Origin of the sequence: Flavobacterium sp. FlaQc-47 (genome assembly GCF_044006475.1) — a bacterium.
Classification (GTDB): domain Bacteria; phylum Bacteroidota; class Bacteroidia; order Flavobacteriales; family Flavobacteriaceae; genus Flavobacterium.
Window position 1 is genome coordinate 692,059 of the sequence record NZ_JBIPCQ010000001.1, and the last position, 57,671, is coordinate 749,729.

Annotated in this window: 53 protein-coding genes (2 of these 53 only partly in view); 12 read left to right on the top strand and 41 right to left on the bottom strand. The window is 33.1% G+C overall.

Annotated elements, in window-relative coordinates; all coding sequences use genetic code 11:
• From ACHRVX_RS02790 to ACHRVX_RS02810, 5 genes are all read right to left on the bottom strand, one after another.
• A protein-coding gene (locus ACHRVX_RS02790; RefSeq protein WP_395328887.1) for a hypothetical protein crosses the window boundary here: on the bottom strand, positions 1-497 show its 5' portion. The gene continues 121 nt to the left of window position 1, outside the view; only the first 497 of its 618 coding nucleotides appear in the window; its start codon is at positions 495-497; its stop codon lies off the left edge, out of view.
• The gene (locus ACHRVX_RS02795) at positions 494-829 is read right to left on the bottom strand and encodes a PadR family transcriptional regulator (protein ID WP_395328890.1); all 336 of its coding nucleotides are present in this window, start codon (positions 827-829) and stop codon (positions 494-496) included. The genes ACHRVX_RS02790 and ACHRVX_RS02795 overlap by 4 nt, the downstream gene beginning before the upstream one ends.
• A 106-nt stretch (positions 830-935) precedes the next feature.
• Entirely contained in the window at positions 936-1,451 is a 516-nt protein-coding gene (locus ACHRVX_RS02800) for a DUF421 domain-containing protein (protein WP_395328893.1), read from the bottom strand.
• 114 nt (positions 1,452-1,565) lie between these two features.
• Positions 1,566-2,936 (bottom strand): 30S ribosomal protein S6--L-glutamate ligase, encoded by a 1,371-nt coding sequence (rimK, locus tag ACHRVX_RS02805; RefSeq protein WP_395328895.1) that lies wholly within the window; start codon positions 2,934-2,936, stop codon positions 1,566-1,568.
• A 141-nt stretch (positions 2,937-3,077) separates the two neighbouring features.
• Positions 3,078-5,627, bottom strand: a complete 2,550-nt coding sequence (locus tag ACHRVX_RS02810) for an ATP-dependent Clp protease ATP-binding subunit (RefSeq protein WP_395328898.1) — start codon at positions 5,625-5,627, stop codon at positions 3,078-3,080.
• Between the two features lie 258 nt (positions 5,628-5,885).
• On the opposite strand from ACHRVX_RS02810, the gene gyrA reads away from it, so the two are divergent.
• Complete coding sequence (gene gyrA / locus ACHRVX_RS02815) at positions 5,886-8,528, top strand: DNA gyrase subunit A (protein ID WP_395328901.1); 2,643 nt, start codon at positions 5,886-5,888, stop codon at positions 8,526-8,528.
• A gap of 41 nt (positions 8,529-8,569) precedes the next feature.
• Positions 8,570-9,838, top strand: a complete 1,269-nt coding sequence (locus ACHRVX_RS02820; RefSeq protein ID WP_213306627.1) for a tetratricopeptide repeat protein — start codon at positions 8,570-8,572, stop codon at positions 9,836-9,838.
• A gap of 76 nt (positions 9,839-9,914) precedes the next feature.
• Here ACHRVX_RS02820 and ACHRVX_RS02825 read toward each other — a convergent pair whose 3' ends face one another.
• From ACHRVX_RS02825 to ACHRVX_RS02855, 7 genes are all read right to left on the bottom strand, one after another.
• Complete coding sequence (locus ACHRVX_RS02825; RefSeq protein ID WP_395328905.1) at positions 9,915-10,334, bottom strand: OsmC family protein; 420 nt, start codon at positions 10,332-10,334, stop codon at positions 9,915-9,917.
• A gap of 284 nt (positions 10,335-10,618) precedes the next feature.
• Complete coding sequence (locus tag ACHRVX_RS02830) at positions 10,619-12,610, bottom strand: DUF349 domain-containing protein (protein ID WP_395328908.1); 1,992 nt, start codon at positions 12,608-12,610, stop codon at positions 10,619-10,621.
• A 246-nt stretch (positions 12,611-12,856) separates the two neighbouring features.
• On the bottom strand, positions 12,857-13,603 hold the full coding sequence (locus ACHRVX_RS02835) for a lipid A phosphoethanolamine transferase (protein ID WP_395328910.1): 747 nt from the start codon (positions 13,601-13,603) through the stop codon (positions 12,857-12,859).
• 547 nt (positions 13,604-14,150) lie between these two features.
• Positions 14,151-14,900, bottom strand: coding sequence for a shikimate dehydrogenase family protein (locus tag ACHRVX_RS02840; RefSeq protein ID WP_395328913.1), 750 nt, complete (start codon positions 14,898-14,900; stop codon positions 14,151-14,153).
• The gene (locus ACHRVX_RS02845) at positions 14,900-16,297 is read right to left on the bottom strand and encodes a tetratricopeptide repeat protein (RefSeq protein ID WP_395328916.1); all 1,398 of its coding nucleotides are present in this window, start codon (positions 16,295-16,297) and stop codon (positions 14,900-14,902) included. The genes ACHRVX_RS02840 and ACHRVX_RS02845 overlap by 1 nt, the downstream gene beginning before the upstream one ends.
• Before the next feature lie 282 nt (positions 16,298-16,579).
• Complete coding sequence (locus ACHRVX_RS02850; RefSeq protein ID WP_395328918.1) at positions 16,580-17,770, bottom strand: aspartate aminotransferase family protein; 1,191 nt, start codon at positions 17,768-17,770, stop codon at positions 16,580-16,582.
• Between the two features lie 216 nt (positions 17,771-17,986).
• Positions 17,987-19,663, bottom strand: coding sequence for an OstA-like protein (locus tag ACHRVX_RS02855; RefSeq protein ID WP_395328921.1), 1,677 nt, complete (start codon positions 19,661-19,663; stop codon positions 17,987-17,989).
• A 437-nt stretch (positions 19,664-20,100) separates the two neighbouring features.
• On the opposite strand from ACHRVX_RS02855, the gene ACHRVX_RS02860 reads away from it, so the two are divergent.
• Positions 20,101-21,972 (top strand): alpha-amylase family protein, encoded by a 1,872-nt coding sequence (locus tag ACHRVX_RS02860; protein ID WP_395328924.1) that lies wholly within the window; start codon positions 20,101-20,103, stop codon positions 21,970-21,972.
• Between the two features lie 126 nt (positions 21,973-22,098).
• Here ACHRVX_RS02860 and ACHRVX_RS02865 read toward each other — a convergent pair whose 3' ends face one another.
• From ACHRVX_RS02865 to rsfS, 8 genes are all read right to left on the bottom strand, one after another.
• On the bottom strand, positions 22,099-23,157 hold the full coding sequence (locus tag ACHRVX_RS02865; protein WP_395328926.1) for a glycoside hydrolase family 130 protein: 1,059 nt from the start codon (positions 23,155-23,157) through the stop codon (positions 22,099-22,101).
• Positions 23,158-23,378: 221 nt separating this feature from the next.
• On the bottom strand, positions 23,379-24,161 hold the full coding sequence (locus ACHRVX_RS02870) for a superoxide dismutase (RefSeq protein WP_395328929.1): 783 nt from the start codon (positions 24,159-24,161) through the stop codon (positions 23,379-23,381).
• 11 nt (positions 24,162-24,172) lie between these two features.
• On the bottom strand, positions 24,173-24,436 hold the full coding sequence (locus ACHRVX_RS02875) for an acyl-CoA-binding protein (protein WP_394775277.1): 264 nt from the start codon (positions 24,434-24,436) through the stop codon (positions 24,173-24,175).
• Entirely contained in the window at positions 24,436-25,089 is a 654-nt protein-coding gene (locus tag ACHRVX_RS02880) for a phosphatidylserine decarboxylase family protein (RefSeq protein WP_395328932.1), read from the bottom strand. Before ACHRVX_RS02880 ends, ACHRVX_RS02875 begins: the two co-directional genes overlap by 1 nt.
• The gene (locus tag ACHRVX_RS02885) at positions 25,079-25,966 is read right to left on the bottom strand and encodes a phosphatidate cytidylyltransferase (RefSeq protein WP_395328935.1); all 888 of its coding nucleotides are present in this window, start codon (positions 25,964-25,966) and stop codon (positions 25,079-25,081) included. The genes ACHRVX_RS02880 and ACHRVX_RS02885 overlap by 11 nt, the downstream gene beginning before the upstream one ends.
• Position 25,967: 1 nt before the next feature.
• Entirely contained in the window at positions 25,968-26,573 is a 606-nt protein-coding gene (locus tag ACHRVX_RS02890; protein ID WP_395328938.1) for a lactate utilization protein B/C, read from the bottom strand.
• A 113-nt stretch (positions 26,574-26,686) separates the two neighbouring features.
• Positions 26,687-28,612: an ATP-dependent zinc metalloprotease FtsH gene (ftsH, locus tag ACHRVX_RS02895; protein ID WP_213306664.1), complete on the bottom strand. Its 1,926-nt coding sequence runs from the start codon at positions 28,610-28,612 to the stop codon at positions 26,687-26,689.
• A 15-nt stretch (positions 28,613-28,627) separates the two neighbouring features.
• The gene (gene rsfS / locus ACHRVX_RS02900; protein ID WP_213306667.1) at positions 28,628-28,999 is read right to left on the bottom strand and encodes a ribosome silencing factor; all 372 of its coding nucleotides are present in this window, start codon (positions 28,997-28,999) and stop codon (positions 28,628-28,630) included.
• A 93-nt stretch (positions 29,000-29,092) separates the two neighbouring features.
• On the opposite strand from rsfS, the gene ACHRVX_RS02905 reads away from it, so the two are divergent.
• Positions 29,093-29,821, top strand: coding sequence for a biotin--[acetyl-CoA-carboxylase] ligase (locus tag ACHRVX_RS02905; RefSeq protein WP_395328942.1), 729 nt, complete (start codon positions 29,093-29,095; stop codon positions 29,819-29,821).
• A gap of 297 nt (positions 29,822-30,118) precedes the next feature.
• On the opposite strand, the gene ACHRVX_RS02910 is transcribed toward ACHRVX_RS02905, so the two are convergent.
• Together ACHRVX_RS02910 and pyrE are read right to left on the bottom strand one after the other, a co-directional pair.
• Entirely contained in the window at positions 30,119-30,511 is a 393-nt protein-coding gene (locus ACHRVX_RS02910; RefSeq protein ID WP_395328945.1) for an SRPBCC family protein, read from the bottom strand.
• Positions 30,512-30,740: 229 nt separating this feature from the next.
• The gene (gene pyrE, locus ACHRVX_RS02915; RefSeq protein ID WP_395328948.1) at positions 30,741-31,391 is read right to left on the bottom strand and encodes an orotate phosphoribosyltransferase; all 651 of its coding nucleotides are present in this window, start codon (positions 31,389-31,391) and stop codon (positions 30,741-30,743) included.
• Between the two features lie 7 nt (positions 31,392-31,398).
• On the opposite strand from pyrE, the gene ACHRVX_RS02920 reads away from it, so the two are divergent.
• The 3 genes from ACHRVX_RS02920 to ACHRVX_RS02930 all read left to right on the top strand — a co-directional run bounded on the left by ACHRVX_RS02920 (position 31,399) and on the right by ACHRVX_RS02930 (position 33,810).
• Positions 31,399-32,010 (top strand): NUDIX hydrolase, encoded by a 612-nt coding sequence (locus tag ACHRVX_RS02920; protein ID WP_395328951.1) that lies wholly within the window; start codon positions 31,399-31,401, stop codon positions 32,008-32,010.
• A gap of 328 nt (positions 32,011-32,338) precedes the next feature.
• A complete protein-coding gene (locus ACHRVX_RS02925) occupies positions 32,339-32,935 on the top strand; it encodes a methyltransferase domain-containing protein (RefSeq protein ID WP_395328954.1) in 597 nt (198 codons plus the stop codon).
• A 458-nt stretch (positions 32,936-33,393) separates the two neighbouring features.
• Positions 33,394-33,810: a helix-turn-helix domain-containing protein gene (locus ACHRVX_RS02930; protein ID WP_395328956.1), complete on the top strand. Its 417-nt coding sequence runs from the start codon at positions 33,394-33,396 to the stop codon at positions 33,808-33,810.
• Positions 33,811-33,897: 87 nt separating this feature from the next.
• Here ACHRVX_RS02930 and ACHRVX_RS02935 read toward each other — a convergent pair whose 3' ends face one another.
• From ACHRVX_RS02935 to ACHRVX_RS02950, 4 genes are all read right to left on the bottom strand, one after another.
• Entirely contained in the window at positions 33,898-35,514 is a 1,617-nt protein-coding gene (locus tag ACHRVX_RS02935) for a KGGVGR-motif variant AAA ATPase (RefSeq protein ID WP_395328959.1), read from the bottom strand.
• A 19-nt stretch (positions 35,515-35,533) separates the two neighbouring features.
• Positions 35,534-36,040 carry a helix-turn-helix domain-containing protein gene (locus ACHRVX_RS02940; RefSeq protein WP_395328962.1) on the bottom strand — a complete coding sequence of 169 codons (507 nt, stop codon included), beginning with the start codon at positions 36,038-36,040 and terminating at the stop codon, positions 35,534-35,536.
• A 6-nt stretch (positions 36,041-36,046) separates the two neighbouring features.
• On the bottom strand, positions 36,047-36,481 hold the full coding sequence (locus ACHRVX_RS02945; RefSeq protein ID WP_395328965.1) for a DUF6932 family protein: 435 nt from the start codon (positions 36,479-36,481) through the stop codon (positions 36,047-36,049).
• Between the two features lie 89 nt (positions 36,482-36,570).
• Entirely contained in the window at positions 36,571-38,298 is a 1,728-nt protein-coding gene (locus ACHRVX_RS02950) for a M14 family metallopeptidase (protein ID WP_395328969.1), read from the bottom strand.
• 267 nt (positions 38,299-38,565) lie between these two features.
• Here ACHRVX_RS02950 and ACHRVX_RS02955 point away from each other — a divergent pair, with 267 nt between their 5' ends.
• Together ACHRVX_RS02955 and ACHRVX_RS02960 are read left to right on the top strand one after the other, a co-directional pair.
• Positions 38,566-39,915, top strand: coding sequence for a DEAD/DEAH box helicase (locus ACHRVX_RS02955; protein WP_395328972.1), 1,350 nt, complete (start codon positions 38,566-38,568; stop codon positions 39,913-39,915).
• 235 nt (positions 39,916-40,150) lie between these two features.
• Positions 40,151-40,600: a hypothetical protein gene (locus tag ACHRVX_RS02960; RefSeq protein WP_395328975.1), complete on the top strand. Its 450-nt coding sequence runs from the start codon at positions 40,151-40,153 to the stop codon at positions 40,598-40,600.
• A 207-nt stretch (positions 40,601-40,807) separates the two neighbouring features.
• Here the strand turns inward: ACHRVX_RS02960 and ACHRVX_RS02965 are convergent, their stop codons facing one another.
• From ACHRVX_RS02965 to ACHRVX_RS02980, 4 genes are all read right to left on the bottom strand, one after another.
• Positions 40,808-41,386, bottom strand: coding sequence for a PhnA domain-containing protein (locus tag ACHRVX_RS02965; protein WP_395328978.1), 579 nt, complete (start codon positions 41,384-41,386; stop codon positions 40,808-40,810).
• A 144-nt stretch (positions 41,387-41,530) separates the two neighbouring features.
• Positions 41,531-41,989, bottom strand: a complete 459-nt coding sequence (gene coaD / locus ACHRVX_RS02970) for a pantetheine-phosphate adenylyltransferase (RefSeq protein WP_395328981.1) — start codon at positions 41,987-41,989, stop codon at positions 41,531-41,533.
• A gap of 64 nt (positions 41,990-42,053) precedes the next feature.
• Positions 42,054-42,746, bottom strand: a complete 693-nt coding sequence (locus tag ACHRVX_RS02975; protein ID WP_395328983.1) for a DUF421 domain-containing protein — start codon at positions 42,744-42,746, stop codon at positions 42,054-42,056.
• Between the two features lie 88 nt (positions 42,747-42,834).
• A complete protein-coding gene (locus tag ACHRVX_RS02980) occupies positions 42,835-43,806 on the bottom strand; it encodes a D-alanine--D-alanine ligase (RefSeq protein ID WP_395328986.1) in 972 nt (323 codons plus the stop codon).
• A 499-nt stretch (positions 43,807-44,305) separates the two neighbouring features.
• On the opposite strand from ACHRVX_RS02980, the gene ACHRVX_RS02985 reads away from it, so the two are divergent.
• Both ACHRVX_RS02985 and ACHRVX_RS02990 read left to right on the top strand, forming a co-directional pair.
• Positions 44,306-44,929, top strand: coding sequence for a PASTA domain-containing protein (locus tag ACHRVX_RS02985; RefSeq protein ID WP_213305815.1), 624 nt, complete (start codon positions 44,306-44,308; stop codon positions 44,927-44,929).
• Entirely contained in the window at positions 44,919-45,959 is a 1,041-nt protein-coding gene (locus tag ACHRVX_RS02990) for an RluA family pseudouridine synthase (RefSeq protein ID WP_395328989.1), read from the top strand. Before ACHRVX_RS02985 ends, ACHRVX_RS02990 begins: the two co-directional genes overlap by 11 nt.
• Positions 45,960-46,121: 162 nt before the next feature.
• Here ACHRVX_RS02990 and ACHRVX_RS02995 read toward each other — a convergent pair whose 3' ends face one another.
• The 7 genes from ACHRVX_RS02995 to ACHRVX_RS03025 form a co-directional block, all read right to left on the bottom strand.
• Positions 46,122-46,733 carry a hypothetical protein gene (locus ACHRVX_RS02995; RefSeq protein ID WP_395328991.1) on the bottom strand — a complete coding sequence of 204 codons (612 nt, stop codon included), beginning with the start codon at positions 46,731-46,733 and terminating at the stop codon, positions 46,122-46,124.
• A 10-nt stretch (positions 46,734-46,743) separates the two neighbouring features.
• On the bottom strand, positions 46,744-47,985 hold the full coding sequence (locus ACHRVX_RS03000) for an ATP-binding cassette domain-containing protein (protein WP_395328993.1): 1,242 nt from the start codon (positions 47,983-47,985) through the stop codon (positions 46,744-46,746).
• A 183-nt stretch (positions 47,986-48,168) separates the two neighbouring features.
• Positions 48,169-49,026 (bottom strand): sulfurtransferase, encoded by an 858-nt coding sequence (locus ACHRVX_RS03005; RefSeq protein ID WP_395328995.1) that lies wholly within the window; start codon positions 49,024-49,026, stop codon positions 48,169-48,171.
• A 22-nt stretch (positions 49,027-49,048) separates the two neighbouring features.
• On the bottom strand, positions 49,049-49,438 hold the full coding sequence (locus ACHRVX_RS03010; RefSeq protein ID WP_395328998.1) for a DUF1398 domain-containing protein: 390 nt from the start codon (positions 49,436-49,438) through the stop codon (positions 49,049-49,051).
• A gap of 104 nt (positions 49,439-49,542) precedes the next feature.
• Complete coding sequence (locus ACHRVX_RS03015; protein WP_395329001.1) at positions 49,543-50,535, bottom strand: alpha/beta fold hydrolase; 993 nt, start codon at positions 50,533-50,535, stop codon at positions 49,543-49,545.
• A gap of 102 nt (positions 50,536-50,637) precedes the next feature.
• A complete protein-coding gene (locus ACHRVX_RS03020) occupies positions 50,638-51,480 on the bottom strand; it encodes a maleylpyruvate isomerase N-terminal domain-containing protein (RefSeq protein WP_395329004.1) in 843 nt (280 codons plus the stop codon).
• A gap of 7 nt (positions 51,481-51,487) precedes the next feature.
• Positions 51,488-52,348, bottom strand: a complete 861-nt coding sequence (locus ACHRVX_RS03025) for a mechanosensitive ion channel family protein (protein WP_395329007.1) — start codon at positions 52,346-52,348, stop codon at positions 51,488-51,490.
• A gap of 381 nt (positions 52,349-52,729) precedes the next feature.
• Between ACHRVX_RS03025 and ACHRVX_RS03030 the strand changes: the two genes are divergently transcribed.
• Entirely contained in the window at positions 52,730-55,726 is a 2,997-nt protein-coding gene (locus tag ACHRVX_RS03030; RefSeq protein ID WP_395329009.1) for a LamG-like jellyroll fold domain-containing protein, read from the top strand.
• A gap of 81 nt (positions 55,727-55,807) precedes the next feature.
• On the opposite strand, the gene ACHRVX_RS03035 is transcribed toward ACHRVX_RS03030, so the two are convergent.
• The 4 genes from ACHRVX_RS03035 to ACHRVX_RS03050 form a co-directional block, all read right to left on the bottom strand.
• Complete coding sequence (locus tag ACHRVX_RS03035) at positions 55,808-56,245, bottom strand: thioesterase family protein (RefSeq protein WP_089479560.1); 438 nt, start codon at positions 56,243-56,245, stop codon at positions 55,808-55,810.
• 139 nt (positions 56,246-56,384) lie between these two features.
• Positions 56,385-57,065, bottom strand: a complete 681-nt coding sequence (locus ACHRVX_RS03040) for a hypothetical protein (RefSeq protein ID WP_395329012.1) — start codon at positions 57,063-57,065, stop codon at positions 56,385-56,387.
• 30 nt (positions 57,066-57,095) lie between these two features.
• The gene (locus tag ACHRVX_RS03045) at positions 57,096-57,563 is read right to left on the bottom strand and encodes a hypothetical protein (protein WP_395329015.1); all 468 of its coding nucleotides are present in this window, start codon (positions 57,561-57,563) and stop codon (positions 57,096-57,098) included.
• A 34-nt stretch (positions 57,564-57,597) separates the two neighbouring features.
• Positions 57,598-57,671: the 3' portion of a hypothetical protein gene (locus ACHRVX_RS03050; RefSeq protein ID WP_395329017.1), read on the bottom strand. The gene runs 595 nt beyond the window's last position; 74 of the gene's 669 nt are visible here — the last part of the coding sequence; its start codon lies beyond the right edge, outside the window; the stop codon is at positions 57,598-57,600.

Sequence of the window (57,671 nt, forward strand, 5' to 3'; positions counted from 1 at the left end):
GTTTCTTTCTTTAGCTGACTTTCAGGATTCACTATTCCGAGTATAAATACAGAATAAGAATGGGGTTTAATATGCAATCCAACAAGTGACGGATAGAATATTTTGGCAAAAATCAGGAAGACAAAACCAAAAAGGAAAAGGTATAAAACAAAGAAAAATACATACGAAACGCCATTAGTGAAATTTAATATCAATGCTTTGAAAACATGAACAGGATTAAATGTTTTTGTTGCCTGTTCCAGTTTTTTATCCGCGATAAGAGGTTTTAAAACTTCCTCAGGAATTCCTAATTTCTCGATAATATCTAAAAGCGAATCTATTTCGTTCGTGTTATTTCTATGTTGAATAGATTCATAAATATGGCTGTTGAATTCCATATAAATATCATCCTGATTGATTTTTGATAACGATGAAGTTACTTTTTTAACGCGCTTCATGTAATCATTATAAATTCTCTGCGAAGCTTTTTGTTCGAATTTGATGTCTTCTATTTTCATTGAATGATTTTTTTGATTGATTTTTCCAGATTCTCCCAGTAGATATTCATCTGACTTAAAGTTTCGATTCCGGCTTCGGTTAATGCATAATATTTTCGGGGAATTCCTGTTTCTTGTTCGACCCATTTTGAATCAACAAGTTCTTCAGTTTTTAGCCGGTTCATCAAAGGATAAAGAGTTCCTTCAGCGATTTCTATTTCGGTATGTTTCCTTATTTGTTCTATAAGTTCATAACCATAGTACTCATTATTTTTGAGTACGTTCAGGATAATGAAAGTTAGTGTACCTTTCTTTACCTGTGATTTCCAATTTGTTACAAATGTTTCATTCATTTGGTAAATGTATAACAAAATACATAGTATAACAAAGTATATAGCTATAATTTTTTATATCTAAAGCATTTTTGTTTGATTATCAGTTCTTTAGATGCGTTTTGAGTTATTTTCTGAAATTTTTATGATTATGTTTTCGCTTGTAATGGGTTTGTTTGAGGTGTTTTTTATCTTCAGAAATAACACTAATTGTACCGTCAATTTCTAACATACAAAGCTTTACATCAGTAAAATGTTCTAAACCATGTTCACGCATCGCTTCTTTTAATTCATCGTGCGAAATGTCTAATTTGCTTAAAGCGTCAAAATCCAGTTTTCCGTCGTGAATTAAAATTTCAGGTTTGTCTAAAAGTAAATCGTTAAGGATTTTGTATTTATGTGTCAGCTTTTTGATTACAAAGTTGATTATAAATAGAACCAAAGCAGCGACTAAACCTCCCCACAGACTTGTGTCAGGTCCAACCATGGCATTTTGTACCGAGTTACTAATTAATAGAATTAAGATAATGTCGGCAGTATTTAATTGCGAAAGTTCTTTTTTGCCGAAGATTCTCAACGCAATTGTCATGAAAAAATAAACTGCCGCACTTCTTAAAATAATATCTAAATAAGGAAACACCATATTTTTAAGGTTTAGATTTAAAAAAAGCTTTGTCAAAGTTTCAAAACTTTGACAAAGCTGCTAAATTAATTTTCAGACATTAAGTCTAAATGAATAATAGTATAGAATGAGAAATTAAGACAGCTTAAAATTCTTCTCGATTGCTCTGATCATTTCTCCGGCAATATCTTTATTTGTTGCGCCTTCAATTCCTTCAAGTCCCGGAGAAGAGTTCACTTCAAGTAATAATGGACCTTTTGAAGAACGAATAATATCAACTCCCGCAACTTTTAAGTCCATTGCTTTTGCTGCCTTTATAGCGATTCTTTTTTCTTCGGCAGTAACTTTTATCACAGATGCTGTTCCTCCAAGGTGAATGTTTGCCCTGAATTCTCCGGGCATTGCTTCACGCTGAATTGCAGCAACTACTTTTCCGTCAATTACAAAACAACGAATATCTTTTCCGTTTGCTTCTTTGATAAATTCCTGAACCAGAATGTTTGCATTTAAACTTTTAAAAGCGTTGATAACACTTTCTGCGGCTTTTTTGGTTTCGGCTAAAACAACACCTTTTCCTTGCGTTCCTTCCAGTAATTTTACGATTAAAGGCGAGCCTCCAACCATTTTGATCAAATTATCAGTATCCAAAGGAGAATTAGCAAAACCAGTTGTTGGAATATCAATTCCGCTATTCAAAAGCAATTGTAATGAATATAATTTATCCCGCGATTGCGTTATGGCGGAAGCCGAGTTTAAAACGAAAACTTTTAAAGCTTCGAACTGACGCGTTAATGCACAACCGTAAAAAGTAATACTTGGTCGGATTCTTGGAATAATCGCATCAAATTGATTTAGGATTTTTCCACCTCGATAATGAATTTCCGGTGTTTTTGCATCCAGTTTCATGTAACATTCCTTGATGTTCAAAAAATGCATTTCATGACCGCGCATTTCACCCGCTTCCATGATTCTTTTGTTGCTGTACAATTCAGGATTACTGGCTAAAAGTCCAATTCGCAAACCTGAAGTTGCTTTTTCTGAATTTTGGTATAATTCTTTTAATGCTTCTGCAGAAGGTTGTCCTAACATGTATTTTTCTTCAGGATCAACTAATACACGTCCGCTCATAGCTTCACGACCTAAAAGCATTCTGAAACCCATTGAGTCACGATTGGTCAAAGTCATTTCAATTGGCCATTTTACATCGCCAAGTTTTATGCTGGTCTGGATTACATAGCGATGTTCTCTAAAACCGCTTGAACTTTTTACAATTCTTTTATCAACCAACGGAGCTTCGCAATGAATGATGGTTTTAATATTATTCTGAATTGGATTAATATCAAATTTCACCCAATTGGCATCATTTTTTATAAAAGGAGCTATGTTTATAGCGTGCATTGCCGAAGTTTTAGCACCAGAATCAACACGAGCTTTGATTGTTGGGATTCCTAGTTCTGGAAATGCGCACCATTCTTCACTACCTAAAATGACTTTGTTTTGAAGCATACGTAATTATTTTTTTATAGAATTTAATAGCCAAAAATAGCTATTTGCTTTTACTAAAGGTAGTAATTTATCTAAAAAAAATACCCGTTATGTTATGAAAACGTAACGGGTAAATTAAATTTGTTATAAACGTAAACTACTTTATTGATTTGTTGGTTCTTCGGCTTTGTGTATTTCTACCGAAAGTTCCTGAGAATCATCATCTTTCAGATCCATTAAGATTTCATCACCTGAATGTATTTTTGAGGTTATGATTTCTTCGGCTAACAAATCTTCAACATATTTTTGAATCGCTCTTTTTAGAGGTCTTGCACCAAATTGTCTGTCGAAACCTTTCTCTGCAATAAAAGCTTTTGCTTTATCAGTAAGTTTTAATTTGTATCCTAATTCAGAAACGCGGGAATACAGTTTTGCAAGTTCGATTTCGATAATCAAATCAATATCATGTTTCTCTAATGCGTTGAATACGATTACATCATCAATTCTGTTTAAGAACTCAGGAGCAAAAGTTTTCTTCAATGCGTTTTCGATAATACTTTTTGAGTTTTCATCGGCCTGAGCCACTTTTGCAGCAGTTCCAAATCCTACACCTTGTCCAAAATCTTTTAACTGACGTGCTCCAACATTTGATGTCATGATAATAATCGTGTTTTTAAAGTCGATTTTGCGACCTAAACTATCAGTCAAATATCCATCATCAAGAACCTGAAGCATCATGTTAAATACATCAGGATGCGCTTTTTCAATCTCATCTAAAAGTACTACGCAATATGGTTTTCTGCGGACTTTTTCAGTCAATTGTCCACCTTCTTCATATCCTACATATCCCGGAGGCGCTCCAACTAAACGAGAGATCGCAAATTTCTCCATGTATTCGCTCATGTCAATACGAACTAACGCATCTTCAGAATCAAATAATTCTTTTGCTAAAACCTTTGCTAATTGTGTTTTACCAACTCCGGTCTGACCTAAGAAAATAAACGAACCAATTGGTTTGTTAGGATCTTTAAGTCCGGCTCTGTTACGTTGGATCGAACGTGCAATTTTTAAAACTGCTTCGTTTTGACCAATTACTTTGTTCTGAATTAATTCAGGTAATTTGGCTAATTTATTACTTTCTGTTTGTGCAATTCTGTTCACTGGAATTCCGGTCATCATAGACACAACATCGGCTACATTATCTTCTGTAACTTCAATTCTGTTGTTTTTAGAATCTTCTTCCCATTGTTCTTGTGCAACAGCCAGATCTTTTTCAATACGTTTTTCGTCATCACGAAGTTTGGCAGCCTCTTCATATTTTTGTTTTTTGACTACCATGTTTTTGTTTTCACGCACTTCTTCTAACTGGCGTTCTAAATCAAGAATTTGTTTAGGAACATCAATATTGGTAATGTGTACGCGAGAACCTGCTTCGTCAAGAGCATCAATAGCTTTGTCCGGTAAAAAACGCTCAGACATATATCTGTTTGTTAATTTAACACAAGCTTCAATGGCTTCCTGAGTATACGTTACATTGTGGTGATCTTCATATTTGTCTTTAATGTTGTTCAAAATAGCAATAGTTTCTTCAACAGATGTTGGTTCAACAATTACTTTTTGGAAACGTCTTTCAAGCGCACCGTCTTTCTCAATATATTGTCTGTATTCGTCAAGAGTGGTAGCACCAATACATTGGATTTCACCTCTTGCTAATGCAGGTTTGAACATGTTTGAAGCATCAAGAGAACCTGTTGCTCCGCCAGCACCTACAATAGTGTGAATTTCATCAATGAAAAGAATGATGTCGTCGTTTTTCTCCAGCTCATTCATAACGGCTTTCATTCTTTCTTCAAACTGACCACGGTATTTTGTTCCTGCTACTAAACTGGCAAGATCAAGAGTAACTACACGCTTGTTGAAAAGAATACGAGAAACTTTTTTCTGGATAATACGCAGTGCAAGTCCTTCTGCAATAGCAGATTTACCCACACCTGGTTCTCCAATTAAAAGAGGATTGTTCTTTTTTCTACGGCTCAGGATTTGAGAAACACGTTCAATTTCTTTTTCGCGTCCTACCACAGGATCAAGTTTTCCTTCTTCTGCCATTTCTGTTAAATCTCTCCCAAAATTATCTAAAACCGGAGTCTTTGATTTTTTGTTTGACTTATTGGCTGGATTGTTGAAACTACTTTCTTTAAGACTGTCATCTTGTCCTGAATCATCATTATACGATTCGTTTCTTGGTAAGTTTTCTAAGAATTCTTCTTCGTTTGGAGTCATATTTAAATATTGTTCTTTAGCTATGTCATAATCTATTTTTAGCTTATTCAACAGCTTGGTTGTTGGATCGTTTTCGTTTCGTAAGATGCATAAAAGCAGGTGCGCCGTGCTAATTGACGAGCTCTGAAATACTTTAGCTTCAAGAAAGGTTGTCTTCAGTGCTCGTTCCGCCTGTCGCGTAAGATGAAGATTTTTCTTTTCGGCATTTACTTCAACGCTTTGATTGGCCGGACTCAGTATTTCTACCTTCCTGCGTAAATGGTCTAAATCGACTGCAAGGTTATTAAGTATATGAATAGCTTTTCCGTTTCCATCCCTTAAAATGCCTAGCATTAGATGTTCAGTACCAATAAAGTCGTGACCCAAACGTAAGGCTTCCTCTTTACTGTAGGTAATAACATCTTTTACTCTTGGTGAAAAATTATCATCCATAATATATAATTGGTATTGTAAATTTAGTGAATTAGTGTTTGAAAAACAAAAACCATACCCTTAAGGAACTCCTGACAGCTAAGAGACAAAAAAAATAACAATAAAAGCGTTAAAAAACGCTTAATTTATTAACTAAAAGGATAAATAAAGTTGTTAATAAATCATTGAAATTAGTGTAGGTAAATAGCTGAAAAAATTCCAAAAAAACGTATCTTGGCACGCTTTGAAACTAATATAATTATTTAAACATAACAACTTATGTCTGAAGGAGAAAAGTTAATTCCTATTAACATTGAAGATGAAATGAAATCAGCTTACATCGATTATTCGATGTCAGTAATTGTATCAAGAGCGCTTCCTGATGTTAGAGATGGCTTGAAACCAGTGCATCGAAGAGTTCTTTACGGAATGTATGACTTAGGAGTTTTTTCAAATAAAGCTCATAAAAAATCTGCGAGAATCGTAGGAGAGGTTTTGGGTAAGTATCACCCACACGGAGATACCTCAGTTTATGACGCAATGGTGCGTATGGCCCAGGAATGGAGTATGCGTTATTTATTAGTGGATGGTCAGGGTAACTTTGGTTCTGTCGATGGTGACAGTCCTGCAGCAATGCGTTATACTGAGGCCAGAATGCGTAAGATTTCTGAAGACATCATGGCAGATATCGAAAAAGAAACAGTTGATTTTCAATTGAACTTTGATGATACTTTATATGAGCCAAAAGTAATGCCTACTAGAGTTCCTACTTTATTAATAAACGGAGCAACAGGAATTGCCGTAGGTATGGCAACAAATATGCCGCCTCACAATTTAACTGAAGTTATCAACGGAACACTTGCATACCTTGATAATAACGATATTGAAATTGACGAATTAATGACGCATATTAAAGCTCCTGATTTTCCAACAGGAGGTATAATATATGGTTACGAAGGTGTTCGTGAAGCATTTAAAACCGGTAGAGGACGTATTGTAATGCGTGCTAAAGTTGGTTTTGAAGAAGTAGACGGAAGAGAATGTATCATTGTTACCGAGATTCCTTATCAGGTAAATAAAGCCGAAATGATCAAACGTACGGCTGATTTAGTAAATGATAAAAAAATTGAAGGTATTGCCAATATTCGTGACGAATCTGACAGAAACGGTATGCGTATCGTTTATATCCTGAAACGTGACGCTACGCCAAACGTAGTTTTGAATACCTTATATAAGTATACCTCATTACAATCTTCTTTCAGTGTAAATAATATTGCATTGGTAAAAGGTCGCCCACAAATGTTGAATCTAAAAGATATGATTCACTATTTTATTGAGCACCGTCATGATGTTGTAGTTCGAAGAACTCGTTTTGAGTTACGTAAAGCCGAAGAAAGAGCCCATATATTAGAAGGTTTAATTATTGCATCTGATAATATAGATGAAGTAATTGCTTTAATAAGAGGTTCGAAAAATACAGAAGAAGCTCGTGAGAAATTAATCGAAAGATTTAAATTGTCTGACATTCAGGCACGTGCGATTGTTGAAATGCGTTTACGTCAGTTAACAGGTCTTGAACAAGACAAGTTAAGAGCTGAATACGAGGAATTAATGAAGTTAATCGAACATTTGAAAGCTTTATTAGAAGATGTTAATTTAAGAACTGCTTTAATTAAAGAAGAACTGGAGGAAATTCGTGACAAATACGGAGATGCCCGTCGTTCTCAAATTGAGTATTCTGGTGGAGATGTAAGTATCGAGGATTTAATTGCCGATGAAAATGTAGTTATTACAATTTCGCATGCTGGTTATATTAAACGTACCAACTTAACCGAATATAAAACGCAGAATAGAGGAGGAGTTGGACAAAAAAGTGCAGGAACAAGAGATCAGGATTTCCTTGAGCATATGTTCGTTGCCACCAATCACCAATATATGATGTTCTTTACGCAAAAAGGAAAATGTTTCTGGATGCGTGTTTACGAAATTCCTGAAGGAAGCAAAACAGCAAAAGGAAGAGCGATTCAGAACCTGGTAAACATTGAAAGCGATGATAAAGTAAAAGCTTTCATTTGTACACAAGACTTAAAAGACAAAGATTATATCAATAGTCACAATCTTGTAATGGTAACTAAAAAAGGTCAGGTTAAGAAAACATCTTTAGAGAAATATTCTAAACCAAGAGTTAATGGTGTTGCTGCAATTACAATTAAAGAAGGTGATGAATTACTTGAAGCAAAATTAACAAACGGAGAAAGTCAAATTATCCTAGCTGTTAAATCAGGTAAATTAGTTCGTTTTGAGGAAACAAAAACCCGCCCAATGGGAAGAACAGCTTCCGGAGTTCGCGGAATTACCTTAAAAGACGATACTGATGAAGTAATTGGTATGGTTACGGTTGATAAAGACAATGTAAACGATTCTCAAATTTTAGTTGTAACTGAAAACGGATACGGTAAACGTACTAAATTAGTTGATGACGACGGTGAAGATGTTTACAGAATTACAAACCGTGGGGGTAAAGGTGTGAAAACACTTAATATTACAGAAAAAACAGGAAAATTAATTTCGATAAACGCTGTAAGTGACGCTGATGATTTAATGATTATCAACAGATCAGGATTAACAATCAGAATGGCAATTGAAGATTTACGTGTAATGGGTCGTGCAACTCAGGGAGTTCGATTGATTAACCTAAAAGGTAAAGATTCTATCGCTGCTGTAACAAAAGTTATGAAAGATGATGTTGCAGAAGTTATTGTTGACGAAGATGGTAACGTTATCGAGTCAGTGATTGAAAGAGTTAAGCCTGATTTAGAAGTTCTTGAAGACGAAGGTCCGGTTGAAGATGACGATGACGACGACACTGACGAAGAAGTAGAAGACGAAGATGATGCTGAAGAAGAAGAATCTGAAGAATAAAAATTAATAACCACAATAATTAAATATACAAATTGAATACTATGAAAAGTAAATATGTAATACTTGCGTCAGCATTATTGATTTCAGTAGCTACTTTTGCTCAAAAAGATCAGATAAAAAGTGCTGAAAAAGCGTTAAAAGGAGGAGATGCTCAGGGAGCAATCACGATCCTGAACGATGCTGAAAATATGGTGGCAAATGCCAAAGATGTTGAGCAGGCTCAATTCTATTTTGTGAAAGCAAACGCTTATTTAGATTTAGCAAACAAAAAAACAGACGAAAGCAAAAATCTTTCTCTTGCTGCTGAAAACTATAAAAAATTAATTGATGTTGAAAAAGCTTCAGGAAAATTAAAATATTCTACTCAGGCCGCAACTTCAATTACTGATATTAAAGGAAAGTTGATTAACTCAGCTATTGCAGATTCTCAGGCTAGTAAACATGCTGACGGAGCTAAAAAATTGTATGATGCTTATTTATTAGATAAAAAAGATACAATCAATTTATATTATGCAGCTTCAACAGCGGTAAATGCACAGGATTTTGATCTTGCATTGCCAATGTACGAAGAATTGAAAAAATTAAACTATTCAGGAAAAGGAACTAATTATTTAGCAGTAAATAAAATTTCTGGGAATGAAGATAATTTCAGCAATGCAAAAGACAGAGATTTAGCTGTAAAATTAGGAACTCACGAAAAACCTAAAACTGAAGCTATTCCGTCTAAAAGAGGTGAGATTTACAAAAATTTAGCTTTGATTTTAGTTCAGAAAGGACGTAGTGAAGAAGGTAAAAAAGCAATCGCAGATGCAAGAAAAGCAAATCCTGATGATAGTTCTTTGATCCTTACAGAAGCGAACTTATATTTAGATTCTAAAGATTATGAAACATACAAAAAATTAGTTGGTGAAGCTTTACAAAAAGATCCAAACAATGCTGATTTAGTTTTCAACTTAGGAGTTATTAGTGCAAACGCTAAAAACAATGCTGACGCTGAAAAATATTATTTGAAAGCGATTGAAATCAATCCAAACTATGCAAATGCTTATCTTAACCTTGCAGCTCTAAAATTAGAAGCTGAGAAGCCAATTATTGATGAGATGAATAAGTTAGGAACTTCTGCAAAAGATATGAAACGTTACGATGTGTTGAAAGCACAAAGAGAAAATGTTTTTAAAGGAGTTATTCCTTACCTTAAAAAAGCAAATGAATTAGATCCTAAAAACGAAGATGTATCTAAAACATTATTAGGTGTTTACAAAGCGTTAGAAATGACAGCTGAAGCAAAAGCACTAAAAGCTACAATGTAATATTAAAAACATTTAGAAATAACAAAAAAACCATTCACCGCGGTGAATGGTTTTTTTTATACTTAAAAGTTATGTTTTAACTAACTAAAGTAACTGAAAGTGTAATTGTGGTATTTAAAAGTTTAGAAATCGGACAGATTTCTTTTGCTTTTGCTGCTGTTTTCTCAAATTCTTCCGCTGAAATATTAGGCACTTTTCCTTTTAGGTCTAAATGAATCAATGTAATTGTTCCGTCTTCAAAAGTTACTGTAGCTTCTGTGGTTAAATCATCTGCTGTGAAACCACCTTCGTTAAGTAAAAAACTTAATTGCATGGTAAAGCAGCCGGAATGTGCTGCAGCAACAAGTTCTTCAGGATTTGTTCCAACTCCGTCAGCAAATCTTGTTTTAAATGATAATTGAGCGTTATCTAATGTAGTACTTTGTGTACTTATACTTCCGGTTCCTTCCATTCCGGTTCCTTTCCAATTGGCATGTGCTTTTCTTGTAAATTTCATTTTATAAAATATTAAGGTTTATAATCTTTTGATACTCAAATATAATCAATATTTTACAGAATAGTTTTATAGAATTATAATAGAATGTTAAGCTTTGGGATGTTTAACCGCAAAGCACGAAAAGTTTTCAATATGAAAAAGTTTTATAAAAACGCAAAGTTCGCAAAGCTTTATATTGGTCTAGCTTTGCGAACTTTGCGTGCTTTGCGGTAAAAAATGATAATAAATAAAAAAAGGTGCAATGAAAATATCATTACACCTCATTTATTTTTAGAATTTAAATCTTATTCCTGACCTAAATTACGTAATTGCTTTAATTTATCTTTCCAAACGTCTAGGCTTTCTTTGTGAATTGCGATGTTTTTGCGAACTTCAAGAACAATTGAATTCTCTTTTTTAGCATTTCTGGTATTGGCAAAAAACTGAATATTATTCTCTAATTGGAAAATTTCGTTTTGAACTTCTTCAATTTTACGCATTAAGAAGATCTTTTCATTATCTAATTTGCGGGTATCATTGCTATCGGATAAAGAATCAATTCGGTTTGAGAAACGCATCATTTCAGTTTCTTTTTTACTCAAACTTAATTTTTCAAAAAGAGCGTCTAAAATTTTATTGAATTTACCTTCGATATGACGTCTTGAAAAAGGCACTTTTCCATAACCTTTCCAGATTTCAATATGGGCTTTAATGGCATCAAGATCAGTTTTGTGATCACCGGTCAATTGATAAGCGCGTAAAATATCCAGATAAGCCTTTTTATTGTCAAAAGCAGCAACTTCATCTACGTTTTCCTCAGATTTATGTTCCTTTAATTTGTCAAAATAATGGTTACAAGCGTCTTTGAATTCTTTCCAGATCTTGTCTGAATATTTTTTAGGTACGTGACCAATTTGTTTCCACTCGTCCTGAATTTGCTTCATGATTGGTGTGGTTGCTCCAAAATCAGTGCTTTCCTGTAACTCTTTGGCTTTTGCAACAAGAGCCATTTTTTTATTTAAATTATCGTTTTGATCCTTTTTGATGTCTTTGTAAAATGAATTTTTAAAAGAATTAAAGTTTCTTACTGCAGTTTTAAATTTAGCCCAGGTTTCTTCGTTTACGTCCGAAGGTACTTTTCCGGCAGCAAAAAACTCATTTCTAAGTGCTTCTACTTTCTGGATTTGGACTAACCATTGCGAGTGTGAGTTTACTTTTTCAGTTCCTAAAACTTCAATTTTACCAATGATTTCTTTTTTAACTTCAAGATTGTTTACTTCGTTTGCTCTTTGGCTTTCGAATAAAACTTCTCTTTTATCATGGATTTTTTTAGTCAGTTCACTAAATTTATTCCAGATAACATCGCGGTGTTCTTTAGAAACCGGACCAATATCTTCCTTCCATATTCTGTGCAAATCCTGTAATTCGCGAAATGATTTACTAATATCAGTTTCGTTAACCAACTCCTCAACACGTGCAATAATTTTTTGTTTTTGCTCCAGATTATATTTAAAATCTAAATCTCTTGCTTCACGATCTAAGTGTAAATAATCGTAAAAATTCTCTACGTGAAAGTGGTAATTATTCCAAACGTGATTGTATTTGTCTTTTGGGATTGATCCTGCATTTTTCCATCTTTCTCTTAAATCATTAAAATGCTTAAGAGTGTCTTTGATGTTTTCCTGAGGGTTTATAAGTTCTTTCAGTTCTTCAACTATGGCAAGTCTGTTTTCTAAATTCGATTTTAGATTGGTTTGTAAATGCTTGAAATGTGCATTTCTGTTTTCTCTAAAAACATTATAGTATTCGTCAAATTTAGATTTTAGTGGAGAATGATATTCGAATTCCTCATTTGGATCTTGTTTAGAAGCGTTAAATTCTTCTTTTTTCTCTTCAATAAGGTGATTGTATTGTAATAAAAACGACTTTTTAATTTCCTCAATATGATCTTTTGCAGACATTACTTTATCTGTGCTGATCAATTTTTTAAGTTCATCAACAAGTTCATCTAAAGAGAAAGTGTCATAATCCTGCATAGGAATGTCATGACGCTCTTTTAGCGTTTCATCTTCACTTTCTTCAGCGTTCGAATTTGTTATGGCATCTAATGCAGTTTGATGGTCAGTTTCTGTTTCTTCGGCTGTATTTTCTACTTTAGTTTCAGTTTCTAAAGTTGACGTTTCAGCAGTCGTTTCAGGCTCCGTTATTTCAATTGCATTATCTTGTGTAGAATCGCTATTTTCGATTTCTAATTTTCCGTCTGCGTCTTGCAGGTTATCATTCTTTTCTTCTAACATTTTAAATGTATAAGGTTTTTATTTTAAACAGAGCGAAAGATAGTAAAGGTGTTTCTAAATACAAAATAAATCGTTTGTTTATAGCTATTTTAAGATGAAATTCTTATTTTTTGAATTAATTTGCCATTATCATCTTGCTTTTTTTATTGATTTTTTAAAGTAAATTTAAATTCTAAATTAATAGAATTTTTAGAAAAATGAAATTAAAATACTATTTCAAAGCTTTTATCATTGTTTTATTTTTAACTAGAACAAAATAAAAAATCCAACTTCAAATCCATAATTATATGTTTTCTCGCCTCCAAAAGCGACACTGGGGTGAATGTAGATCATATTCGATGGTGTTAGTTTTCTGCCGTATTCGATAAAAGCAGTATTTTGAAAACCGTCAACAACTGTATTATACCTAAAATTAACATCAGCGGCAATCCAGTTTTTTCCAAAATAACGGAATACAAGATTTTCATATGATGTTATGTTAATATCATTTCGGTTTTTAGAGCCTGCAAAACTAGTTTGATTTTCAATTATGGATATCCATAGATAATTTCTTGTTGAACCAATATATTGTCCATAAAATAAAGCAGGTAGAACAACCCACTTTCCGGTGCCAAAATTAGGATCATCAGATGAGTTTGTGATGACACGTGTTCTTACAGCAATTCCTTTTTTTGTATCTATATAAGGAATGTAAGTTGCGCCAAATGAAAAGTCGCCCAAACCTGTCTTGTTAATGTGGTCACTGCTTTTAGATACTATTGGTACGTCTGCCCTCAAATTCCAGTGTTTACTGCCAATTGGTAAAATCAATCTCATATTTGTGGTATTATATGAACCATTATTAAGATCGAGATATTCATTAGTAACTAATACCGTATGCTTAAAATAGTTGATACGTGCTCCGGTAAATGGATTTTTTGGAGTTTCGTTCTGTGCAGATGCGGTAAAAGAAATTGAAATTGTGAGTAAAATAAGTGTCAATAAATTTTTCATAGATTTTGAGTTTAAGAACCAAATCTAGATAAAAAAAAATATGAAAAATGATATATTTATAAATAAAGTATTACAAATATGTGTATTCGTTAAGATATGTTATAATCTTATTAATTTATATTATAATATAGTACTATGGTAAATAGAATATATTCTAAATATTTAAAAATAAAATCAGAATTCAATTTCTTAGTTGTTTTTTTGATTTCCAAAAGCAATACCTTGACGAATATATCGCATGTTGTTAAGGGTTAAAGGCAAATCTAATATTAAATTCCAGTCTGTGTTTACAATGAGATGTAAAATAGAAGTTGTGTTGTATTAGATGATTCTGATTCAGTATTCAGATATTGCTTAAAAAACAATTTTGTTTGTTAAGTAATAGTCGAAAACGTGCCTCAGGAAAAGGATTTTTTTTAGTGTAAAGAATACTGGGCTTTCGCCGAAATTGTAACTTTAAAATTTAAAACGTAAAACTGGTGTTTATAATTGCTTATAGATGAGTAGTTTGATTTACGTAAATTACCTTATTATTTATTGAGAAGTTTTATTTGTTCCAGATTTTCCATGCTTTTTCTGCCTGAAAAATAAGCATATCGTAACCGTTTTTTATTACTGCGCCTTTTTCTTTAGCATTTTTTAAGAACTGAGTTTCTGCCGGATTGTAGATTAAATCGTAAGCAATATGTTTCTCGGTAAAAAACTCATAAGGTAAATCAGGACAAGCTTCGATATTAGGGCTTGTACCCACTGGCGTACAATTGATTATAATTTGAAAGTTGTCAAATGTAGTTGCATTAATTAAATTATAATCAATGATATTTTCTTTTGCTTCCCTTGAAACAAAAGTATAAGGAATATTAAGTTCGTCAAGTGCAAAAGCAACTCCTTTTGATGCGCCGCCGGTTCCTAAAATAAGCGCTTTTTTGTGATGTGGCTCTAATAATGGTTCCAATGATTTTTTGAAACCATAATAATCGGTGTTGTACCCTTTTAACTTTCCATTTTTGGTAAATTTAATAGTGTTTACAGCACCAATTAAGGCCGCTTTTCTGGAGAGTTTATCTAAGAATGGAATAACTTGTTCTTTGTAAGGAATCGTAACATTTAAACCTTTTAAATCAGGATTGTTTTTTACTAATTCAGTGAAATGATTAATTTCAGAAATGTCAAAGTTTTCGTAGCTGTTGCCCGCGAAAACTTCATCACTAAATTTTTCTGTAAAATATCCTTTTGAAAATGAGTAACTAATATTACGGCCTAACAAGCCAAAACGTCTTCTTAAAGTATCAATCATTATTCTTTTCTATGTTTTTCAATATAATTTTTAACCATTTTTTTTGACCAGACTACCGGAAACAAATCTTCGATTAAAATATAATTTTCAAAGTTTAAGCGTAAACCATTACTTAAATGAAATTTTGCTTTGGTGTTTTCCTGAATCATAAAATACAATCCTGCTAAACGATATTCAATTTCGTTTTCTTCAGGAAAATATTCGGATGCCTGTAATAAGGTTTGAATCGCGCTGTCAAATTCACCTAAAAACTGAAGAATGTCTACCCAGAATAACCAGGTATCTAAGGCATGATCGCCAAATTCTACCGCTTTTCTATAACCAAATTCAGCTTCTTCAAAAAAGTTCATTTGTTTATTGATCGTCGCATAACGTTTCCAATACAAACGGTTTTGATTGTCAATGGCTAATGCTTTATTAACAAAAAATAATGCTTTCTGGAAGTTTTTTTGACGAACATGAAAATCAGTAATGGCGATCCATCCTTTGTCTAAAAGTGGATCTTCATGTACGGTTTGATTATAATATTGAAGGGCTTTCGCCGAATTTCCTAATTTTTCGTAGCATTTCCCTATACGCAATAACGCATAAGAAGTGGCATCGTCTAATTCAATGGTTCGGTTATAGCTTTCAATAGCTTCGGTGTATTTTTTAAGACGCTCATATGCTTTTGCTTTTTCCATGAAAGCACCTAAAAACTCATCGTCAATCAGGGTTGCATAATCAAAAGCGCGAATTGCATTTTCGTATTCTTTTACGCCATAATGCAAACGACCAAGCTGATGCCAGGCGATTTCGCTATATGGGTTTTTATTAATGTATTCATTGAGATATACAATGGCTTCCTGATTTTGATCTAAAAATTCAAAACAGTACACCACGTTATATAATGCAGACTGATCTTCTAAATCTTCTTCAAGGCATTTGATAAAACTTTCTTTTGCCATTTCCAGGTTATCCATAAAAAGATATTCCATCCCAATCAAGTTGTACACATCAGCATAATCGTCTGTAAATTGCAAGGCAATTTTAAGCAATTCTACCGCTTTTTCGTGTTGATCTCTTTTAGAACAAATATTTGCTTTCTGGATATAAATTTCCTCGTTGTTAGGTTCAATTGCATACAACTCATTTAAGAGTTTCTCGGCGATTTCTAATTTGTCGTCGTAAACCAACATTTCTACTTGTACTAATTTTAAGCCTGTAGATTTAGGGTGTTGGTCTAATGCAAGTTTCAAGGCCTTTTTTGCTAAATTAGCCTTGCCTATATCTAAATAATGAAGAATGATTTCTTCAAATTCTTCAGAGTCAAAAAAGAGTACTTTGTTAGTTTTTAACATCGACTCAAATTTGGATAAGGATAGGTTATAATCTTCTTCTTCGTTGCTTAATTGCATACTGTCTTTATTTGAAATTAGCCTGTTATAAATTTAGGCAACCATATTATTGTTGTAAGAATGAGAATTAATTGTTGTGAACAATTTAATTAACAAATATGGACAGAATTTATTTTCTGTTTTGATTTATAATCTTTTAATATTTAAAAGATTAAGTTTTATTATTATTCTAAAATTTATTTTTAACCGGTAATCTAGCCCTGATGGAAGCGATATCCTTTTGTTTTTTTCTTTAAAAAATAAAAGATTTAGCGAACAGCAGGAAATAGCTCCTAATTAAACTTATTTTTCTTTTTTCATGATTTCATCCATAACATTTAAAATTATGGCACAACCTTCTTTTATTTCTTCTTCAGAAATAGTTAATGGCGGTGTGATTCGTATGGCGCATCCTTCAAACAGCAACCAGAACAAAATCAGCCCTTTGTCCTGACAGTTTAAAATAACTTCATTTGTTATTTCGGCAGTTTCGGTCATTGCGGCCAGCATTAATCCTTTTCCTCTAACTTCCTTTATCAAAGGATGTACCAAAAGCGATCTGAAGAGTTTTTCCTTATCGAGAGCTTCCTGCATTAAGTTTGTCTCAGTTAATTCCTGCAAAGTGGCCAAACAAGCTGACGCAATGACAGGATGACCTCCAAATGTGGTAATATGCCCAAGCTTAGGGTTTTCGGTAAGGAGATCCATTTTTTCTGACGAAGCCGTAAAAGCACCTACAGGCATTCCGCCTCCCATTCCTTTTCCCATAACGACAATATCCGGAACTACGTCATAGTTCTGGAAACCAAATAGTTTACCTGTTCGTCCAAAACCAGGCTGTATTTCATCGACGATCATCATAGCGCCCACTTCGTCGCAGCGTTTGCGTACTTTTTGAAGATAATCATTCTCCGGCTGAATAAATCCTGCGCCTCCCTGAATGGTTTCCAGAAGTATTGCAGCAGTTCGGGTTGTTATTTTTTGTAAATCTTCTTCGTTATTAAAGGTAATAAAATCTACATCAGGAAGCAAGGGGCGAAAAGCTCGCTTGCGTTCTTCAAATCCCATAACGCTCATTGATCCCATTGTATTACCGTGATAGGCGTTGTGACAAGAAATTAGCTGACTGCGTCCTGTGGTTCTTTTGGCTAATTTTAGAGCTCCTTCAATAGCTTCTGTACCTGAATTGACTAAATAAGTTTTATTTAGTGATTCGGGCAGGAGTGAAGCCAGTAATTTGCAATATTGAACGGCCGGACTTTGTGAATATTCGCCATAAACCATAACATGCGAATATTTATCGAGCTGATCTTTAATAGCCTGATTGACTCTTGGATGTTGATGTCCCAGCGTGCATGCGGAAACACCAGCGACAAAATCTAAATATTTTTTGTCGTTAGTGTCGTAAATATAGGACCCAATGGCGTGCGAAACTTCCATTCCTAAAGGATAGGGAGAAGTTTGTGCCTGGTATTTTATAAAATCTGGATTCATTTTTTTTAAGGTTCTGGTTTAGTCAGATTCTTAGTCTCAGCTTTCAGTCTCAGTTACTGTAAACTGCGACTGAATTCTACCGTAAAGATCGCAAAGTTCACTAAGTTATGAATCAAGTTTACATTATTAAAATGAAAAGATTGCAAAGCTTTGTAATTTGATAACTGGTCCTATTTTTAATATAAAAAAACGGAAAACTGTGACTGAGACTGAAAACTATTTTTTAGCTTTTGTACTAGTTTTAGGAGCAGCTTTCGCAGCGGGTTTCTTTTTGTCGTAATCTAACGTTTCTTTCCTGACTTTCATCGGGGTATTTTTGTCGTTAGTTTCCTGATCTTTTCCTTCCTGTACTAATTTATCATTGAGTTCATTGTCTTCGGCGGTAAAAATATCATCTTTTGTTTTTATTCGTTCATCGCCTCGCCAACGCAGTCCTTTTAGTTTACGTGCATTTTCAGGTAAATCGGCTTCAGGGTAAATATCGCCGTCTACTTTATTGAAAAAAGTGATGGTCTGGATGTCATTATTTTCTAAAATAAGATTGATTTTACTGCTTACATTTTTATTGATACCGATGAGTTCATTGGCATCATTTCGCATATAATAAACGACTTCGGTATTTTTGATAACATCAACATCATGTAGTTTCCCATCTATGAATTTTCCAAACAAATTGAGTCCTTTTACCTGATTATAACCGGTACCGAGCGTATCCCGCGAGACTATAAAAGTATTGTTGAGGACTTTTAAGGAATCTAATTTTTTAGTTGTTTTATCGCCAATTAAGTGCATAATATCACCGGTAATCTGGCTTTCACCATTCCATATAATCGGATTTCCAATCAGTTTTGTCAAAGCCGAGTTAGAATTTGAATGAATAGAATCACATTTTCCGCTCATATCGATTTTAAAGAAACGAACATTTTTATAAGCTCTTAAAATGCGTTCCCCTTCTTTTCCGGTTACCATTAATTTTTGACCGTGAATGTAAACGGAATCTTTTTCGACTAAGTTTATTGCAACGGCTCTTTTTGTGACAAACATCGAATCTTTCAATTTGTAAATTTCAGCATAATGACCTTTTACGATTCCGCGATTGATGGAATCCGTAATTTTTACATTCCGCGTTGCCGATGCAAATTCTATATTTCGATTATAATACAAACTGTCTCCTTCTATGCGTCGATCATCATATTTTATATATGATTTTCTTAAAAAATGCGCAAGGTTTTTCTTGGTATCATAAAATCCTTTTTCGGTATAAATATAATTAGTTTTACTTGTAATTGTCGAAGGTCCAAATAAATAAGTGTGTCCGGAATTACTGTAATAATCTAAATGATTGGATTTTATAACATATTTAGGATTTGTGATGGTAACTTCTGTCAGGAATTGAAACTTCTTTTCAGTAACAAAATATCTTCCTGATTTACTTACTAAAGTATTGTCTTTATTAACGATTGTACCTTTTGTATTGTAAAAAACCTGCTGGATATTTCGATCAAAATTTATAGTGTCAGTTGATAAGGTAGCATCTGGAGAACTCATAACCGCATCACCCGTAGCAAAAGCTTTTTTCTCATTTCCGCTATATTCTGCATATTTACTATTTAAAAATAAAGTATCCCCTTGTACTAATTGTACATTTCCAAAGGCTTTAAGGTAGTTTTCCTTTTGAAAAAAGTAGGCTTTATTGCAAGTCAAAACAACACCATCATGGTTTACTTTTACATTTCCGGTAAGTAAAACTACGTCAGGTACAAGGACTTGATTCACTTCTACAAGATCTGAATTTTCAATATTAATTGTTTTCGTCTTTGGTGCTTGTGCAAAAATGAATTGTACGCTTAACAATAGCAAACAATAAGGTATGAAAAATAGTAATTTCTTCAATTGATTAAATTTTTGTCAAATTTATGAAAAAGGTTACAACCTTTACTGATATTAGGATTAATTTATATTTTTTAGGTACAAAGGTCAGAGGAGCAAAGGTTCAAAGCTTTGTTGAAGTATCTTTTAAATAAATTTCAGGTATATCTTTATGCGTAATCTTTGTCGTAGAGTGCACATCAGTGCGTCTGACATCAAGAGAGTAAATTCAAAGGGATAAAGATTAAAAAAATCAAATTTCAGTTAGTAAAAAAACTTTGCCTATTGAACTTTTCTAACTTACCAACAAAATCCAAAACTATTTCGTTGTAGCTCTACTTTTTAGCGTTAAATTAAAGGCGGTTTCTTTTGAGTTTTAAAAATTAGTCTAAATTTAGAAAATGCTTTCTCCATTATGGATTTTATCTTAACGGAGAGACGAATTAGTTTATAAAATGAATATGATATCTAAAAAAGTTTTTGTTGCGGGATTGGCTGCAACCATGCTATTTTCTGCATGTAAAACCCAAGATTTAAAAATGAATACATTAAAAGAAGAAGTTACTGCTGATAGGAAAATTGTAGTCTATCAGGTTTTTACACGTTTATTTGGTAATAAAAATACAAACAATAAACCCTGGGGAACAATTGAGGAAAATGGAGTAGGGAAGTTCAATGATTTTACAGATCAAGCACTTCATGAAATTAAGGATTTAGGTGTTACTTATATTTGGTATACCGGAGTTCCGCATCACGCTTTGGTTCGTGATTATAAAGCTTTCGGGATTTCTGATGATGATCCGGAAGTGGTAAAAGGACGTGCAGGATCACCCTATGCCGTAAAAGATTATTATAATGTAAATCCTGATTTAGCTGTAAATCCTGCAAACAGATTACAGGAATTTGAAGATTTGATTACCCGCACACATAAAGCAGGTTTAAAATTGATTATTGATATTGTACCCAATCATATTGCCCGAAAATATGAAGGAAAAAGTAATCCCGAAGGTGTTCAGGATTTTGGTGCTAATGACGATGTAAGTGTGGAATATAAAAGGGATAATAATTTTTATTACATCCCCAATAGCCATTTTGAAATTCCGGATAATGACATTCCGTTAAACGGAGAAAAAAATCCGCTTGTTGATGGCGTATTTGATGAAAAACCTGCAAAGTGGACAGGAAACGGTTCTCGTAAAGTAAAACCGGATCAAAATGACTGGTATGAAACTGTGAAAGTAAATTACGGAATTCGTCCTGATGGTTCTAAGGATTTTCCTGAACTTCCGGCTGGTTTTGATCAGAAATCGTATCCCGAACATTTTGCTTTTTGGCAGGATAAAGACGTTCCGGATTCCTGGGAAAAATTTAAATCAATTGCTTTATACTGGACAGCAAAAGGTGTTGACGGTTTTAGATATGATATGGCAGAAATGGTTCCGTACGAATTTTGGAGTTATATGAATTCAGCCATCAAAATGAAAAATCCAAATGCTTTTTTATTGGCAGAAGTGTATAACCCAAATGAATATCGCAATTACATTCGTTTGGGTAAAATGGATTATCTGTATGATAAAGTCGAGACTTATGATAAGCTGAAAGATATTATTCGAGGTAAATCTTCGCCAGATGGATTATCTGATATTCAAAAAGGAATGGCAGATATTGAACATCATATGCTTCACTTTTTAGACAATCATGACGAGCAGCGATTAGCAAGTCCAGAATTTGCCGGAACTCCGGAACGCGGAAAACCTTTAATGGTGGTTTCTACAACTATTAGCACTTCGCCAACCATGGTTTATTTTGGTCAGGAAGTAGGTGAGGCCGGAAATGAAAATGCCGGATTTGGAAAACCTACGAGAACTTCAATTTTCGATTATATCGGAGTTCCAAATCATCAGCGTTGGATGAATGACGGTAAATTTGATGGCGGACAACTTTCCGATGCTGAGAAAAATCTGCGTGATTTTTACAAACGACTATTGAATTTTTCTATTAGTAGTGCAGCTTTAATGGGAAGTTTTCAGGAAATTCAATCTGTAAATCGTCAGAATACTGCAGGTTATGACGATTTAATTTATTCTTATGTGCGTTGGTCAGAGCATCAAAAGTTGGTTGTTGCAGCTAATTTTTCATCTGAAAAAACAAGTGAATTTGATTTGATAATTCCTGCTGATATTATTACAAAATGGAATTTAAAAGATGGTGAATATTCACTTACAGATCAATTATATTTAAAAAATGAAATACAACTAAATGTAATTAATGGTGAAGGAAAAGCTAAAGTAAAAATAGCTCCATCAGAATCTTTTATTTATGAATTGAAATAGTCGTTTAAGTTTAATTATAATTCGAATTCTATAAAATTTAAAAATCATAATTATCACAGCATTTAGTGTGGTAATTGTGATTTTTTATTTAGAGAAATAAAGACTTTTGAATTCATTATTTGGAACTCATATATTTTCTAAAAGTGAAAAAATCTCCTTAATCGAAAATTGTGCACCACAAACAAATTCATCCGAAGCACCGTAATAAAATGTAATAGTATCTCCATCTGTTTCAACAATATGACCATTTGTAAAAACTACGTTTCCAAAAAAACCGCTTAATTCGTATTCGGCTGTTGGTATCATAATTGGTTGTACGGTTCTTGCAATTACCTTTGCAGGATTTTCTAAATCCATTAAAAAAGCACCTAAACAATATTGATGATTTTCATTTGCACCATGATAAATTTCTAACCAGCCTTTTTCTGTTTTTATAGGAGATGCACCGGCACCAATTCTTTTACTGTCCCAAAGTCCTTTTCTTGTTTTAAGAATACAATGGTGATTTCCCCAATGAATACCATCAGGCGAAGAAGCAATCCAGATATAATTACCGCCTATATCAACGCTGCTGGGTCTGTGTAAAGCATAAAATAGGCCGTTAATTTTTTCTTCAAAAATGGCACAATCTTTATTATGTGCGGGTAATATCATACCGTGTTTTTTGAAGTTTTTCCAGTCGGTAGTAGTGCGCAAACCCACACCAACTCCATTATCGGATACGGATGTAAAAGTTAGGTAATAAGTGCCCTCAATCTGGGCAACGCGACAATCCTCTATTCCAAATGTTTCTAATTTACCTTCCCCAACCAAAGCCGGATAATCTTCAGGTTCATAAAAATGATGTCCGTCATCACTGCAAAACAGGCGCAAATGCGAAAGAGTGGTTAAATAATCAATTCCGATATAATTAATTACCCTGGCATCTGTGGCTATTAAATCAATATCATTTCTTTGAATCTCTATTATTTTAATTGTTCCTGTTTCAGTTAATATTGGAAAAGAAATTATTTCGTCTTTTTGTTCAGGTCTTTCTGCGACTCGTACTATGAGCCAGGTTTTATTATTAAATTGAAATACTCCGGGATTCAGCAGACATGTAATTTCTAATCCTTCACTGCTTGGAGGTACTTCTATAGGCGATAATAAGGGATTATCTGTAAAACGTTTTGCTATATCGTTCATATCATTAAAGGATAAATTGAATTTTTATTTATAAATAATAGCTTTTTAAAGCTACTATTCCACAGTTCAATTTACAACTTTTTGATTTAAAAACGTAAACATCCTTTTTAAAAGTCGGTTACAAATATTTCAGGATGACTATTTTCTATGATATAAGTGTCTAAAATGGAGATTTGAAATGTTCACAAAAAAAGCTGATACTTTGTTGTATCAGCTTTTTTTTAATATACTTTTTTGACTTTCTTTAAAGCCTCTATATAATTTTCGTTTACTTTTTCCCAGTTAACATGCTCGTAAAAGGCATCGATATAACTGCCTTTTCTGTTTTGGTAATCCAGATAATAGGCGTGTTCCCATAAATCGATTCCCATAATTGGTGTTCCTGGAATTAACGCATTTTTCATTAAGGGATTATCCTGATTGTCTGTTGTTGTTACCTGCAGTTTTCCATATCTGTCTACAACTAACCAAACCCATCCAGAACCAAATTGTTTTGTCGCCTGACCTTTAAATTGATTTGTAAGATTGGCAAATGAGCCAAATTCTTTATTAATAGAGCCGGCCAGAGTATCTTTTGGAGTTGTTTCCTTAGGTGTTAAAATATTGAAATACAAAGTATGATTATAATAACCACCGGCATTTTGACGAAGTTTAGCATTGCTGAGATCCATTTTTTTCAGGATATCTTCAATAGGTGAATTCTCAAATTCGGTATTTACAATCTCTTTGTTGAAATTATTTGTATACGTTAAGTAGTGTTTAGAATAATGCGTTTCTAAAGTAAGCGTTCTTATTGCAGGAGCTAAACCATCATATGCATAAGCTAACTTTGTCATCTCAAAAGAACCCGGATCTGCTTTTACATCATTTGGTGATCCTATGGTTATTTTTTCCTCTTTAGTAGGCAAAGGAACTTCTACAACTTCGGTCAGCTTGTTATCATTACAAGAAAATAATAGAAAAAATGAAGCTAAAATGCTGAAATGAACAATGTTTTTCTTCATAATATATTTAGTTATTTTAATGAATTAATGATTTCAATATAATTTTCTTTAGCCTCATCGATCGATATATGGCTAATTTGCATCCATGCATTTGTTTTGAAAGCATCTCTTAAATCAAAATTTTCAGATTGATTATACACTGCAGTTCCAAAAGTTGCCTGTTTGTAATACGCATACAGTCTTAGCTGCACATCTTGCGGCAATGAGGCCTGAGTCATTTTTAAAGCAACATCAACAGCCTCTAAAAAACGAGTATCTAAATCTTTTTCGATCATTAAGCTTTTGTAGCAATAATGGTTTTTCCGCCAATTGCTTTTTGGTTTAATACCACATTAATAGGAGTACCTAAAGGTAAAAATAAATCTACTCTTGAACCAAATTTTATAAAACCGGCATCAGTACCCTGAACGACTTGCATTCCTTCCTGAGCATAATTTACAATTCTACGTGCTAAAGCACCTGCAATTTGTCTGTATAATATTTGTCCGAAACTATCATTTTCGATTACTACCGTAGTTCTTTCGTTTTCTTCACTTGCTTTTGGATGCCACGCAACTAAAAATTTTCCCGGGTGGTATTTACTGAATTTTATAATTCCGTCCATTGCATAACGAGTTACGTGAACGTTTATTGGTGACATAAATATAGAAACCTGTAAACGTTTGTCTTTAAAAAATTCACCTTCGTAAACTTCTTCAATAACCACGACTTTTCCATCAACTGGAGCAAGAATCTGATCGATACTTTTAATTGCAATTCTTTTAGGATTTCTAAAGAATTGTAAAATAATAATCAAAACTACTACACCGGCAATTTGCACAAGCATTCTTAGCCATGTAATATCAATGAATTTGTCAGCAATTAAAAGTACAGCTACTGCAAATACAGTACCTAGTAAAATGGATGGGCCTCCTTCTTTATGAAACATAATATAAAATTTGATAAAATAAAAATATAATTGGTGCTACAAATATAACACTATCTAATCGATCTAGTACGCCTCCGTGGCCAGGCATTATTGCGCCACTGTCTTTTACTCCTGCAACTCTTTTAAATTTGGATTCAATCAAATCTCCAATAGTACCAAAAATGCTTACAATCAAAGCAATTATAGTCCATATTAAAATTGATTTACTGCTAAATTCGGGAGTTGGCTGGATATAGAATTTTGAAATTAAAAAGCCTGCTAAAGCTGCAAAAGCAACTCCGCCAAGAAATCCTTCTATAGTTTTTTTTGGAGAAATACGTTCAAATAATTTATGTTTTCCAATAGATTTTCCAACGAGGTAGGCAAAAGTATCGTTAGTCCAGATTAAAATGAATAAACCAATAATAATTTTGGGGTTATAATCTTTTATTCCAAAAGAAATTTTAACGATAAAAAGGAAGGGTAACATTATGTATCCAATTAAGTAAATAATTTTGGATACTTTGCTTATGTTTTGCGTATCATCAAATAAAAAGACAATACATTTTACAGATATAATTAAAGTGATAATAAGCAACACAGAAAATAATTTATCTGTATCGACTGTAATTATAATATTCTCTTTTAAGATCTTACTAATATAATTTTCAGTTTCAACTTTATAAAAACTGATTAGTGATACTGTGGAATAAAAAACAGAAACAAATAAAATAGAAATAACCTTATTAAGCTTCACTAAGTTGCAAAACTCATAAGTTGCAATAATTAGAAAAAGGCCAAAAAGGATGATAAAGCTTTCAGTAGAAAACAAAATTGAAGTCAGTAGTAAAGCGATGTAGACAGCACCAGAAATGGCTCTCTTTAGTGTTTCGTTCATCTTAAAGATCTTCTAAGAGCAGTAAATACAAATTCTTGGCAACACTTCCGTATTGAGTAAAATCTTCTTCTTTTGCTTTTTCGAAATATTTTATTGTGGTAATATTAGTAGGGTAGTCCCTTTCGTATTTTCTCTTGATGGCGCTTAAACCATCACTTTTAATTAATTGCAGCTGACTTGTTGTTGCAATAATTACAATATTAGCAGGTAATTCGTTTGGTTTGTCCTGTCTGATTTGTTTTGATGAAAATAGGATAGAACCTTCATCAGCAATTAAATTTTCACAAGTTGCCAGTAGAAATTTAGGATTTCTGGGAGAAATATAAATTAGCTTGTTTTCTTCCAGTAAACTAAAAAGTGCCGGTTCATAACACAAAACTTCATTTTCGAACCAGTCATTTTCTTCTAGTATGTTTTCAAATTGTTCAGCAACTTCTTGTTTGTTTTCGCAATACAAAAATTTACCACCATTTTTCTTGAAATTGAAAATGAATCTTTCGTCTATAGATAAATGACTGTCCGGAGAATGATTTCCTCCATACTCGCTTTCATTATCTTCATCTGAAGAGGTGTCGCTGGAACCAAATATTTTTTTGAAAAAATTCATTTTATATGAAAAACTTTACATGTTAATTGAAAACGTTCAAAGATAAAAAAATCTTAATTCAAAAGGCTATTTTGAATTAAGATTTTAAAAAATATTACATATTTACTGAATATTTACGAAACCACTTCTTCTAAATTTTTATCAAAAGTACGTTTTCCGAAAATTGTTTCTAAGTCATCTTTAAAAATAACTTCTTTTTCAATTAATATGTCAGCTAATTGATTTAGCTTGTCTTTGTTTTCTTCAAGAATATGAATTGCTCTTTGGTATTGACCTTCAATTAATTCTGAAATTTCTTTGTCAATAACTTTGGCAGTTTCGTCAGAATAAGGTTTTGAGAAATTGTATTCACTCTGACCAGTTGAGTCATAATAAGTAACATTTCCTATTTTTTCATTCAAACCATAAATCGTAACCATTGCACGAGCCTGACGTGTAACTTTTTCTAAATCGCTTAATGCACCTGTCGAAATTCTGTCAAAAGTTACCTTTTCAGCAGCTCTTCCTCCCATAGTAGCACACATTTCGTCCAGCATTTGGTCAGTTCTCACGATTTGTCTTTCTTCCGGTAAGTACCATGCGGCTCCTAAACTTTGACCACGAGGAACAATAGTTACTTTAATAAGTGGTGCAGCATGCTCAAGCATCCAGCTTACAGTTGCGTGACCTGCTTCGTGAATTGCGATTGCTCTTTTCTCTTCTGGAGTAATAATTTTATTTTTCTTTTCAAGACCGCCTATGATTCTGTCAACGGCATCAAGGAAATCTTGTCTGTCAACTGCAGTTTTATTGTTACGGGCAGCAATTAATGCAGCTTCGTTACAAACGTTTGCAATATCAGCACCAGAGAATCCCGGAGTTTGTTTTGCTAAGAAATCAAGATCAAGACCTTCAACTTTTTTAATAGGCGCTAAATGCACTTTAAAAATTTCGGCTCTTTCGCGAATGTCCGGTAAGTCAACAAAAATTTGTCTGTCAAAACGACCTGCACGCATTAACGCTTTATCAAGAACGTCAGCTCTGTTTGTCGCAGCCAGAACAATTACGTTAGAGTTTGTACCAAAACCGTCCATTTCTGTCAGTAATTGGTTCAAAGTATTTTCTCTTTCGTCATTTCCGCCTGACATATTGCTTTTTCCTCTAGCTCTACCAACAGCATCAATTTCATCAATGAATATGATAGCAGGAGATTTTTCTTTTGCTTGTTTAAATAAGTCACGAACACGTGAAGCACCAACACCTACAAACATCTCAACGAAATCAGAACCTGATAACGAGAAGAAAGGTACCTGAGCTTCTCCTGCAACTGCTTTTGCAAGTAACGTTTTACCAGTTCCCGGAGGTCCTACAAGTAAAGCTCCTTTAGGAATTTTACCTCCCAGATTAGTATATTTTTCAGGGTTTTTAAGGAATTCTACAATTTCTTGTATTTCTTCTTTAGCACCTTCTAAACCTGCAACATCTTTAAAAGTTGTTTTGATGTCTGTTTTTTCATCAAACAATTTAGCTTTCGATTTTCCAATGTTAAAAATTTGTCCGCCACCGCCACCAGCGCCACCTGACATTTTACGCATAATAAAAATCCATACACCAATAATGATGATGATAGGAAGTAAGCTGATAAGGATATCGCTCCAATTGTTTTTCTGTAAAAAATTAAAATCTTTCAGTTTGCCTTCGCCAACTGCTTTTTCTAATTTAGTTTGAAAAATTTGATCGTTACCAATTTCTAAAGTATAGTGAGGACCTTTATTAGGTCTGTCAAAAATATCTTTAGCTACTTTTTTATTAGCTGCATCTTTAAGAGCAGCAGCATTTAAATAAACCTCAGCTTCAGCTTTATTGTAAACAATAACTTTTTCAATCTGACCTTTTTCTAATAAAACGTTGAATTTAGATGAAGTTAATTGAGCTGGTTCGCTTAAGTTAGATCCTCCTGTTGCAAAACTTATAAATAAAAAAACCAGAAGTATTGCGGTGTATATTAACCAAGGACTTATTTTAAATTTACTCGGATTTGGATTATTATCTTTAGCCATTAGAGAAAGTTTCTTTTAGTATTTGTTTTCGATTGTAGTTATTTTGGCGTCACCCCAAAGGCTTTCGATATTATAATATTCACGAATGTGTTTCTGGAAAACGTGTACAACAATGTGCACATAATCCATAAGAACCCACTCAGCATTATCGGTTCCTTCTACGTGCCACGGTTTATCTTTTAAGTCTTTAGATACTGTTTTTTGAATTGAGCTTACAATGGCGTTAACTTGGGTATTTGAATTTCCGTTGCAAATGACAAAATAGTCACAAACAGCCGTATCTATATCTCTTAAGTCAAGAATACTGATATCATTTCCTTTTACTTCTTCAATCCCTTTGATTATGTTCGCCAATAGAACATCATTATTAATCGTCTTTTTCGCCATGAATTATTTTATATGATTTTGTAAAGTTACCAAAATTTGTGATTATTTTTGAACCTTAACAAAATATTAAATTAAGTTAATTAAATTCCTTTAATGAAACTAATCAAACTCGATGCCATAGATTCAACAAATGATTTCCTTAAATCATTGGCAAGCAAAGATGAACTGGATAATTTTACCACTGTAACTGCTGAAAATCAGACAAAAGGTAAGGGGCAAATGGGGGCGATCTGGCAATCAGAATCGGGTAAAAACTTAACTATGAGTGTTTTGGTAAAGGATTTACTGTTTGATAATGAGCAATTTTTTAACCTTAGTGTTATAGTATCATTAAGTGTAATCGATGCCCTAAAAACATTGAATATTCCTGATTTATGTATAAAATGGCCAAACGACATTATGTCATACAACAAAAAGGTTGGTGGCATACTTATCGAAAACACCATCAAAAGTGATGGCAGGATTGTGTCAGTTGTTGGGATAGGACTAAATGTCAATCAAACTAATTTCGAACATTTGCCACACGCTTCGTCATTAGCGGTGATTTGTAAAACCGAATTTGATAAAAATGCTTTAGTACTTTTAATAATCGAAAAAATACAACAAAAGATCAAATCCTGGGAAAATAATTCGGCTGATTTATGGACTGAATATTTCAATTCACTATTTAAAAAAGGCGTTCCCATGCCGTTTAAAAATCTTGCAGGACAAAATTTTATGGGAATCATCCAAGGCGTTTCTTCCATGGGGCAAATACAAATTTTACTTGAAGATGATTCCGTTTCAGAATTTGAGATTAAAGAAATTCAGATGTTGTACTGAGTTGCTAAGATTGTGAGTTGCTAAGGTTTTTGAAATCGCAAAGACTCGACCAAATTCATTGTAAACTGGACTAAAGTCCAGCCCTACAATATGTATCATTCCTGCGGAATTTTAAAATCAATTTAAATAATCATTATGATGATTAAAAAAAGAGCCATCGGCTCGACTTATTTTATAGGGCTGGACTTTAGTCCAGTCACTCTTCGTGGCAAATAAAAAAGCCTAATCATTGAGATCAGGCTTTACATTTATGATAAGTAGAGAATTAATAATTAACAATTGACCATTAATAATTAATTAAAGCTTCATCATATTAGTTGCAAGAGTTTCAATGAATTTGCTAATTGGTCCTTTGATCATCATTGCCATCATTGCATTAAATTCACCTTCAAACTGAAGTTGAACAGCACTTTCAGCATCAGAAATACTTTCGATATTCGAAACCAAAGTAAACGGAAGTTTATCACTTGCAGCACCCAAAGTAATTTTGTTTGGCGCCACTTTATCCTTCATTTTCAGTTTTATTTCGGGCATGCCTTTTAATCCAAAAATAAAAGAATCCTCGCCTGTAACTTCGAATTTAGCGATATTATCCGGCATTAATTTTTCATAATTTCTTACATCAGTCAATAAATCAAATAACTCCTGAGCTGATTTCTGAACAGTAACTTTTGGACTTTCTAAGTTCATATTTTATTTTTTTATAGTATCAATTTATTTTTTACCGCAATTATTTTTACCGCGAAGAACGCGAGGTTTTTTTATTTTGATTGTAAATCTTTATGAATAAAAAGTTTGCAAAGCTGGATCGTGATAAATTCCAATTTTTTAAAATTCCAAATTCCAAAAAAGAGCGAAGCGATTTTTTGGTAAAATCTAAAATCTTGCTTCTAAAATCTTGCTTCTAATTAATCTAAAATTATTCTTCCTCTTTCCCCCAAGTCGACGGACTTTCGTTCCATTCCAGTAAAGTCGATTGTTGGTCTTCGGTAATGTATTGTTTCTGAACCGCTAAGTCTAACAGGTTTTCGTAATTACTTAATGTGTAAAGATCAATATTAGCGCTTTTAAAGTTCTCTTCGGCAACATTAAAACCATACGTAAAAATCGCCGCCATTCCTTTTATGTTCGCGCCTTCATTACGTAAAGCCTCCACAGCCATCAAACTGCTGTTTCCTGTGCTAATTAAATCTTCGACAACCACAACATTTTGACCTTTTTGTAAAAAACCTTCAACCTGGTTTTGTCTTCCGTGTTTTTTTGCCTCCGGACGCACATATACAAACGGTAATCCAAGGCTTTCAGCAACAAGAATCCCTATTCCAATAGCTCCAGTGGCAACACCGGCAATTACATCTGGTTTCCCAAATTGTTTCTCAATATTCTTCGCAAATTCATCACGAACATAGTTTCGGATGCTCGGAAATGAAAGAATTAACCTATTATCGCAATAAATAGGAGATTTCCAACCAGAAGCCCATGTAAAAGGATTTTCGGGATTCAATTTAATTGCATTTATTTGCAAAAGCAATTCGGCTGTTTTTTCGGCAGTATCTTTATTAAAAATCATACTACAAATGTATAAAGTTTTTGTGAACGACAAACCACTTTTTTTGACAAATGAAATCTCAAAAGAGACCGATTTTCAATTATTCTTGTTAGAGAGTATTGATATCGAGCATCTTATCGTCAAAATGTTTCAAAATAAAATTCAAAAGGCTTATTTGTATCATCCTGACGAAAAGGAAATTATGAAGACCTTAAAGGCTAAAATTCCCGTTAATAAAGCGGGTGGAGGTCTTGTTTACAATAAAAAAGGCGAAGTTCTCTTTATTTTCAGAAACGGAAAATGGGACTTACCAAAAGGCGGAATCGAAAAAGGGGAGGAAATTGAAGACACCGCAATGCGCGAAGTCGAAGAAGAAACCGGTGTAGGCAAACTCCGAATCACCAATAAACTCGAAAAAACCTATCACGTTTTTAAACGCAACGGAAAATACAAACTCAAAGTCACGCATTGGTTCGAAATGCAATCTGATTTTGAAGGAACCCCACAAGGACAAATCGAAGAAGGAATTGAAAAAGTCGCCTGGTTAAACCCTGAAGAAATCAAAGAAGCCTTAAAAAACTCCTACGAAAACATTAAATTGTTATTTCAGGAGGAGAGTAGAGTTTCTGTTGGGGAATGAAAGGGAAGATGTTAGAGGAAAGATGTTAGATGTTAGAAGCAAGAAGCCAGATTTTAGAGGGAAGATGTTAGATGTTAGAAGCAAGAAGCCAGATTTTAGAGGGAAGATGTTAGATGTTAGAAGAAAGAAGCAAGATTTTAGAAGCAAGTTTTTTTACTTCACATTATGATCTTTTTTAGTTAATTATTCATATTGTTCTTTTTATTATGAAAATCGGATAAGTAATGCTTATATTGCAGGAAAATACTGCGATAATGATTTTAATTTAAAAAATTTGCAGTTTAGAAAAATGATATTTTTATCAAACTTAAAAAAAGCAAATTATTAAATGATTTTTCAGGCCTTAAAACAAAATATAGATATAGAAGACAGTGTTTTTAATAAGCTGTTTTCTACACGCAACAGAAGACTTGCCGAAAGACATTGGACGCCGGTTGCCATTGCAAAAATCGCAGCCGATTATCTGGTTAACAAGCCCAATAAAAAAGTATTAGACATTGGTGCAGGCGTTGGTAAATTTTGTTTAGTAGGAGCAGCTTCGACCAAAGGTTTCTTTTATGGAGTCGAACAAAGAGCTTCGCTTATAAAATCTGCTAATAAAATTGCCGAAAAGCATAACATCGAGAACGTTAAATTCATTCATTCTAATATTACCGAAATCTCTTTTTCTGATTACGATGCATTTTACTTTTACAATTCTTTTTTCGAAAACATAGATAATTCTTGTCCTATAGATAAAACCATAGTTCCTAAAAGCGAATTGTTTATTTCCTATTCTGATTACGTACGAAATCAACTCAGCAAAACACCCAAATACACCAGACTTGTAACCTATTGGAGCACCTGGGAAGAAATACCCGAAAGTTTTGATTTAGAATATTCTGAACTCAATGGAGTATTAAATTTTTGGAGAAAAATGTCATAATATCATTAATTGAATGAGTTATCCAAAATTTTTGTTGGGCGTGCCACCATCCCAATAAAAGGGCAAATTACTTTGCGCATATACGCCCCTTCATCGGGATGCTGTCGGGCTATCCAGGCTACTTCGGTAGCTTCTTCCTATCCCTCACGCAGTGCTACATAGAAAATTTATCAATTGCAATTTCAAAAATCAATTTCAAAAATCAATTGCAATATCACAATTTTAAATTGACATTAATTTTTTAAACTGCCATTGATTTTTGAAATTGACATTGAAATTGATTTTTGAAATCGATATTGATATTTAATTTTAACTATTTAATATCCCAAAAGTTGTACTTTTGTTTAAGACAATACGTAATAAATTGTATCCTGACAAATCATTTTGAATGTATCGTACAAGCCAAAATTTGTTTTTTAAATATTGCCTGTTATTACCCTTAATAGTATCTTTGAATTATGAGCACACTTACAAAATCAAACCATATAGGGCGAAAAATTAGCCGAATTCGTGAACTTCGTGACATGAAACAAGAAGTTTTGGCACAAGCTTTAGGAATTAGCCAACAAACTATATCTGCTATTGAAAACAGCGAAACCATAGACGAAGAAAGACTTATCGAAGTAGCAAAAGCTTTGGGAGTAAGTGTTGAAGCGCTTAAAAATTTCTCTGACGAAGCTGCAATTAATTATTTTAATAATTTCTATGATAATAGTGGAACTAATGGAGCATTTTCACATGGACCGATATTTACTTTTAATCCATTAGATAAATTAATGGAATCAATCGACGAAAATAAAAAACTTTACGAACGTTTAGTTCAGTCTGAAAAAGACAAAGTCGAATTTTTACAGAATATATTGAAGGATAAATAGTTTTTTGTTCTTTACAATTTAAAAAGCCTAATAGATTTATTTTTATTAGGCTTTTATATTTTGCGGTTTCACAAAAAACTATTAAAATTAATTGCTGTAATTGTTGAAATATATTCCGTATTTTGATAGTAAAGCCAAAAATCTTTCTTCATTTGTGAATTGGATATATATATCTTCTTCATTTATTGTTCTTTCCATATATTCAGAATCTAATTTTAATGCATTTTCTAAATGGATATAAAATTCATTTATTTTTCCAGTTTCCGCATATATTTCTGCAAGAGTGGCAATAGCTTGTAAGTTTTCGGAGTCCAATTCTAAAGCTTTAAAAACATCATCAAGTGCATCATCAAATTTTTTTAATAATCTTCGAGTATTCGCTCTGCAAGAATAGCCTCCCGAAAATTCAGGATTTAAAATAATTATTTCAGAACTAAATGCTTCTGCTTCTTTATATTTTTTTGTTTTTGTGAATATTATTACTTTTTTAATTAAGGGATTTATATCTTTAGGTTTTAATTCTAAAAATAAATCAGTTTTCTTTTGAGCTTCATCAAATTTCTCTTGTTTAATTAAATTATTGATTAACATGTTAATAGCTGGTAAATAATTTTCATTTAACTTTAATGCATTTTTAACATCTAAAATTGAATTTTCATATTCCTCAATTTCATAATAAATATTTGATCTATATATATAAAAGTCAATATTGTTTTTGTTTAACGCAATAGCTTTATTTGCATATTCTATTTTTTGATGATAAGTATCTGAATTATTAGCTAAAACTATTAAACGCTCTGATTCTCTTATATTTTTGAATCTTCGAATTTCATTTTCGGATAAATCATTTTTTGTTAGTTTTTCAAATAGCTTTAAATAATCTATTGAAATTTGAGTATTTGAGTCATCTTTTTCGTATGCTATTTTTACACTTTCGAATTCTTCTAATTCTCTGTCAGAATGTATTACACTTACTTCGTTTAAATATGGATGTAAATATTCCCTTTTAATTCGATTTATTAAAAGCGATTCTTTTGCTCTGTCTTCTGGTTTATCTGTAAAAGGAACTCTACTTAGAACAAAATTAATGTTAGGCGTTTTTTCTAATATATTATTGTCAGGATTATTTATTGATTTAATAATTCTATTTGCTCCCCCTAAATTTTCTTTGTTATTTGCCGCGACAATAACTATCTCATCTGCCAACAGTGATAAAGTGATACCAGACATTTCAGATATACCTGTTCTCGAATCTATAAGTAAGAAATCAGGTTTTATTTCATTTTTAATTTTTTCTTTTAAACTTAAAAAAAATGCAAGCCCATTTGGGTTTTCATAAATAAGATCATACCAATTAATAGATGATAATTTTTTCCAGTAATCAGAGGATTCAGTATTACCAGCAGTAATTAGGCTAAGTGGTTTGCCATTTTTTGAAATGTTGACTTCTATACAGTAGTTTTTAATTTTATTATTTAATATACCATTATTTGAAAATTCAAATACATAGTCAACAATTCCTTGATGATTTTTTTTATAATTATTCTTTGATAATGGAAATTTTAAATGTAGACCTGGAGCTTCTAAGTCAAAATCTATTACACAAACTTTTTTGCCAAATTCGACTAATCTTGTTGCTATGTTAACAAGTGCCAATGATCTTCCAACTCCACCTTTATATGAGTAAAATGTTATAGTTTTCATTTTTTTTCTTCCATTTAATTTAAATTGTGAACATTGTTCTTCTTGATTGCAATTTTTTGGTCGCTTGTTTTAAAAAAGAAATATCGTAACCTGCAACCTCCATGACTTCTTGGTTTAAAATAGCTTTGGTTTCTTCAAAATTAATGTCCATTGATTTAGCAATATTAAGTATTCTTTGAAAATTTGCAGATTCATAATTGCAAGCTTCGTATCTTTGAATTTGTTGTTCTTTTAAACCTGTCCTTTGGGCAAGTTCATTTTGAGACAATCCTTTTGTAATTCTTGCTTTAATTAATGTTTCAGGTAATTTTTCAATTGGTGAAATAATTATATTAATAGTTTCATCTTTTAATATTTTATACTCTATTAATTCTTTATCGAAAATTTCAATTTGACTAATAACTGAATCTATCATTATCTGATTTAGTAAATTACCACTATGAATAGCTTTTAAATCTTGTAGAGATTTAAAAAATTCTTCACGCCTATTTGTGGTAATCGCATATTGTTTGTCATTTTTGATCATAATAATTTAGTTTAGATTTATCTGGACAATTCCTTTGGGGTCATCGTTTTTGTCTTTTTGGAAGAAATTAATATAAAGCATATATGGGGTTGCTGGTTCTTGTGCAGGAAAAAATTCACCATGATATAAATCTTTTTGATTTTTTCTTCCATTTGTAAAATCTACGATTGTTGGATATTTATATTTTAGTTTAGGTATATCAACATTGTTGGCATCCCAACATGCATCAAAATCGCCGGGAATTTCTTTTGTTGTAACAAAACTTCCATCAATAAAGATTTTTTTACAGCCACAATCTTTTAAATGAGAAATTCCTATTTTTAATCCTTCTATTAATTTTTTTCTATAGTCATTATATCCATAATTAATTTCAAATTCTTCAATTGTCATTATGTGAATGCCTGGTAGTAAATTGCCATTTTTTTGAAAAGTTATTGCCATGTTCCCTTTATTTAGTTACAAATTTAATGAAAGAAAAATTAACACAACGATTTTGTTGTGTTAATTTTCCTTTCTTTCAATCCTTTTTGTTACAAAACCCTATAAACAGGATATTGCATATGCGCCTTTTCGTAATGCACAGAGTTTTTATAAATCCAGTTTAATTGCGCTTCAGAATTCTTGGCAAATTCGCGGTCGTTTTGTTTTTTAGATTCTAATTCGGTTTTTAGGGCTGGATTATCTTTAAGTAATTTTGCCGCTGTGTCTTCAAAAATATACTCTGAATAATGTTCTTTTTGTTGTAAAATAGGATCGAAGAAATTCCAGTTAAAAAAAGAATCAACGCCTTCAGGCTCAAAAGCTTCTACAAGATATTTAACGCCTTTTTGGTTCGTTGGAACTAAGTAATCACCTTTGGCGAAAGCCGTTTTTACAATTTTAGATGTTATAGCGGTATTTTGGTGCAAGTAATGTCCTTCATAAGCATTTGGAACTGTTTTAAAACTCGCAATTTTATAGCTTTCCACTTCGATAATCGTATCTTTTTTCAGCTGAGAATATTTGATATTGTTATTCTTCAAGAGCTCAATAATATTCCAATAACCACGCGGGACGATATAAGCAGAAGGGATAACAACGTCCTTTACTGATTTGAATTCCTTGATATACGGAACGTTTTTTTTATACGGTTTGCTTCGGTCATAATACAAACGATTTCCTGTTGTCGCTTCGCTTTTTTTGTAACTTGCTTCATAACCTAAAAACGAAAATGTAGTGGCTTTTGTACTGTCTAATTCCCATTTTAAAGTATACGGTTTTTTGGGCTGATATTGTTCAAGATTCTTCAATCGAAGCTCTTTGATTTTTAGGTAATTGGCATCTGTAAAATCCAAAGTCGATTTAGTGTATTCGTAAGTCATTTTTACACGTTCGGCATATTTTTTCAGCATATGCGTTTCAACCACAAACCCAATTGTATTAAACAACGAAGTATAACCCGTTGTATATCGCGGACTATCGACAAACTGACCAAAACCTTTATCCGGCGTATCTTTAAATGAATCTACATATGGCGTTGTTTCAATTTTCTTTTGCTGTAAATCTTTCACCAAAGCCGGCATCATTTCGTTATTTAGAAAATCTCCTAAAACAGTTCCTAATTTATTATGTTGTGTCATAATATAGGTCAGTTTATATTGATAATCAGATCCGTTACTTACGTGATTATCTATAAAAACATCTGCATTTATCTTTTGGAAAATCTCGACGAAACTCTTTGTATTTCGAGTGTCAGATTTCATTAAATCACGATTCAAATCGTAGTTCCTGGCATTTCCTCTAAAACCATAAATTTCTGGTCCATCCTGATTCGCTCTTGTAGTTGAATTTCGATTTAAAGCTCCGCCAATATTATACACCGGAATCGTAACCAAAACAGTATTTTTGGGCGCTTTTAGTTTACCAACGGCTAAATCTCTGTAGAATTGCATTGTGGCGTCGATTCCGTCAGGTTCTCCGGCGTGAATGCCGTTATTGATAAAAAGAACCACTTTGTTTTTCTGAATCTTTTCAAAATCAAATTCTTTTTCAGGATTGTAAACTACCATATGTAAAGGTTCTCCGGAATCTGTCAAGCCCATTTCCTTAATCTGAATCGTTGGAAAATCTTTGGCTAAAAGTTTAAAATAGGCGATAGTTTCTTCATAAGATGCAGATTGATTTCCGTTTCCTTTCTCAAAAAAAGTATCGTATTTTTTATTGTTTTGACCAAAAATGGTGATTGTGAATAGTAAGATGTAAAATGTGAAAAATTTCATGGTCTGGGTTTAATAGATAAGTCAAATATAATTAATTTGTTTCAGGTTTAAAGTTTCACGTTGAAATGAGAATAGAGCAACTTTGGCATTTTACCGCAAAGCACGCAAAGATTTTAACAGGGAAGGTTTTATAAAATGCAAAGTTCGCAAAGCTTTGTCAAATAACTTTGCGAACTTTGCCTAAATCTTTGCGCTCTTCGCGGTTAAAAAACTTGAAACAAAGAAAACCCGAAACCTGAAACAACTTTTTTTGACTACTTTTGCAAAATGAATAAAAATCACCATTCCAATAATATACTTTCGAACTTAGGAATTGAAACCCTAAACGAAATGCAAGAAGTTGCGCAGGACGCAATTTTAAACGATAATAATGTTTTACTTCTTTCTCCAACAGGATCAGGAAAAACACTGGCTTTTTTATTACCTGTTTTAGAATTATTGCAGCCCGAAATTCTTTCGGTTCAATGTTTAATCCTTGTTCCTTCGCGTGAATTAGGTTTGCAGATCGAGCAGGTTTGGAAGAAAATGGGAACACAATACAAAGTTAATATTTGTTACGGAGGTCACTCCATTGATACCGAAATCAAGAATTTGAGTAATCCGCCGGCAGTTTTAATAGGAACTCCGGGAAGAATCGCCGATCATATTGACAGAGATACTTTTAGAACCGATAAAATTCAGACTTTAATTTTAGATGAATTTGACAAATCATTGCAATTGGGTTTCCATGAGCAAATGTCTTATATCATTGGGAAATTGACTAAGCTGAACAAACGTGTTTTAGTGTCTGCAACTTCAGATATTGAGATTCCGAGATATACAAGAGTCGTAAATCCAACAATTTTAGACTTTATTCCGGAGCAGGAAGAGAAAACAAACCTTTCGATGAAAATGGTGGTTTCTCCGGCAAAAGATAAATTAGGAAGTTTATATAATTTGATTTGTTCGTTGAAATCACAATCGGCTATTATTTTTTGTAATCACCGTGATGCTGCAGAACGTATCAGTGATACATTGAACGAAAAAGGGATTTATTCTACCTATTATCATGGCGGAATGGATCAGGATGAACGTGAACGTGCTTTGATTCAGTTTAGAAACGGCAGTATGACTTATTTAATCACGACGGATTTAGCAGCTCGTGGATTGGATATTCCTGAAATGAAACATGTAATTCATTATCATTTACCTTTAAAAGAAGACGAATTTACACATCGTAACGGTCGTACGGCACGTATGCAAGCTTCCGGAACGGCTTATATTATTACTCACGAAAGTGAAAAGCAACTGGATTACATTGACTACGGAATGGAAGTTTTGAAAGTTGAAAATTCGACTACTTTGCCAAAACCACCGGAATACCAAACTATTTACATTAGTGGCGGAAAGAAAACAAAACTGAATAAATTTGATATTGTTGGATTCTTTTCTCAAAAAGGAAAATTAGAGAAAGGTGATTTAGGCTTAATTGAGGTAAAAGATTTTATTTCGTTTGCTGCGGTTAGATTCAACAAAGTGAAAGATTTGCTTGATAATATTAAAGATGAGAAAATGAAAGGCAAGAAATTTAAAATTGAAGTTGCTAGAAAAGTGGTTAAGAAGGAAGAAGAGAAGTAAAAAACATCATTTTCTGTATATGAAAGCTTTCAAATTGCCGGATTTCATACTGTTTTTTGTTAAATTTCAAGCTTTTTATTTTGTTTTAAGTTATTGTTATTCAGTGTTTTAAATTAATATTTTTACGATTTGAACAAGATTCTTAATTTATTGTTAATAAATTAAATGATAAGGCTTTAATTTATCATATTTTCTGCGTTTCTTGCGCCCGTAAATAATAAACCCCAAATTAATTATGAAAAGAATTATTACGATTGCCATTTTGATGTTTAGCTTTGTTTCTTTTGCACAAATTAAAGTTATTGAAACTGTACCAGTTGAAAGATTAGGAAAAGTAAATAACAATTATATTCAAAAAATTGGAGATGAATATACTGTTTATTATACAAGTATCCAGAATGATGATGATGAATCATCAAGCTTGAGAAAATTTACATTCAAAAATGTAAATAATGATTACAATAGTCTTTATAATATTATTGTAAATGGTTTTACTGCAAATCCTTTGTATGATATTAAATTAGAATTACCTAATAACTACATTTGGTTGCATTACACAGGAAGTGTTCTTCCTGAAAAAGCTACAGTTCAGTTTATGGTTTCAAGCAAAGATGCTTCTTCTGCTGCAAGCAACGTATCTGAGCCATTATTAAAAGATCAGATCAATAAATTATTTCAAAAATAAATTTTTTAGTTTCAGATTTCAGGTTTCACTTGTTTCAAGTTAAAATCTGTGGTTAGGAAACTTTTAAAAGCACAAAAAAGGCTATTCAAGATTTTGAATAGCCTTTTTTTAGTTTGTATTGCTTCAAGTTTTTTTAGTTTCAGGTTTAGTTTTCAGCAAAAACTTTGAACCTTTGTAACTCTGAATCTTTGAACCTCAAAAATAAACTTATATCTTTTTAACGTATTGCGTGATAATCACGATTTGCTGTCCATCAACTTTTCCTTCAATATATTCAGCATTTTCATGATCTAAACGAATGTTACGCACAGCAGTTCCTTGTTTGGCTACCATACTTGAACCTTTTACCTTTAAATCTTTTATTAAAACTACAGAATCTCCGTGTTCTAATATTACACCATTGCTATCACGGTGAATGATTTTGTTTTCGTCCTCTTCGCCTTCGCCTGTTGCTTGCGCCCATTCCAGTGTATCTTCGTCTAAATACATCATGTCAAGCAATTCCTGAGACCAGCCCGAAGCACGCAAACGACTTAACATTCTCCATGCTGCAACTTGTACCGCAACGTTTTCATTCCACATGCTGTCGTTTAGACATCTCCAGTGATTTAAATCGACATTGTCAGGGTTTTCAATTTGGTCAATACACGTAGTACATGCTAAAATGCTTTCGTCAAGTCCGCCTTTTTTAGTTGGTAGTACCTCGTATACTTTTAGGTTTTCTTCGGCTGCACAAAGTTCACATTTTGATCCGCTACGTTTGTTTAATTCTCTTTCGATGCTCATTGTTTGGTGTTTATTTAAAAATGCGAAATTACTTATAATTTGCTTCGCTTGCAAGTTTGTTATTTTCGTGGTTTTGTGTCCACGGATTTTACGGGTTAAACCGATTAACGCAGATTTTTGTTTTTAGGATGAAATAATCTTTAATTATTTTTTTACCCTAACCGCATCCGGAACCAGCATTTCATATTCTCCGCCATTACGTAATACATCACGAACAATGCTCGAACTTATGTAAGATGTACTGGCAGCGGTTAATAAAAATACGGTTTCTATTTTAGAAAGTTTTCTGTTAGTATGTGCAATTGCTTTTTCAAACTCGAAATCGGCGGGATTGCGAAGACCTCTTAATATGAAATTTGCTTTTTGTTTTTTTGCTAAATCTATAGTCAAACCTTCATAAGTAATAACCGAAATTTTTGGTTCGTCTTTAAAAGTTTCTTCTATGAATTGTTTTCTTTCTTCGAGTGAAAACATGTATTTTTTTTCGGCATTTACGCCAATAGCGATTACGATTTCATCAAAAAGAGAAATTCCTCTTTTGATAATATCTTCGTGACCTAATGTAATTGGATCAAATGATCCCGGGAATATTGCTTTTCTCATTTTTTTAAGGTTCAAAGGTTCAAAGTTGCAAAGGTTTAAAGTTTTTGCAATTAGGAATTTAATATTAAGTAATTCTTTTGGTGTTTATTGCTTCAACCCATTCCTCTTTTTTGCAGACTTCACAGTTTGCTGTTCCTGATTTTAGTTCTTCGGTATGACCGCAAAATGTACAGGCGTGAATCCCATCATTCTGGATAATTTTACTTTTTTTATTAAATGCGGCTGGTAAAATTGGTAATCCGTATTTTACTTCGTGATCTTCGTAAAAAAATACGCTGATTTCTCCGCTGGTTTCAATAAAAGCATGTTTTACTTGTCCGAGATGTTCAATAGATTTTATTCTAAGTTCAGAGAAAAATTCATCTTGTGCCAGACTTTCTTTTTTGAAAGTGGCAATAGAAAATTTTCCATTATTGATTAGGCATTCGGTTTTTCCTTCTATAAATTCTTCGAACTTTTTGCTTTTTCCTGTAAGCCAGGTTACTGATCGGTATAAAATGATAATTACGGTAAATACAATAGCTGCGGGAACAATACCTACATCTTCATAAAACATAGGATCTCCGGCTGCAGAACCTAATGCAATTATAATTACCGTTTCGAAAATAGACAATTGTTTTACACCTCGTTTTCCTGCTAATTTTAATGTCAGCAGTAATATGATGAACATAACGGTTGAACGAAATATTACTTCCAAAGCAAAGTTTGCCGGTAGATCGTTGTAAAATACTCTATTCCATTCAAAGATTTGTTTCATTTTTTTTAAGGGCTAAGGTTTTTTTTAGGTTCAGAGGTTCAAAGGAGTTTTAGGTTTTTTAACTTTACCATCTTAGAACCTTAGTATCTTAAGCTAAAGCTAACTCAATTGCATTGGTGAATAAATCTTCAAGAGAAATTCCGGCTGCTTTTGCTTGCTGCGGAATCAAACTTTCGGTTGTCAGACCTGGGATTGTGTTCATTTCCAGCATGTATGGTTCGCTGTCAACGATGATGAATTCGCTTCTGGAAAAACCTTTCATTTTTAATACTTCGTAAGCACGTTTTGCAGTTTCGCCTACTTTTTGTGTTAATTCATCTGAGATTCTGGCTGGCGTGATTTCTTGTGATTTTCCTTCGTATTTGGCTTCGTAATCAAAGAAATCATTGTCGGAAACTATTTCAGTAATGGGTAAAACTTTGATTTCTCCTTGGTAATTGATTACTCCAACAGATACTTCTGTTCCGTCAAGGAAACTCTCTATGATGATTTCATTATCTTCCTTATACGCCACTTCAATCGCAATTGGCAATTCGGCTTCTGATTTTACTTTTGAAATTCCGAAGCTTGAACCTGCTTTGTTTGGTTTTACGAAACATGGCAAACCTACTTTTTTAACGATTTCGGTAGTATTGATAACATCGCCTTTGTTTAGGTAATAAGAAATAGCTGTTTTTATTCCGTATGGTTTTAAAACCGATAATAAATCACGTTTATTGAATGTAAGCGCCGCTTGGTAATAATCGCAAGATGATTGCGGAATTCCCAATAATTCAAAATATGCCTGCATTAATCCGTCTTCGCCCGGTGTTCCGTGGATTGCATTGAAAACACAGTCAAAAGTAATTTTCTGATCGTTTACGGTTACTGAGAAATCGTTTTTATCAATTGAAAACTCGGCATTGTTTTCGTCTACATAAACCCATTTTTCTTTAAAAATATGAATACGGAATCCGTTGTATTTTGTTTTGTCAAGATATTGGTGAACGACGTTTCCGCTGATAAGTGAAATTTTATATTCGCTTGAATATCCGCCCATTATGATGGCTATGTTTCTCATTTTATATTGTTTATATGTTTAATCGGTTTTATGTTTAATCGTTTATTTGTTTCAGGTTTCAGGTTTTTTGCAACGAATTCCACGAATTTCCACGAATTAAATTTTAATATCTGTGTTTATCTGTTTAAATCTGTTAAATCTGCGTGCCATGTTCGATCTGCTTGTCATTTCGACGGAGGAGAAATCACGCATGCTTTTCGATAATTTATGGCGATTCTCTTTGCGTGGGCTTCGACTTCGCTCAGCCTGACAAATAATACCAAAATCTTTTTATGAAACCTTAAGTCCCAGCCCTGTCCCGATAGCTATCGGGAGGAGCGGCATCCTTTTAGGGTGGGGTTCACCATAAAAGATACAGCGTACAGCAGGAAATAGCTCCTGAAAATCATCCTTCGACTTCGCTCAGGATGACAATCAGAATACTTTCTTGTTTAAAACAAAATTATCATTTTTTTTGAAACGAAATAGCTTTATCTTTGCGACAACTAAAAATAAATTTATGACTTTACGTAAGTATTTAACAAGCCGTGTGTTTTTTGTACAAATCTTGATTGCCGCTGCAATTATTGCAGTTTTAGGTTATTTGTTTATGCATTGGCTGACTTTTACAACTGATCATGGACATGAAATTGCTGTTCCTAATTTATCTAAATTGACGGAGGAACAGGTTGAAGCAAAATTAGACGATTTAGACTTGGACTATGTGCTTTTGGATAGTGTGGATTACCGAAGTGAATTTCCTAAATACAGTGTTGTTGAGCAAGATCCGTTGCCGGGAACAATGGTAAAAGTGGGAAGAAAAATATATATTAAAATTAATGCATCAGGATTTTCATCTGTAAAAATTCCTGATTTAATAGAGAAAACGTATCGTGAAGCAGTCCCAACTTTAAAGGCTTTAGGGCTTGAGCAGGGAACGATTACTTATATCCCTAATCTTGGAAAAGATATGGTTTTAGAGATGCGTTATAAAGGTAGAAACTTAAAAGTAGGAGACCGCGTGCTTAAAGCGTCTAAAATCGACTTGGTTTTAGGTGATGGAAAAGCAAGTTATGTAGATGAAAGTCAGGCGACAGACAGTACAGCTGCGCCAACTACTGAAACCCCAAAAGATGAACAATAATATTGAAAATTTAGATCTGGAAGACGAATTATACGAACATTTTAGATTTGAAGTCCCTAAAGGTCAGGCGTTTTTGCGTATTGACAAGTATTTAATGAATTTGATTCAGAATGCGACGCGAAATAAAATTCAGAACGCCGCTACTGAAGGAAACATTTTTGTAAATGATATTCCGGTAAAATCAAATTATAAGGTAAAACCACTTGATGTTGTGACAGTTATGTTAACGCATCCGCCATTTGAAAACCATATTCTGCCGGAAGATCTTCCTATAAATATTGTGTATGAAGATGATGCTTTGTTGTTAATTAACAAGGAACCGGGAATGGTAGTGCATCCGGGTCACGGAAATTATACCGGAACTCTGGTAAATGCTTTGGCACATCATTTTGATAATTTGCCAATGAACAGCAGCGAACGCCCAGGTTTGGTACACCGAATTGATAAGGATACCTCCGGACTTTTGGTTGTGGCAAAAACAGAAGCTGCAATGACGCACTTGGCGAAACAATTTGAAGCTAAAACTTCTGAACGTGAGTATATTGCTCTTGTTTGGGGAAATGTTGCCGATGAGGAAGGAACGATCGAAGGAAACCTTGCAAGACACTTAAAAGACCGTATGCAAATGGCTGTTTTTGCTGATCCTCAAATAGGAAAACCTGCAATTACGCATTATAAAGTGTTGGAGCGTTTTGGTTATGTTACTTTGATTTCCTGCAGATTAGAAACGGGAAGAACACACCAGATTCGTGCGCACTTGAAACACATCGGGCATCCGTTATTTAATGATGAACGCTACGGAGGTCATTTAATTTTGAAAGGAACTACGTTTACAAAATACAAACAGTTTATTGAGAATTGTTTTAAAGCTTTGCCTCGTCAGGCTTTGCATGCTAAAACACTTGGTTTTGTGCATCCAACTACAGGCGAAATGATGCGTTTTGATACTGAATTACCGCAGGATTTTCAGGATTGTATCGAGAAATGGCGTAATTATGGAAAGACGCATAGTATAGAAGAGGAAGAGTAAAGATTTTAGAAATTAGATTTTAGAATAAAGAAAATAGAGAAAAGATTTTCTCGTATAAAAAAAGCTCCAAAAATTGGAGCTTTTTTTGTTTTTCACAAACAAGAGATAAGTTTATTATGCGGGAACTGATTCTTCTTAATATCTTAATTTTTTAAAACTTTATTAAAGGCTTTTAATCGTTAAGTCGGTTACTTTTACTTCGCCGTTTGTGATAAAACCTAGTGTACCTTTTTTGCTTAGATTGCTTTTTTCGAGTGAACATTCTAATGTTGTTTCGTTATCGACTGAGAAATTCAGTTGATTGTTTTTCACTCTGATTTTTACAGTATACCATTTATTGTTTTCTAATTTAATTGGTTTTTTAAACAAAGTAGGACCTCCGCGCTTTTCATATTCATCACTACCTTTTTTGTAAACTCCTCTGCCAATAACGATATTTTGATCGATTGTATACAAATATGTTCTTATGTATTGTTCTTTATCCATGTTTAACATGACTTCAAACAAAGATTCCTTGATCAGGTTTACTTTAAAATCAATTTCATAGTTTTCAGGTAGTTTCTTTTTAGATTCTATTACACCCCAATGCATTGGACCTCCAATTCCTTTTAAGGTGTCGGCTTGCAGCAACCACTCTTTTGAATTTGATGTCCATTCTGATTTTAGTGTGGAGTTTTGGCTTATTTTGTATTCCTTTTTGGTTGTTGAAATTGTACCGCAACCCGAAGTGATTATTAGCGGAAATACCAATAAAGCGAGATATTTAATTTTCATTTTTGTATTTTTAATTTAACTCGGAGTGGTATTTTATTTTACCGATTGATCCTGTTGAAGCTGGTAAAAGTTCAAAAACCGAAGTAGGAGCAAGGCCAGTTTCCATGCGATGTGACACGTATAAAATACTAACATTGGTTTCTTGCTTGATGGTATTAATCAATTGAATTACCAAGTCGACATTTTCGTCGTCTAAACCTTCTACAGGTTCGTCTAAAATTAATAATGGCGGATGTTTTAAAACGGCACGCACAATAAGGGCAACTCTTTGCTGGCCGATGGAAAGATCGATAAAACGTTTTTTATGCAAATGACTCATTTCAATTACTTCAAGCCATTGCGCAACGGTTTGTTTTTGTAAAGTCGTTGGCTCAATATACAGACCAATAGAATCGAAAAATCCGGAAAGAATCATTTCTTCTAAAGTGTGCCCTTTTTGAAATAAATCCGTCATGGAAGTAGCAAAGATTCCGATTTGTTTTTTGATATCCCAAACGCTTTCACCGGTTCCTTTTTTTCTTCCGAATAAATGTAAATCCTGTCCGAAACCTTTTGGATTATCTCCTGTAATCAAAGATAGGATGGTACTTTTTCCGGAACCATTTGGACCAATTAATTGCCAGAATTCACCTTGTTTAATTGTCCATGAAATGTTGTCTACAATTTTGCGATCATCGTAACTTACCGAGACATTTTCCATTTTGATTAATATACTGTCAGGGAAGGAATGTAAATCTATCGCTTTTGGAATTGCAGATGTATTTAAGGTTTTAAACTGACTTCCCGTTTTTGAAATGGGATGTAATTCAAAAGTATTGTCTTTAATCTGCGCTTTATTTGGCACAAAATGAAGCACATCTGTAACTCGATTTACGATTTGTATAATAGCAATTTCATCTGTTAAGTCTTTTAAAGATTCGGCTAAAATAACGCGCGAAGCCTGATCTAAATGATCAAACGGATTATCGAAAATAATAAAATCAGGTTTTTGATTGATGCAGTATTTCAGGAATTCTTTTTTGCGTTCGCCGGATGAAAAAGTTCTCAATTGTCTGTTTGATTCCGGTGCAGCTTCTACAATATCGTATTGGTATTCTTTTTCGATGAATTTCTCAATGGCAATATCTGAAAACAGAATTCCTTTTTGGTCATTAAAAATGGCTAATTCACCTTTGGCTTCGCCGGAAAGTAAAGTTTGTATAAAAGCTCTTTTATTTACCTGATTTGATAAAAGTATATCCCAATGCTGCATTTTGTATTGTATTTTAAAATTGTGTCTATATTCTGACACGTAGAAATATAGTTTTTGTTAATTTAAAAATAGGTATTTCCCTTATTTAAAATCACATAAGTGTGTATGTGAAAGAAATATGTTTCTTTTTTTGTTCTTTGTACAAGGAAAATCTATCTTTCTATGTGTTTTATTATCAATAGGTTATTCTTTTTGTTTTGTTGCCATTTCGCAATCATTTCTTGACCATTCGCTCCAGGAACCTACATATAATTTTGGAATAGGAATTCCGGCGTAATCCATCGCTAATAAAGTATGGCAGGCTGTAACTCCGGAACCGCAATGCACGATTATATTTTCTGGTTTTTTATCGCCTACAATTTCTGAATATTTTTCAGCCAAAACGTCTGGTGATTTGAATAGTCCTTCTTCATCTAAATTTTCGCTAAGCGGAATATTTACTGCGCCCGGAATATGTCCGGCAATTAAATCCAGAGGTTCTGTCAAACCATCAAACCGATTTTTGTCTCTGACATCAATCACAATATTTTCGTCGTTATTTCGGGCTTTTTCTACCTCATCGATATTTGCCTGAGATAATTTCCATTCTGATATTGGATAATTTTCTGTTGGTTTAAAGACTTCAATTCCTGAACTTACAGGAAAACCAACTTTTATTGCAGCTTGTAAACCGCCATTTAAAACCTCAACTTTTTCATGACCAATGGCACGCAACATCCACCAAAATCGTGCAGCAGCATTTGAGCCGTTTTTGTCGTCATAGATTACTACGTGACTTATAGGTGAAATTCCGAGTTTAGAAAGTATTTTAGAAAATTTCTCTACTGATGGTAAAGGATGCCTTCCTCCATTTGACGGATCATTTTCTACTGTTGCTAAGTCCTGATTCAGATCTACATAACGAGCACCTTTGAGATGTTCTTTTTGATAGTTTTCCTGAGAATTAATTCCTGCTCTGGCATCGACTAAAACAATATCAGAAGAATGTTTTAATTTTAGTAAATCTTCAGCATTTATGATTGGTGATATTGATTGCTCCATTTGAATTGATTTGTACGGACTACTATCCCGGAATTTTTTCTATCAATATTTCGTTATTTGCTTTGTCGAAATAAGTACAGGTCATCTCAATAATATCAACGCGCCATTTTGCAATTCCGGATTGTGCGGCATGATTGCAGAATGTTAAATAATCAGTTTGACCGTCCTGATGCATTACTAAAAATTCAATAAAACGTTCTTTATTGGCAACAGGAGCAATTTGAATTTCAGGATATTTTTCTTCAGATGAAACGGTGTAACCATTTACGCCATAATATTCTACATTTCCATTATTGACAAATGTGTCATACCCTTTTACGCCCAAAATAATCAGGTCTTGTATATAATTTGGAAAATCTGCACCGCTTTGTACTTTGGCATGCGCTTCTTTTATTTGTTCGATTGTAAACATGTGTTTTAGTTTTAAAGTTAGGTTTGCCACGAATTTCACGAATTAGAATTATACATTATTCAAATAAAAATTTGTGATAATTTGTGAAATTCGCGGCTAATAAATTATGATTTCAAAAATACGATTAATGGTTTTATAAACTGGTCAAAAGATTCTATATGCGGTAAATGTCCTGTGTTAGGAACTTCGACTAATTTTGAATTGGGAATTGTTTTTTGCGTTTTTTTGCCAAGTTCCATATAATTACCCATTGTTTTTTTTACTTCTTCAGATACAAGAGGTTTTCCTATTGCAGTTTTATCTCTGGTCCCTATGATTAAAAGCGTTGGACTTTTGATGTTTTTGAATTCATATAAAACTGGCTGTGTAAAAATCATATCATACATTAAAGCCGAATTCCATGCAACTTTAGCATAATCCGGAGCTGATGTCCATCCGGCACCGAGTTCAGCCCATTTTTGGAAATCATCATTCCATTTTCCATCATAATAATTCGCCATCTGGTAGCTTTTTATGTTTTGATAGTTTTGCTTTAATTCAGATTCGTACCACCAGTCAACAGGTTTATAAGGCACAACAAGTTTCCAGTCTTCTAAGCCAATTGGATTTTCGAGAACCAGTTTTTCAGTAGTTTCAGGATACATTAGAGCAAATCGTGAGGCTAGCATTCCGCCCATGGAATGTCCGAGAATCGTTGTTTTCTGAATTCCTAAATGGTCAAGTAATTTTTTAGTATTCTCTGCTAATTGCTGAAAAGTGTATTGAAAATTATCCGGTTTTGAGGATTTTCCAAAACCTATCTGATCCGGAACTATTACTCTGAAACCTTCTTTAGTCAATGCTTTAATTGTAGTTTCCCAATAAGCGCCGTTGAAATTTTTACCGTGCAGTAAAACGATATTTTTGTTGTTGTAATTATCCGGTTTAATATCCATATACGCCATTTTAAGATATTGTCGCTGGTTGCTCAATTCTAAAAATTGTACAGGAAACGGATATTCATAATTGGTTAAATTAATATCGAGTGCTTTTACTTTTTCCTGCTGCGAAAAACACAAAATAGGAAGCAGTAAAAGAATAAGTTTTATATTTTTCATTTTTTGAATGTATTTCGTTTTCGAGTATTTATAAAATTAAAGTTAACGATTTTAAAATCAAAAAATAAAATCTTAAAATTATCAGAAAATATCTACTAGGAATTATGCCATTACGGCTATAATATTCAAAGCAATTTCAGCTAATTTTCTATCTCCTGAAATTTCAACTTTTTCTTTAGCTTCAGCCGGAGCCATTCCTTTTGAGAATAATAGCCACACGTCAATTGGATCAATTTTAATAGTTGCAGTTGGTTTAATATCAGATTGTTCAAAGAATCGCCAATGATATTCTTCTTTAATGATATTCCATTGACCGCCAATTTCAGTATTTACAATTAGCGTAACAATGGTTCCTTTTTCTGCTTCTATATCTTTATAAGTATGTGGCAATGCGTACATAAATGTACTGATGAAAGGATGAAATAACTCTTTTGTTAAAAGCGCTTGTTTACCCACGGCATTCCTAATTTGCTGCTGATGAAGGAATTTTTCAGTGTATTCCCTTGCGGTATGAAACCAATTTAACGACGTTTCTTCACCAGCCCATGCAACTGAAAATAAAGCATTTTCTAAAGGATTTAATGTTTGTAAATGGTCTGAATATTGCTTTCCTGTAGTTTCTAATAACTGTGTCAAAACAATAGGACTAAGTCGTTTTGTTGCATTTGTCCATGTCATATTAAGCTGATTTAAAAAAGCAACTAAATCTTCGTAGGAATTTATATTTTCAGGTTTTTCTCCAAAATAATGATCTCTGGATATCGACAAACCTCTTAAATTTCCGTCTAGTAAATGGGAAGCAATGTCTTTTACGGTCCATTTTCTGGCAACAGTTTGCATATTCCATTCTTTCTCAGTTAATGATTTTAAAAGTTCGATTAACAATTTATCTAATATCGCAAAAAGATGTAAAGTTTTAATAGGTACAATTTGCAAAGCTGCCATAACAGAATTATTTTTTAGGAATGTTTGTGTCGTTATTTTTTAAAGTTACCACTTGTTGCGGATATGGAATATCGATATTATTTTCGTCAAAACGCTTTTTGATACTTTGCAGTAAATCACAATACATTACAAATCCATCTGTGGAATTTTTTGCCCACGCCCATGCTTTCAATGTCACGCTTGAATCTGCGAGCGCGACAACGCGAGCGATTACTAAAGGTGTTTTTTGCTTTTTATTCTCAGCTGTTCTGGTATCAATAAAAAACGGATGTCTGGCAACTTCATCTTTCATGATTTCTAATGCATTTTCTATATTAGATTCATAACCAATTCCAATTTCGATTATTTTACAGCATTTTGTATCATGCATATTCGTGTTTACAATAATCTGATTGCTAATTACTGAATTGGGAATTATTATTCGGTTGTTTTCAGCATCTTTTAGAACTACTTGTCTTAAATTGATATCTTCTACAGTTCCAACAAAATTGTTAATTGTGATTTTATCATTGATTCTGAAAGGTTTGAAAATTACCAGAAAAATTCCGCTTACAATATTGCTTAAAGCCTGTTGAGAAGCCAAGCCTGCAACCAGTGAAATCACTCCGGCTCCGGCTAAAAAAGAATGCCCAATGATTTTAAATTCAGGAATTTGGATCAACGCAAAGGCAAATCCTAAAATGTAAATTACGGTTATAATTAAGTGCTTTAAGAATCTGAAACCAGTTGCATCATATTCCTTATTGCTTAATTTTCGGTACAAAAAATAACGTAATACCTTATCTGTAATCGCACCTAAAACTATTGTAACAATTGCTATTATTACAATGAAAATCACAATTCTAAAGTCTTTTATGTAATCAATCATACGTTTTAATTTTTAAGAAAAAAGCCAAAACAGCTGTTATAATTTTGGATTGGTAATTTTTAAGAAATGACTTTTTGGTTAAAATGTATTTCAAAAGTCAGAAAAGCTAATTTACGAAGTTTAGCTGTTTCCAGGATTTATAATTGTTATAATCAGTAAATTATTATGTAATAAGATTTTTTGTTACAATTTTTAAAGTAAAATATGCAAAAAGGCATATTCCATGATTTTAAATTGATTTGATGATTTAAAGATTCTGTTTCATTGTAGAATATTTAACGTGTTGATATTTAGAATTGTAAATCAGGATAGGGCAGGACGGTCTCTCTTGGGCTTATGGCTAATTTGGTTATAACTATTTAACCATTATAACCGTTTACTATGAAAAGAATTACCTTAAAGTTTAAGCATTTGCTTAAAATTTTTATGATCTTTGGTTTACTCACAACCATTTACGATTTACAAGCTCAAACATTAGCTTTTCCTGAAGCTACAGGTTTTGGACGTTTTACTACAGGTGCGCGAGGTGCTGCAAATCCTCAAATTTACCTGGTGACAAATTTAAACGATAGCGGACCGGGATCTTTTCGGGATGCTGTGAGTCAGGAAGGCAGATTTGTGATTTTTAAAGTTGGCGGTATTGTCAATTTACAAACTCAGGTTGTTGTAGCAAGTAATAGCACTATCGCGGGTCAAACTGCAACCGGCGAAGGAATTGTATTTTTAGGGCCACGCGTGACATTTTCAGGTGCGAGTAATACAATCGCCAGATATCTCAGGATTCGCTACGGAGGAAGTGCTCAAAACCAAGATGCGTCAGGACTTTCAAACGGTGCAAATTTAATTTTTGACCACATGACTTTTACCTGGGGAACTGATGAAGTTTTTTCTATCAACTGGGATAATAAAGGTATAAGTCCGGATAATATCACGATTCAAAATTCGATTATTGGGCAGGGATTACATCGTCATAATCATTCGGCTGGTGGATTGATGCAGCCTTCCGGCGGAAAAATAAGTTTGATTGGAAATTTGTACATCTGCAATAAAACCCGAAACAACAAAATAAAAGGAATCAATGAGTTTGTAAACAATGTGGTTTACAATTGGGGGAATTACGGCAATACTTACGGACATGCTGAATCTGGAGATGCTTATATTATGGGCGGAGATTCGGCAGGAAGTTCTGATGTTAATATCATCAATAATTATTTTATTGGCGGTCCCAATACCAGTACAACCATTTCAACGCCGTTTAACAGAGGAAATGATAATTTCTCTTTGTACGGCGCGGGCAATTATTTTGATAATAATAAGGACGGAATCTTAAATGGAACATTAGTTCCGGCAGATTTAACGGGATATCCTACGGGAAATGCATCGACGATTTTGTCAACACCCTATGATTATCCTATGAAAAACACAGCACTTTCGGCAGTTAATGCTTATAATAAAATTGTGCAAAATGTTGGCGCTTCGTACCCAAGACGCGATCAGGTTGAGAATTTAATGATTACGGATTTGATTTCTAAAGGAACAACTGCAACTTATGTTTACGTTCAAACTGATTTAACACAGAAATTTGGTTTTATAAACGGAGGCGCAGGACATGTTTATGGCGCTCCTGCTCCTTTAGATGCTGATAATGACGGAATTCCTGATGTGTGGGAAGATGCAAACGGGCTTGATAAAAATACTGCTGATGCTTTGTTGGTAAGTGCAAATCATGCACCTTATTTGAATATTGAAGTCTACATTAACGGATTGACAAATGAAACTGCTCCTGATTTTATTATTCCGCCCTCTGATATTACGTTTACAAATGTAGTTTCAACCGAAGTTCCAGCTTCAAGCTCGTTGACTTTGAATTGGGGAGATAATGCCACAAATGAAGATAATTATGTTTTAGAACGTTCTTTAAATGGAACTGATTTTACTGTAATTGCAACTTTAGCTGCAAATACTACAAGCTATAATGATATAAATTTGATCCCGAATACTCTATATTATTATCAAGTTAAGGCAACAAATAGTTCAGAATCATCGGTGTATAATACAATAGCAATTATAACCACACCGCCAATTCCATCAGCGCCAGCTAAAGTAACTTCTCCAATTCCTGCAACGGGATTTAATACTGTTGAATTGTCAAGTGGAAATGTAACTTTAAATTGGAGCGGAAGTTCAAATACAGTTAATTACTCGGTATATTTTGGAACTGATATTTCAAATTTAATCAAGTTGGCTGATGTTCCGTATGCTGTTAGTCCATCATATCAGGTTACGGGTTTAAATCCGGCAATAAATTATTATTGGAGAATTGATGCATCAAATGCTAAAGGAATTACAACTGGAGATGTTTGGAGTTTTCGTGCCATAACGCCAAGTATTGTTGGTCATTGGCCATTTAAGGAAACAGCATTACAAGGTGAACAAATTGAAGATATTACAAGTTATGCAAATCACGGTTTATTAGATGTGAATTTTGATAATACGGCTGTAAGAGTTCCCGGAAAGGCAAATAATGCGATTGATTTTTCGACGTCTTTGAGTAATAAATCGATGGTCAATATCCCGAATCAGGATTATTTATTATTTGATAAAAATTCGTTTACGGTTTCATTCTGGATGAAGGCGGCTCCGGCTTTGTTGCCAGGTTCATCATCAACGAGTATTTATTTATTATGCAAAGGATCGTTTACCAAAAATGCCACAACTGGCGCAACCGGCAAAAGATATAATATAGAAGTTAAAGGCGGTCTTTTGCGTTTTGCAATTGATGATGATGTTACAAAGAGAGAAGTAACTACTGCTGCTGCGAAATATTTTACCGGAGATTGGGTAAATGTGGTTATTATGAGAGATGTAATGGTGCATAAAATTAGAATTTATACTAATGGTGTTTTTTCGGCTGAACTTGATGAATCGACAGTTACCGGAATTGCCGAACCAACTGATTTGATAATAGGTAATATTGGCGAACTTGAATTATCATCCGGTACGGCGCCGGCGCCGTATAAAGGTCAGTTTGATGAACTTCAGCTATTTAATTATCCTTTGAATGCTAGCGAAGTTTTTGGTTTATACACTCAGGTTTTTTTGAGTACGGATGAATTTAGCCAAAGCAAAAACGATGTAATTGTCTATCCTAATCCTGTAAAAGATCAAATTTTCATTACTATTCCTAATCATAATTTATCTTTTGTAACGGCTGCTTTAGTTGATATGACAGGTAAAATTATTCTTAAGGAAAAAATATTTTCTGACGGGAATGGTATTTTTTCTCTCCATATTACCAATAAGAAAGTGAAGGGGATTTATATGCTTACTATTTCCGGCGAAAACTTAAATCGCAGCTTTAAAATTGTGACTGAATAAGAAATAATCTGTTTTTATAACTAAAAAACCGTTACAAATTAATGTAACGGTTTTTGTATTTTATAATAAGTTTGATTTAGTTTAAAGTCCTACGAAATCATCACTTTTTGGGAAGATGCTCAAAGCTTCAATTGCAATTTCCGGAGTTGGAGAAGCTAATTTTCTAAGTTTTGTGTCCATCCATGCTCCGTCAACGGTGATTACGGCACAAAGTGTATCATCTTCTTTTCTAAATTCGTGAATGATGGACCAGCGTGAAGCATCGGCTTTCATTTTTGAAGTTTTAGTGTGAAGAAATATCTTATCAGAAAGTTTTAGTTCTTTTCTAAAAATACATTCTTCTCTAAATAATACAGGTCCAAAGCTTTGTGTTTGCATCACTTTTAAAGTTAAACCTAATTCTTCAAGGATTTCGATACGATGTTGCGCACCAAAATCATAATAAGCGCTGTGACGAACGTGAAAATTTGGGTCAAGATCTGACCAGCGAAATGATAATTCTTTAATAAATGAAGCCATTTTTATATTTGTATTTTAAATTCTTTTAGAGATATTATTTCCCTGAAAGAAGTATTAATTTTAATGAAAATCGAAATTACAAATAAAAAAGGAAACTGTTTGTGAGAAAGTATAAAAGAGTTAGTAAGGCAGATTTATATTAATAACCTCTTTCAGAATAAATATTGAATTGCTGAAATGAAATTTCTCCAAAATCCTTAACAGTTTTGAGTTTGTCAACATTTGCAATTAAAGCTTCGGCATCTGGTGCAGAACTTGGATTGAGAATATAATTGATAAAATGATCTTTGTATAAATACCAGTTATTTTTGGCTTTATTGAATTTAAACGTTGTAATGTGTTCCCAATGATGTCCGCCCGAAATACGATGTTCAATAGAAAAATAACCGTTTTTGATGGCGATTGCATTAAAAGGATCTCCAAATAGACCACCGCAATCAATGCAATAAGCTGCATTTTCATTTTTATAAGCGAGTTTATAACTCCCATCCTTCTGACCTAATAAAAGTAATACAAGTCTTTTGTCCGGTTTGTTTTCATCCATATTTGACGTTGTTTCTTCGGTTGCTTTGCGCAAAACTAAGATACAATCGGCTATTTTGTCAAGATTTAAATCACCGTTTTGTTGTGCAATTGCATTGTAACCTTTTGGAATAAATGATTGCAGTTTTTTATTGGTAATAGTAATTGTTTCGTTGAAAGTATCGTGTTTTCGAGTGGTTTTCACCGATTTATTATTGGTTTTACCGGTTGATTTTTGTTGGGAAAAAGTCAGGTTCAGACTTAAAAGAAAGAATAAGAATAGGACAAATTTTTTCATTTTAGTTTTATTAAGTTAAAGGATGTTAGTTTACAGACTTTCTAAATTATCCCATTCGTATTCAATTTTGTTCAGTCTCATATAATACGGAATAAGAAGTAAAATTTCTATACGTAGTGAAAAATGACCATCCTTAGCAGTAAAAGGAAGCACAAACATTGAAATGACACAGATTACGACTCCGCAAACGGCATCAATTTTACCAATCGAGATTGCGTTGGGCTTTTCAAACCAAAGGGAATATGCTGCAAAACCTTTCAAAAGCATAACAGCAATGATAAATATTCCTGTTCCTGAGAAAGCTGTATCGCTTGAAAAGCCATACAGAGATATGTTTATATTTGGTACAAAAATGTTGGTGACAGCGGCACAAATAGCACAAACGGTCAAAATCATAAATATCCAGCAAAAAGTTTTAATCCACCATGGCAAAAGCTGTCTTCTGATAATTGGTGCTTTATCAAATTCATCAAAATGACTTTCTAATTCCTGATTCATATTCTGATTATGTATTTGTTAATGAGATTCAAAATTAGATTACCTGAGTAAAAATCAGAATTAAAATGGTTACTTGTATTCCCAGAATAATCCAGAAAAAATTTCTGC

What these genes read in the sequence shown, in the direction of transcription:
- ACHRVX_RS02795 (WP_395328890.1), bottom strand. Translation starts at nt 829, where the DNA reads ATGAATGAAACATTTGTAACAAATTGGAAATCACAGGTAAAGAAAGGT.
- ACHRVX_RS02800 (WP_395328893.1), bottom strand. Translation starts at nt 1,451, where the DNA reads ATGGTGTTTCCTTATTTAGATATTATTTTAAGAAGTGCGGCAGTTTAT.
- rimK (WP_395328895.1), bottom strand. Translation starts at nt 2,936, where the DNA reads ATGCTTCAAAACAAAGTCATTTTAGGTAGTGAAGAATGGTGCGCATTT.
- ACHRVX_RS02810 (WP_395328898.1), bottom strand. Translation starts at nt 5,627, where the DNA reads ATGGATGATAATTTTTCACCAAGAGTAAAAGATGTTATTACCTACAGT.
- gyrA (WP_395328901.1), top strand. Translation starts at nt 5,886, where the DNA reads ATGTCTGAAGGAGAAAAGTTAATTCCTATTAACATTGAAGATGAAATG.
- ACHRVX_RS02820 (WP_213306627.1), top strand. Translation starts at nt 8,570, where the DNA reads ATGAAAAGTAAATATGTAATACTTGCGTCAGCATTATTGATTTCAGTA.
- ACHRVX_RS02825 (WP_395328905.1), bottom strand. Translation starts at nt 10,334, where the DNA reads ATGAAATTTACAAGAAAAGCACATGCCAATTGGAAAGGAACCGGAATG.
- ACHRVX_RS02830 (WP_395328908.1), bottom strand. Translation starts at nt 12,610, where the DNA reads ATGTTAGAAGAAAAGAATGATAACCTGCAAGACGCAGACGGAAAATTA.
- ACHRVX_RS02835 (WP_395328910.1), bottom strand. Translation starts at nt 13,603, where the DNA reads ATGAAAAATTTATTGACACTTATTTTACTCACAATTTCAATTTCTTTT.
- ACHRVX_RS02840 (WP_395328913.1), bottom strand. Translation starts at nt 14,900, where the DNA reads ATGATTGATACTTTAAGAAGACGTTTTGGCTTGTTAGGCCGTAATATT.
- ACHRVX_RS02845 (WP_395328916.1), bottom strand. Translation starts at nt 16,297, where the DNA reads ATGCAATTAAGCAACGAAGAAGAAGATTATAACCTATCCTTATCCAAA.
- ACHRVX_RS02850 (WP_395328918.1), bottom strand. Translation starts at nt 17,770, where the DNA reads ATGAATCCAGATTTTATAAAATACCAGGCACAAACTTCTCCCTATCCT.
- ACHRVX_RS02860 (WP_395328924.1), top strand. Translation starts at nt 20,101, where the DNA reads ATGATATCTAAAAAAGTTTTTGTTGCGGGATTGGCTGCAACCATGCTA.
- ACHRVX_RS02865 (WP_395328926.1), bottom strand. Translation starts at nt 23,157, where the DNA reads ATGAACGATATAGCAAAACGTTTTACAGATAATCCCTTATTATCGCCT.
- ACHRVX_RS02870 (WP_395328929.1), bottom strand. Translation starts at nt 24,161, where the DNA reads ATGAAGAAAAACATTGTTCATTTCAGCATTTTAGCTTCATTTTTTCTA.
- ACHRVX_RS02875 (WP_394775277.1), bottom strand. Translation starts at nt 24,436, where the DNA reads ATGATCGAAAAAGATTTAGATACTCGTTTTTTAGAGGCTGTTGATGTT.
- ACHRVX_RS02880 (WP_395328932.1), bottom strand. Translation starts at nt 25,089, where the DNA reads ATGTTTCATAAAGAAGGAGGCCCATCCATTTTACTAGGTACTGTATTT.
- ACHRVX_RS02885 (WP_395328935.1), bottom strand. Translation starts at nt 25,966, where the DNA reads ATGAACGAAACACTAAAGAGAGCCATTTCTGGTGCTGTCTACATCGCT.
- ACHRVX_RS02890 (WP_395328938.1), bottom strand. Translation starts at nt 26,573, where the DNA reads ATGAATTTTTTCAAAAAAATATTTGGTTCCAGCGACACCTCTTCAGAT.
- ftsH (WP_213306664.1), bottom strand. Translation starts at nt 28,612, where the DNA reads ATGGCTAAAGATAATAATCCAAATCCGAGTAAATTTAAAATAAGTCCT.
- rsfS (WP_213306667.1), bottom strand. Translation starts at nt 28,999, where the DNA reads ATGGCGAAAAAGACGATTAATAATGATGTTCTATTGGCGAACATAATC.
- ACHRVX_RS02905 (WP_395328942.1), top strand. Translation starts at nt 29,093, where the DNA reads ATGAAACTAATCAAACTCGATGCCATAGATTCAACAAATGATTTCCTT.
- ACHRVX_RS02910 (WP_395328945.1), bottom strand. Translation starts at nt 30,511, where the DNA reads ATGAACTTAGAAAGTCCAAAAGTTACTGTTCAGAAATCAGCTCAGGAG.
- pyrE (WP_395328948.1), bottom strand. Translation starts at nt 31,391, where the DNA reads ATGATTTTTAATAAAGATACTGCCGAAAAAACAGCCGAATTGCTTTTG.
- ACHRVX_RS02920 (WP_395328951.1), top strand. Translation starts at nt 31,399, where the DNA reads ATGTATAAAGTTTTTGTGAACGACAAACCACTTTTTTTGACAAATGAA.
- ACHRVX_RS02925 (WP_395328954.1), top strand. Translation starts at nt 32,339, where the DNA reads ATGATTTTTCAGGCCTTAAAACAAAATATAGATATAGAAGACAGTGTT.
- ACHRVX_RS02930 (WP_395328956.1), top strand. Translation starts at nt 33,394, where the DNA reads ATGAGCACACTTACAAAATCAAACCATATAGGGCGAAAAATTAGCCGA.
- ACHRVX_RS02935 (WP_395328959.1), bottom strand. Translation starts at nt 35,514, where the DNA reads ATGAAAACTATAACATTTTACTCATATAAAGGTGGAGTTGGAAGATCA.
- ACHRVX_RS02940 (WP_395328962.1), bottom strand. Translation starts at nt 36,040, where the DNA reads ATGATCAAAAATGACAAACAATATGCGATTACCACAAATAGGCGTGAA.
- ACHRVX_RS02945 (WP_395328965.1), bottom strand. Translation starts at nt 36,481, where the DNA reads ATGGCAATAACTTTTCAAAAAAATGGCAATTTACTACCAGGCATTCAC.
- ACHRVX_RS02950 (WP_395328969.1), bottom strand. Translation starts at nt 38,298, where the DNA reads ATGAAATTTTTCACATTTTACATCTTACTATTCACAATCACCATTTTT.
- ACHRVX_RS02955 (WP_395328972.1), top strand. Translation starts at nt 38,566, where the DNA reads ATGAATAAAAATCACCATTCCAATAATATACTTTCGAACTTAGGAATT.
- ACHRVX_RS02960 (WP_395328975.1), top strand. Translation starts at nt 40,151, where the DNA reads ATGAAAAGAATTATTACGATTGCCATTTTGATGTTTAGCTTTGTTTCT.
- ACHRVX_RS02965 (WP_395328978.1), bottom strand. Translation starts at nt 41,386, where the DNA reads ATGAGCATCGAAAGAGAATTAAACAAACGTAGCGGATCAAAATGTGAA.
- coaD (WP_395328981.1), bottom strand. Translation starts at nt 41,989, where the DNA reads ATGAGAAAAGCAATATTCCCGGGATCATTTGATCCAATTACATTAGGT.
- ACHRVX_RS02975 (WP_395328983.1), bottom strand. Translation starts at nt 42,746, where the DNA reads ATGAAACAAATCTTTGAATGGAATAGAGTATTTTACAACGATCTACCG.
- ACHRVX_RS02980 (WP_395328986.1), bottom strand. Translation starts at nt 43,806, where the DNA reads ATGAGAAACATAGCCATCATAATGGGCGGATATTCAAGCGAATATAAA.
- ACHRVX_RS02985 (WP_213305815.1), top strand. Translation starts at nt 44,306, where the DNA reads ATGACTTTACGTAAGTATTTAACAAGCCGTGTGTTTTTTGTACAAATC.
- ACHRVX_RS02990 (WP_395328989.1), top strand. Translation starts at nt 44,919, where the DNA reads ATGAACAATAATATTGAAAATTTAGATCTGGAAGACGAATTATACGAA.
- ACHRVX_RS02995 (WP_395328991.1), bottom strand. Translation starts at nt 46,733, where the DNA reads ATGAAAATTAAATATCTCGCTTTATTGGTATTTCCGCTAATAATCACT.
- ACHRVX_RS03000 (WP_395328993.1), bottom strand. Translation starts at nt 47,985, where the DNA reads ATGCAGCATTGGGATATACTTTTATCAAATCAGGTAAATAAAAGAGCT.
- ACHRVX_RS03005 (WP_395328995.1), bottom strand. Translation starts at nt 49,026, where the DNA reads ATGGAGCAATCAATATCACCAATCATAAATGCTGAAGATTTACTAAAA.
- ACHRVX_RS03010 (WP_395328998.1), bottom strand. Translation starts at nt 49,438, where the DNA reads ATGTTTACAATCGAACAAATAAAAGAAGCGCATGCCAAAGTACAAAGC.
- ACHRVX_RS03015 (WP_395329001.1), bottom strand. Translation starts at nt 50,535, where the DNA reads ATGAAAAATATAAAACTTATTCTTTTACTGCTTCCTATTTTGTGTTTT.
- ACHRVX_RS03020 (WP_395329004.1), bottom strand. Translation starts at nt 51,480, where the DNA reads ATGGCAGCTTTGCAAATTGTACCTATTAAAACTTTACATCTTTTTGCG.
- ACHRVX_RS03025 (WP_395329007.1), bottom strand. Translation starts at nt 52,348, where the DNA reads ATGATTGATTACATAAAAGACTTTAGAATTGTGATTTTCATTGTAATA.
- ACHRVX_RS03030 (WP_395329009.1), top strand. Translation starts at nt 52,730, where the DNA reads ATGAAAAGAATTACCTTAAAGTTTAAGCATTTGCTTAAAATTTTTATG.
- ACHRVX_RS03035 (WP_089479560.1), bottom strand. Translation starts at nt 56,245, where the DNA reads ATGGCTTCATTTATTAAAGAATTATCATTTCGCTGGTCAGATCTTGAC.
- ACHRVX_RS03040 (WP_395329012.1), bottom strand. Translation starts at nt 57,065, where the DNA reads ATGAAAAAATTTGTCCTATTCTTATTCTTTCTTTTAAGTCTGAACCTG.
- ACHRVX_RS03045 (WP_395329015.1), bottom strand. Translation starts at nt 57,563, where the DNA reads ATGAATCAGGAATTAGAAAGTCATTTTGATGAATTTGATAAAGCACCA.